The sequence below is a fragment of the Parabacteroides sp. PF5-9 genome (genome assembly GCF_029893105.1).
Classification (GTDB): domain Bacteria; phylum Bacteroidota; class Bacteroidia; order Bacteroidales; family Tannerellaceae; genus JARXWG01.
The window spans coordinates 1-57,671 of record NZ_JARXWG010000001.1; the positions used below are offsets into that span (position 1 = coordinate 1).

46 protein-coding genes (1 of these 46 running past the window's edge) are annotated in these 57,671 nt (G+C 42.7%); 32 read left to right on the forward strand and 14 right to left on the reverse strand.

Annotated features, from left to right (window positions below):
- Positions 1–274: 274 nt before the first annotated feature.
- Both M2135_RS00005 and M2135_RS00010 read right to left on the reverse strand, forming a co-directional pair.
- Entirely contained in the window at positions 275–2,287 is a 2,013-nt protein-coding gene (locus M2135_RS00005) for a glycoside hydrolase family 97 protein (protein WP_280746508.1), read from the reverse strand.
- Positions 2,288–2,315: 28 nt separating this feature from the next.
- Entirely contained in the window at positions 2,316–3,698 is a 1,383-nt protein-coding gene (locus tag M2135_RS00010; RefSeq protein WP_280746509.1) for a Gfo/Idh/MocA family oxidoreductase, read from the reverse strand.
- A gap of 231 nt (positions 3,699–3,929) precedes the next feature.
- Here M2135_RS00010 and M2135_RS00015 point away from each other — a divergent pair, with 231 nt between their 5' ends.
- The 9 genes from M2135_RS00015 (at position 3,930) to galE (ending at position 13,057) form a co-directional block, all read left to right on the forward strand.
- On the forward strand, positions 3,930–5,480 hold the full coding sequence (locus M2135_RS00015; protein ID WP_280746510.1) for a DUF3078 domain-containing protein: 1,551 nt from the start codon (positions 3,930–3,932) through the stop codon (positions 5,478–5,480).
- 923 nt (positions 5,481–6,403) lie between these two features.
- The gene (locus tag M2135_RS00020) at positions 6,404–6,826 is read left to right on the forward strand and encodes a SoxR reducing system RseC family protein (protein WP_280746511.1); all 423 of its coding nucleotides are present in this window, start codon (positions 6,404–6,406) and stop codon (positions 6,824–6,826) included.
- Positions 6,823–7,743 carry a Fe-S cluster domain-containing protein gene (locus tag M2135_RS00025; protein WP_280746512.1) on the forward strand — a complete coding sequence of 307 codons (921 nt, stop codon included), beginning with the start codon at positions 6,823–6,825 and terminating at the stop codon, positions 7,741–7,743. Before M2135_RS00020 ends, M2135_RS00025 begins: the two co-directional genes overlap by 4 nt.
- Positions 7,744–7,750: 7 nt before the next feature.
- Positions 7,751–9,082 (forward strand): electron transport complex subunit RsxC, encoded by a 1,332-nt coding sequence (gene rsxC / locus M2135_RS00030; protein ID WP_280746513.1) that lies wholly within the window; start codon positions 7,751–7,753, stop codon positions 9,080–9,082.
- Between the two features lie 96 nt (positions 9,083–9,178).
- On the forward strand, positions 9,179–10,135 hold the full coding sequence (locus M2135_RS00035; RefSeq protein ID WP_280746514.1) for an RnfABCDGE type electron transport complex subunit D: 957 nt from the start codon (positions 9,179–9,181) through the stop codon (positions 10,133–10,135).
- A 2-nt stretch (positions 10,136–10,137) separates the two neighbouring features.
- Positions 10,138–10,833, forward strand: coding sequence for an RnfABCDGE type electron transport complex subunit G (locus M2135_RS00040; protein ID WP_280746515.1), 696 nt, complete (start codon positions 10,138–10,140; stop codon positions 10,831–10,833).
- Positions 10,826–11,410, forward strand: coding sequence for an electron transport complex subunit E (locus tag M2135_RS00045; protein ID WP_280746516.1), 585 nt, complete (start codon positions 10,826–10,828; stop codon positions 11,408–11,410). Before M2135_RS00040 ends, M2135_RS00045 begins: the two co-directional genes overlap by 8 nt.
- Before the next feature lie 11 nt (positions 11,411–11,421).
- Positions 11,422–11,997 (forward strand): electron transport complex subunit RsxA, encoded by a 576-nt coding sequence (rsxA, locus tag M2135_RS00050; protein WP_280746517.1) that lies wholly within the window; start codon positions 11,422–11,424, stop codon positions 11,995–11,997.
- Between the two features lie 25 nt (positions 11,998–12,022).
- The gene (galE, locus tag M2135_RS00055; protein ID WP_280746518.1) at positions 12,023–13,057 is read left to right on the forward strand and encodes a UDP-glucose 4-epimerase GalE; all 1,035 of its coding nucleotides are present in this window, start codon (positions 12,023–12,025) and stop codon (positions 13,055–13,057) included.
- Positions 13,058–13,122: 65 nt separating this feature from the next.
- Here the strand turns inward: galE and M2135_RS00060 are convergent, their stop codons facing one another.
- The 3 genes from M2135_RS00060 to M2135_RS00070 are packed head-to-tail and all read right to left on the reverse strand — an operon-like array spanning position 13,123 to position 18,718.
- Complete coding sequence (locus tag M2135_RS00060) at positions 13,123–14,514, reverse strand: TolC family protein (protein WP_280746519.1); 1,392 nt, start codon at positions 14,512–14,514, stop codon at positions 13,123–13,125.
- Positions 14,515–14,519: 5 nt separating this feature from the next.
- Complete coding sequence (locus tag M2135_RS00065; RefSeq protein ID WP_280746520.1) at positions 14,520–17,651, reverse strand: efflux RND transporter permease subunit; 3,132 nt, start codon at positions 17,649–17,651, stop codon at positions 14,520–14,522.
- The gene (locus tag M2135_RS00070; RefSeq protein ID WP_280746521.1) at positions 17,648–18,718 is read right to left on the reverse strand and encodes an efflux RND transporter periplasmic adaptor subunit; all 1,071 of its coding nucleotides are present in this window, start codon (positions 18,716–18,718) and stop codon (positions 17,648–17,650) included. Before M2135_RS00070 ends, M2135_RS00065 begins: the two co-directional genes overlap by 4 nt.
- A 123-nt stretch (positions 18,719–18,841) precedes the next feature.
- Here M2135_RS00070 and M2135_RS00075 point away from each other — a divergent pair, with 123 nt between their 5' ends.
- Positions 18,842–19,774 carry an AraC family transcriptional regulator gene (locus tag M2135_RS00075; protein WP_280746522.1) on the forward strand — a complete coding sequence of 311 codons (933 nt, stop codon included), beginning with the start codon at positions 18,842–18,844 and terminating at the stop codon, positions 19,772–19,774.
- 299 nt (positions 19,775–20,073) lie between these two features.
- Here M2135_RS00075 and M2135_RS00080 read toward each other — a convergent pair whose 3' ends face one another.
- The 4 genes from M2135_RS00080 to M2135_RS00095 all read right to left on the reverse strand — a co-directional run bounded on the left by M2135_RS00080 (position 20,074) and on the right by M2135_RS00095 (position 24,812).
- A complete protein-coding gene (locus M2135_RS00080; protein ID WP_280746523.1) occupies positions 20,074–20,616 on the reverse strand; it encodes an FKBP-type peptidyl-prolyl cis-trans isomerase in 543 nt (180 codons plus the stop codon).
- Positions 20,617–20,620: 4 nt separating this feature from the next.
- Entirely contained in the window at positions 20,621–22,165 is a 1,545-nt protein-coding gene (locus tag M2135_RS00085) for a glycine--tRNA ligase (RefSeq protein ID WP_280746524.1), read from the reverse strand.
- A 117-nt stretch (positions 22,166–22,282) separates the two neighbouring features.
- Positions 22,283–23,737 (reverse strand): aminoacyl-histidine dipeptidase, encoded by a 1,455-nt coding sequence (locus tag M2135_RS00090; protein ID WP_280746525.1) that lies wholly within the window; start codon positions 23,735–23,737, stop codon positions 22,283–22,285.
- A gap of 85 nt (positions 23,738–23,822) precedes the next feature.
- Positions 23,823–24,812, reverse strand: coding sequence for a lysylphosphatidylglycerol synthase transmembrane domain-containing protein (locus tag M2135_RS00095; protein WP_280746526.1), 990 nt, complete (start codon positions 24,810–24,812; stop codon positions 23,823–23,825).
- A gap of 95 nt (positions 24,813–24,907) precedes the next feature.
- Here M2135_RS00095 and rsmA point away from each other — a divergent pair, with 95 nt between their 5' ends.
- The 7 genes from rsmA (at position 24,908) to M2135_RS00130 (ending at position 33,430) form a co-directional block, all read left to right on the forward strand.
- Positions 24,908–25,699 (forward strand): 16S rRNA (adenine(1518)-N(6)/adenine(1519)-N(6))-dimethyltransferase RsmA, encoded by a 792-nt coding sequence (gene rsmA, locus M2135_RS00100; RefSeq protein WP_280746527.1) that lies wholly within the window; start codon positions 24,908–24,910, stop codon positions 25,697–25,699.
- Between the two features lie 56 nt (positions 25,700–25,755).
- Entirely contained in the window at positions 25,756–27,111 is a 1,356-nt protein-coding gene (gene mgtE, locus M2135_RS00105; RefSeq protein ID WP_280746528.1) for a magnesium transporter, read from the forward strand.
- A 145-nt stretch (positions 27,112–27,256) separates the two neighbouring features.
- A complete protein-coding gene (gene efp, locus M2135_RS00110) occupies positions 27,257–27,820 on the forward strand; it encodes an elongation factor P (RefSeq protein WP_280746529.1) in 564 nt (187 codons plus the stop codon).
- Positions 27,821–27,889: 69 nt separating this feature from the next.
- Entirely contained in the window at positions 27,890–28,600 is a 711-nt protein-coding gene (gene radC, locus M2135_RS00115) for a DNA repair protein RadC (protein WP_280746530.1), read from the forward strand.
- Between the two features lie 32 nt (positions 28,601–28,632).
- On the forward strand, positions 28,633–28,950 hold the full coding sequence (locus tag M2135_RS00120; protein ID WP_280746531.1) for an iron-sulfur cluster assembly protein: 318 nt from the start codon (positions 28,633–28,635) through the stop codon (positions 28,948–28,950).
- Positions 28,951–28,965: 15 nt separating this feature from the next.
- On the forward strand, positions 28,966–29,730 hold the full coding sequence (locus M2135_RS00125; RefSeq protein ID WP_280746532.1) for a UDP-2,3-diacylglucosamine diphosphatase: 765 nt from the start codon (positions 28,966–28,968) through the stop codon (positions 29,728–29,730).
- A 298-nt stretch (positions 29,731–30,028) separates the two neighbouring features.
- Positions 30,029–33,430 carry a BACON domain-containing carbohydrate-binding protein gene (locus M2135_RS00130; RefSeq protein ID WP_280746533.1) on the forward strand — a complete coding sequence of 1,134 codons (3,402 nt, stop codon included), beginning with the start codon at positions 30,029–30,031 and terminating at the stop codon, positions 33,428–33,430.
- A gap of 478 nt (positions 33,431–33,908) precedes the next feature.
- On the opposite strand, the gene M2135_RS00135 is transcribed toward M2135_RS00130, so the two are convergent.
- A complete protein-coding gene (locus tag M2135_RS00135) occupies positions 33,909–34,538 on the reverse strand; it encodes an HAD family phosphatase (RefSeq protein ID WP_280746772.1) in 630 nt (209 codons plus the stop codon).
- Between the two features lie 1,125 nt (positions 34,539–35,663).
- Between M2135_RS00135 and M2135_RS00140 the strand changes: the two genes are divergently transcribed.
- A complete protein-coding gene (locus M2135_RS00140) occupies positions 35,664–36,086 on the forward strand; it encodes an organic hydroperoxide resistance protein (protein WP_280746534.1) in 423 nt (140 codons plus the stop codon).
- Positions 36,087–36,292: 206 nt separating this feature from the next.
- Here M2135_RS00140 and M2135_RS00145 read toward each other — a convergent pair whose 3' ends face one another.
- Complete coding sequence (locus tag M2135_RS00145; RefSeq protein ID WP_280746535.1) at positions 36,293–37,252, reverse strand: 2-hydroxyacid dehydrogenase family protein; 960 nt, start codon at positions 37,250–37,252, stop codon at positions 36,293–36,295.
- A 131-nt stretch (positions 37,253–37,383) separates the two neighbouring features.
- Here M2135_RS00145 and M2135_RS00150 point away from each other — a divergent pair, with 131 nt between their 5' ends.
- From M2135_RS00150 to deoC, 7 genes are all read left to right on the forward strand, one after another.
- Positions 37,384–38,619, forward strand: coding sequence for a nucleoside recognition domain-containing protein (locus tag M2135_RS00150; RefSeq protein ID WP_280746536.1), 1,236 nt, complete (start codon positions 37,384–37,386; stop codon positions 38,617–38,619).
- 33 nt (positions 38,620–38,652) lie between these two features.
- On the forward strand, positions 38,653–39,108 hold the full coding sequence (ybeY, locus tag M2135_RS00155; protein ID WP_280746537.1) for an rRNA maturation RNase YbeY: 456 nt from the start codon (positions 38,653–38,655) through the stop codon (positions 39,106–39,108).
- A 1-nt stretch (position 39,109) separates the two neighbouring features.
- A complete protein-coding gene (gene mnmG / locus M2135_RS00160; protein WP_280746538.1) occupies positions 39,110–40,987 on the forward strand; it encodes a tRNA uridine-5-carboxymethylaminomethyl(34) synthesis enzyme MnmG in 1,878 nt (625 codons plus the stop codon).
- A gap of 81 nt (positions 40,988–41,068) precedes the next feature.
- Complete coding sequence (uvrC, locus tag M2135_RS00165; protein WP_280746539.1) at positions 41,069–42,880, forward strand: excinuclease ABC subunit UvrC; 1,812 nt, start codon at positions 41,069–41,071, stop codon at positions 42,878–42,880.
- 3 nt (positions 42,881–42,883) lie between these two features.
- A complete protein-coding gene (dtd, locus tag M2135_RS00170) occupies positions 42,884–43,336 on the forward strand; it encodes a D-aminoacyl-tRNA deacylase (RefSeq protein WP_280746540.1) in 453 nt (150 codons plus the stop codon).
- Between the two features lie 2 nt (positions 43,337–43,338).
- Entirely contained in the window at positions 43,339–43,671 is a 333-nt protein-coding gene (locus tag M2135_RS00175; protein ID WP_280746541.1) for a nucleotide pyrophosphohydrolase, read from the forward strand.
- A gap of 3 nt (positions 43,672–43,674) precedes the next feature.
- Positions 43,675–44,544, forward strand: coding sequence for a deoxyribose-phosphate aldolase (gene deoC / locus M2135_RS00180; RefSeq protein WP_280746542.1), 870 nt, complete (start codon positions 43,675–43,677; stop codon positions 44,542–44,544).
- A 9-nt stretch (positions 44,545–44,553) separates the two neighbouring features.
- On the opposite strand, the gene M2135_RS00185 is transcribed toward deoC, so the two are convergent.
- Positions 44,554–45,528 (reverse strand): polyprenyl synthetase family protein, encoded by a 975-nt coding sequence (locus tag M2135_RS00185; protein ID WP_280746543.1) that lies wholly within the window; start codon positions 45,526–45,528, stop codon positions 44,554–44,556.
- Between the two features lie 123 nt (positions 45,529–45,651).
- Between M2135_RS00185 and polA the strand changes: the two genes are divergently transcribed.
- The 4 genes from polA (at position 45,652) to M2135_RS00205 (ending at position 50,897) form a co-directional block, all read left to right on the forward strand.
- The gene (polA, locus tag M2135_RS00190; protein WP_280746544.1) at positions 45,652–48,417 is read left to right on the forward strand and encodes a DNA polymerase I; all 2,766 of its coding nucleotides are present in this window, start codon (positions 45,652–45,654) and stop codon (positions 48,415–48,417) included.
- Positions 48,418–48,690: 273 nt separating this feature from the next.
- Positions 48,691–50,241, forward strand: a complete 1,551-nt coding sequence (locus M2135_RS00195) for a bifunctional response regulator/alkaline phosphatase family protein (protein ID WP_280746545.1) — start codon at positions 48,691–48,693, stop codon at positions 50,239–50,241.
- A 9-nt stretch (positions 50,242–50,250) separates the two neighbouring features.
- Positions 50,251–50,676 (forward strand): tRNA (adenosine(37)-N6)-threonylcarbamoyltransferase complex ATPase subunit type 1 TsaE, encoded by a 426-nt coding sequence (tsaE, locus tag M2135_RS00200; protein WP_280746546.1) that lies wholly within the window; start codon positions 50,251–50,253, stop codon positions 50,674–50,676.
- A gap of 2 nt (positions 50,677–50,678) precedes the next feature.
- Complete coding sequence (locus M2135_RS00205; protein WP_280746547.1) at positions 50,679–50,897, forward strand: immunity 17 family protein; 219 nt, start codon at positions 50,679–50,681, stop codon at positions 50,895–50,897.
- Here the strand turns inward: M2135_RS00205 and rnr are convergent, their stop codons facing one another.
- Entirely contained in the window at positions 50,898–53,078 is a 2,181-nt protein-coding gene (gene rnr / locus M2135_RS00210) for a ribonuclease R (RefSeq protein ID WP_280746548.1), read from the reverse strand.
- Between the two features lie 527 nt (positions 53,079–53,605).
- On the opposite strand from rnr, the gene M2135_RS00215 reads away from it, so the two are divergent.
- Positions 53,606–54,154, forward strand: a complete 549-nt coding sequence (locus M2135_RS00215; RefSeq protein WP_280746549.1) for an RNA methyltransferase — start codon at positions 53,606–53,608, stop codon at positions 54,152–54,154.
- On the opposite strand, the gene M2135_RS00220 is transcribed toward M2135_RS00215, so the two are convergent.
- A complete protein-coding gene (locus tag M2135_RS00220; RefSeq protein WP_280746550.1) occupies positions 54,128–54,730 on the reverse strand; it encodes a DUF4294 domain-containing protein in 603 nt (200 codons plus the stop codon). The two genes, M2135_RS00215 and M2135_RS00220, sit on opposite strands and share 27 nt — an antisense overlap.
- Positions 54,731–54,902: 172 nt before the next feature.
- On the opposite strand from M2135_RS00220, the gene M2135_RS00225 reads away from it, so the two are divergent.
- Both M2135_RS00225 and M2135_RS00230 read left to right on the forward strand, forming a co-directional pair.
- Positions 54,903–55,712 carry a hypothetical protein gene (locus M2135_RS00225; RefSeq protein WP_280746551.1) on the forward strand — a complete coding sequence of 270 codons (810 nt, stop codon included), beginning with the start codon at positions 54,903–54,905 and terminating at the stop codon, positions 55,710–55,712.
- A 12-nt stretch (positions 55,713–55,724) separates the two neighbouring features.
- A protein-coding gene (locus M2135_RS00230) for a helix-hairpin-helix domain-containing protein (protein WP_280746552.1) crosses the window boundary here: on the forward strand, positions 55,725–57,671 show its 5' portion. It continues 111 nt past the right edge of the window; only the first 1,947 of its 2,058 coding nucleotides appear in the window; its start codon is at positions 55,725–55,727; its stop codon lies off the right edge, out of view.

Sequence of the window (57,671 nt, forward strand, 5' to 3'; positions counted from 1 at the left end):
GATCCGTAAAAAAGAACACTTTTTACAGATCAGGCAAAAAGCAGTAAACAAATCAGGCATACACTGGCTGGCAGAAAGTCTTCCGAACATGACTGGGTGAAACCCGGGGTAGACAATCAAATTCACTCACATCAACCCTGAAAAGGGTTGAACCCACTTCGGGGTTCTAAAAAAGAGTCGTAGTTATCTACCCCGGGTTTCACCCGGGGTTATGCATATTTTACCCCTTACGGGGTATCTGGCAGAGATGTATCAAGTAGAAATATAAGTAATACTATCTACCCACCGGAGATATCCGTGCACTCCATCCGCCGGCAGGGGCCATTTTAATGATCCGCTTATCCTGTGCAGACAACCGGATCACTTCACGTTTATAATCGGTTGCTTCGACATCTGCATTGATGCCGTCAGCAAATATTTCGGCTTCAAAAGAACCGCTTCCGAGGAAGGAAAAGTCGATATTCAACTCCCGGTCGGTCCAGTTGGTCATTCCACCAACATACCACACGTCCCCTTTTCGGCGAGCCATCAGGATATATTCGCCGACTTCGCCTGAAAGAACAACTGTTTCATCAAATACAGTCGGCACTTGAGCTATAAAATCGGTACATTCCTGCTCACGCATATAAGCTGTCGGACTATCGGCCAGCATCTGCAACGGCGCTTCATAAATGGTATACATGGCCATCTGGTGCACACGTGTCCCCTGGCTCATCGGATGATCATTGATGGAACGATACGTCTTACGCGTCGCATTCTTCATGGCTCCCGGTGTATAGTCTAACGGACCGGCCAACATACGGATGAAAGGAATTGTCACATCATAACGAGGCATATCATCTCTGATTTGTCCATTAATGATAGGCGCCCATTTAAAGTTCTCCAACCCTTTAACCCCTTCAAAATTGACCACGTTCGGATAGGTACGTTGTATGCCTGTTGCTTTCATCCCATGCAGGTCGAGCAACAGTTTATGTGCCGCTGCATCCCGGGCAATCTCATACATCGAACGAATCATCTCCTGATCGTCGCGATCAAGGAAATCAACTTTAAAACCTTTTATCCCCATAGCTGCATAATGCGGGAAAACAGTGTCTTTCTCGGCGGCCATCAATCGCCAGCTTGCCCAAAGGATGACATCGACCCCTTTCTGCTTGCCATGTGCGATGATTGCTTCGAGATCGATCTCCGGATTCAAGACCATCAATGAACCACGGCTCCATCCTTCGTCGATAATGATATATTCCAGTTTATTGGCCGCTGCAAAGTCGATAAAGTATTTGTAAGTCGGTGTATTCATGCCCGATTTGAAATCGACATGGCTCAGGTTGGTCGTATTCCACCAGTCCCAAGCCACTTTACCCGGTTTGATCCACGACATATCTTTGATACGCGACGGTGCTGCCAGTTTCTGCATCATATCGTTATCGGCCAGTTCGGTATCTTTACTGCTGATCACAACAGCACGCCAGGGATAACTCCGACGACCGGTCGTCTTTGCGATATAATCGGCCCGTTTAGTCGGGACAATATTCAAATTGTTATGCCCACCGATCTTTCCTTCAAGCGGATAAGGAGCAAAGGCCCCTTTCAATCCATGTGAAACGGAACGATCGACCAACAGAAACATTCCCGGATAATCTTCAACATCACCCTCCATCACAGCTGCTTTCTTTCCGTTACCCAAATCGACTAACAGCGGAACAATCGCCAACGAATCGGTAGTCATCTCCGACAGCCGGATCTCATCATAGTATGATTCGAACGAATAAGTATACCGTTCACCGCCACGCATATCATTAATATACGGGACGTATGCTTTATGGTCGGCCGCAAAATTAAACTGTATTTGCTCTTCCTGAATAGTTAACTCTCCTTTGCGGGTAGTCCGGAACCGATAAGCGACTCCCTCATCATATACCCTGAACTCAACCGTATAATTATCACGTGTCTGAACGATCAGTTGGTGATACTGATCGATTACCCGGCTTTTTTTATAGAAAGGGGTATCAAAAGAGGTATCAACTGTGGCCCGAAGAATCTTGGAAACGCGGGGAGCCTCTCCCAGAATTTCACCGGTAGAGAGGGTCATTGAAAGTGCAGAAGGAAGTATCACACGGGTCTCCCCGTGAGTTACTTCCCAAGAGATCTCATCCCCTACATGTACTGTCAGTTTAATTAATCCATTTGGTGAAAAAGTGTCATAGGATTTAACCGATTGTGCATAGGCAGTCGTTAAACTTCCGCATAACACGATAAGCAATAAAAGAATATTTTTTGGTTTCATAAACGAATAATCTGATTAAAAATAGAACTTATACGATACGGGTATACTGTTTTTCAACCTGTGGATCGATAGTAGTCAGGCTTCCTATTTTTACCGGTTGTCCGGAAGCAATACTTTTCCGTGCAGCTATTCCCACAAGACAGGATAAAGCACCGTCTCTTACTCCGGCACACTGTTTATACGGATCGGCTGTTCCCGGTATAAAAATTTGGTCTTGCAAAAGCTTGTCACCTCCACCGTGACCCGAAGAACTGAAAGGGATCTGGATATATTCACGTCTGGAGAAATTACGGAACAACACTATCTGGTCGTAATTGACATCATTCTGCGGCCTCGACTCCTCAATCCAGGCATCGATACGCCCTTTTGTGCCGTTAAAGGCAATGCGATAACCTTCATAAGGAGAATAGGCGGTCAAAGAATAAGAGACCTGAACACCGTTCATATACTTAATAGTTGCCGCCATCTTATCATAAATATTGACATCCTCCCGGAAGACACATCCGTCACGGTGATATCCGTCATATTGTTCGTTATCGACATAGAGTTGCTTATAATAATCATTCTTCATGATATCAAAATAGAAATCACACTTTTGAGTATGTGGGCAACTCCGGCAATTGGTGGAACGGAAGCTTCCATTCTTCCCATACCAATCCAATGCACCTAAGGCATACACACTCTCCGGATCACTTTCGATCCACCAGTTCAATAAATCAAAATGGTGGGTCGCCTTATGCACCCAAAGCGAGCCACTCTGTTCGACCAACCGGTGCCAGCGCCTGAAATAATCGGCACCATGCGATGTATCAAGATACCAATGGAAATCAACAGACGTTAATTCACCGATAGCCCCTTCGCGTAACAATTCCCACATCTTGACACGATGAGGAGAATAGCGGTAATTGAAAGTCACCCGGCAATTTTTCCCTGTCCGTTTTTCGGCATCCAGGATGGCTTGTATCTTTGTTTCATCGACACTCATCGGTTTCTCGGTAATCACCTCAACGCCCAACTCCATCGCACGAACAATAAAGGAATGATGGGTCGCATCGACAGTACAGACAATCAACATATCAGGTTTAGCCTCCCGCATCATCTGTTCGAAATCGGTATATGTCGGGCAATCCACTCCCATCAACCGCTTGCCTGTGGCCAACCGTCCGGCGTTATGATCACACAACCCAACAAACTCCAGATAATCGGGATACCCCTTCACCAGATCGCGTCCCCACATACCGACACCTCTTGATCCGGTACCGATTAACGCAACGCGTTTCTTCTTAAGTGGATTGGGCTGATGTATGACAGGTGCTGCCTTCAGTCCGTCCAACGGATTTATCAAACTTGTTCCTGCAATTGCTCCTGATGCGGCCAGAAAATGGCGGCGTGACATGTGCTGTTTTTCCATGATTGTTAGAATTTAAGTATTAAGTGTTTTTCATTCGAGCCATAAAGATATAAATTAGAATGATTCCGCTGTTATCCAATGATTGTCATTTTATACGAATCCATCTCTTTTGTAAAAGAATCCCCCCTTGATAATATACGAATAGACGAACTTCACCGTTAAAAGATTGGCTGTTTGATTCTTTTTGAATAATTTTGCAACCATCGGAACTAATCTAATTTAAGTTGAAGCATGAGGATGAAAAGGTGTAGTATATCTTTTTTTATACTATTCATTGGATGTATTGTAGTAAACGCTCAGGAATCGACTATCCCGACTGTACTGACCTCCCGGAGAACTGTTTCGGCAAACAGAACGGATGGGGTCATTCGCACCCCTTTCAATAAAAAAGATTTAGACAAGATCGTCGATCTCCGTTCCCAATTCGAACAACAAAACAAAACATATTCCAAGCCCTCTTCTACGCCACAGGGCATATTACGTTTCTTGAATAAAGAGAAACTACAGCTTTCCGAAGAAGCCCGTTATTGGATCAATCTGGAGAGAGATGCATCCACCCAGTTTGACGAACATATGACATTCAGGGATACAATCATTGTTAACCCGTTATTTATGCCGTTGGTATTCAGGGGAGAGACCATCCCGGATGATCTGACCTTCTATGATAAAGATTATTTGAAAAACAAAGGGATAAAACGTCCGTTTGAGACCGCTGAATATCCATTTATTGCCGAAGAGATAAAAAAGAAAATCCGGACAGAAGCGTCCCGAAACATCCGGATGAATAATCCGGAATATTACGCCTATACCCAAAAGGATATGCCCGATGAGGTCATTCGCCCCATTGAAATAAAAAAGGAGATTGCCGAAACCGCACCTATTATTGTTGAAAAAGAGGCCAATTTTGATGATGTCAAAGCACCTGTTAAGTTTATCCCCGAACGCCAGTACTGGCAATCCGGCTTTGAGAGTGCGATTCAGTTTTCACAAAACTATATTTCTAAAAACTGGCACAAAGGGGGAACCAGCAATATGAACCTGTTTACCAAAAACAGCCTGACGTATAATTATCAGAAAGATAAAGTTCAATTAACCAACCGGATAGAGATAAACACAAGTGTAAATAATGCCCCTAAAGATACCCTGCGCAGTTATAAGATCGGGGGGGATGACCTGTTACGTCTTCAGAGCACTTTCGGTTATAAGGCGTACAATAATTGGTTTTATACGTTCGACTCCGAATTCAGGTCGGCCATGTTCAACAGCTATACCGAAAATTCAGAGCAAAAGCAAGCCGCTTTTCTTGCGCCATTACAACTCAACCTCGGTCTGGGTATGAAGTACGGATTGAATAAGCAGTTTGCCCGGAAAGACCGGAAGCTTGCATTAAATGTCAACGTCGCACCGATCTCTTTCACCTACAAATACAGCCGGATAAAAGACGGAGAAGTATTGGATCTGGGTCGCCACGGGTTCAAAAAAGATCCGGATACAGGCCTGTTTGAAAACACACTAAGCACTTTCGGTTCTACGGTAAAAGCCGACTTTACAGTCTCTTTCAATAAAAATGTAAGTTGGCAATCCCGCCTATTGTACAACACCTCCTATGAAAAAGTAGAGGCCGAATTTGAAAATACCCTCGTCATGGCCATCAGCCGTTTCTTTTCGACCCGCATTTATCTCTACGCCCGGTATGATGACTCTTCCGACAAAAAGGATAGCGACTTCGGGTACTTCCAAATCAATGAGTTATTGAGCTTTGGGTTTAATTACAAATGGTGAGGGTGCGGTTCGATGTTTATCGAATCAATCATTTAAACAACAGAGGTCGCATTATTAATCTGTTTTGGCTCGTTCTGAACCCAGTTATTTTATCACTCACCAGATGAACATAAAACGAATCCATATCATACCCGCTTACACCGCATTACTTGTATCATTTTATTCTTAAAAATCAGTTATTTGTAACATAAATCAACAAAATCGCATTTCTTACTAACGCGTACTTTACCCAATTCGACTGAAATAGCGCCCGATTTTATACCTTTCGGGCAAAAAACAGTCTGTTTGTACCGATTTGTTCTGCATCTCCCCTCCAATTCATTGAGAAGATTTTTAAAATCATGCAGATCATCTTGAAGAAGCATCTAAATAGTTCGAACAAGTCATCAGCATCATTTTTTTGAAAGGTCGAAAACGGCTAAAAAAACAGTCATAAAACCGTTTTTTCTCTCCAGAATACCTCTTTTTTCAGATCGAAAAAAGAGGCCGTTATAGATTAAAAATCAACCTCGCTTATAAAATTAAACCCCTAAATCCTTCCCGTTTTTCCGAGCAGAGTTGTATGGGACGCGATAGAAACGAATGTCGAAGGGGTTCAAATGACAAATTGCTAAAATTGACATTATGTAATGCGACCTTTTTTTAAAGAGAAAGAGATTGCCGACATCTGTTTCGTTTTTGATGGTTTATCGGGAACCGATGTAAAAAAACCGGATTACAAATGGTAAGTTTATGACCCATTACAGTTAAAAGTTGTTAGCGGATTTAGCCTTGGCGAAACAGTTCTTTTTTTTATCCAATCTTTTTATAACACCTGTTCATTACGTGCTTTCAATCAGAAAAATATAATCTTTGTTAATCATCATAACATAATCAAATAATATTTACTTTTGCCCTGATTTTGCAATGTCGACATTACAACCATGAGCGAACATATCTGTCATAATGGCCTCATTGAACGCATTGAAAAGAATGTTGTTTTTGTACGTATCGTACAGCAATCTGCTTGTTCAGGATGTCATGCCCGTTCGATGTGTGTTGCCTCGGAAAGTAAAGAGAAGATTATAGAGGTAGTCGATTCTTCTGGGACTTACCGTGTTGATGAAGAAGTTATTATTTGCGGAGAAAGCAGCCTGGGCCTTCAAGCGGTATTACTGGCGTTTGTTTTTCCGTTGCTTTTAGTACTTTTAGCGATTATAGTAGGTATCTCTCAGTGGGAAGAACCGATAAGCGCATTGGTCGCTTTAGGCTTACTGATACCTTATTATACTGTTTTATACTTGTTACGCGATAGACTAAAAAGAAGATTTGTATTTACCTTAAAGAAAACAGAAAACATATCATGATATTAATAGCGGTCATTTCATTAGGGTCAATTGGTGCAGTCGGCGCCTTGTTGCTTTATGCGGCTTCAAAAAAGTTTGAAGTGTATGAGGATCCGCGAATAGCACAGGTACAAGATGCGCTCCCAGCTGCGAATTGTGGAGGTTGTGGATTCCCCGGCTGTGCAGGTTTTGCCTCAGCATGTGTCAAAGCCGATTCACTGGATCATCTCTATTGCCCCGTCGGAGGAACAGAAGTGATGTCAAAAGTCGCCGCTATCCTGGGTAAAGAAGCTGGAACAGCAGATCCCATGGTAGCGGTTGTTCGTTGTAACGGAACCTGCGCTGCCCGGCCTAAAACCAATCAGTACGACGGTGCACAAACATGTGCCATCGCTTCCGCCCTGTATGGGGGAGAAACAGGGTGTACTTATGGCTGCTTGGGTTTCGGAGATTGTGTGACAGTCTGCGATTTTGATGCGATACATATCAATCCTGAGACAGGCTTGCCGGAAGTGATTGAAGATAAATGTACCTCTTGTGGCGCCTGTGTGAAAGCGTGTCCGAAAAGTATCATTGAACTGAGGAAAAAAGGACCTAAGTCGCGTCGTGTTTTTGTCAGCTGTATCAATAAAGACAAAGGAGCATTGGCACGTAAGGCCTGTGCAAATGCGTGTATCGGCTGTGGAAAATGTGTGAAGGAGTGTCCGTTTGAAGCGATTACCCTGGAAAATAATCTGGCTTATATCGATTATGACAAATGTCGTGTATGCCGCAAATGTGTACCGGTTTGTCCAACCGGCGCTATATGGGAAGTGAATTTCCCTCCCCGCAAAGAGAAAGAAGCTGTTCAGAGTAACCCGGAAGAGGGGAAAACCCCTTCGTCGGAACAAACACCGGGAACAGACGGAACAACAGAAAAAATAATTCAACACAAATAAGGTGCGTATGCTAAAGACATTCAGAATCGGAGGTATACATCCGGCCGACAACAAACTTTCCGCCGGCAAAAAAATAAAGATTCAACCCCTTTCAAAGCAGGTGATCATTCCATTGGGACAACATATTGGTGCACCCGCACAAGCCGTTGTCAAAAAAGGGGATGAAGTAAAGGTAGGCACATTGATCGGGAAAGCGTCCGGTTTTGTATCTGCCAATATTCATTCATCTGTTTCCGGGAAAGTCAATAAAATAGATCAGACATTGGATGCCAGTGGATATAGACGTCCGGCGATCTTTATCGATGTCGAAGGGGATGAATGGGAAGAGACGATTGACAGGGATGCAACCCTATGCAAAACGTGCTCACTCACTTCAAAAGAGATTATTGATAAAATAGCCGAAGCAGGTATTGTCGGTATGGGGGGAGCGACTTTCCCTACTCAGGTCAAACTGATGCCTCCTCCGGGGAATAAAGCGGAAATTCTGATCATCAATGCGGTAGAATGTGAGCCTTATCTCACCTCCGATCATTCGTTGATGCTGGAAAAAGGGGAAGAGATCCTTATCGGCGTTTCATTATTGATGAAAGCCATTGAGGTTGAAAAAGCAGTGATCGGTATTGAGAACAACAAAACCGATGCGATTACCCACCTGAAAAAACTGGCTTCCGATTATAAAGGTATTGAGATCATGCCATTGAAAGTTCAATACCCGCAGGGGAGCGAAAAGCAATTGATCGATGCCGTCATAAGACGTCAGGTAAAAAGCGGCGCACTGCCTATCTCTGTCGGAGCAGTGGTTCAGAATGTAGGAACAGCTTTTGCTGTCTACGAAGCCGTACAGAAAAATAAACCGATGATCGAACGGATTGTGACGGTCACCGGAAAAGCGTTGTCCGAACCCTCTAATCTGCTGGTCAGAATAGGAACGCCTATTGGCGAACTGATAGAGAGTGCCGGAGGCATTCCGGAAGATACCGGCAAAATTATTGGGGGTGGACCAATGATGGGAAAAGCGTTGACGACGGTTGAAGTGCCTGTTACGAAAGGGAGTTCGGGTATTTTGCTGTTGACGAAAAAAGAATCGGTTCGCAAGCCGATGAAAAATTGTATCCGTTGTGCCAAATGCGTACAGGTATGTCCTATGGGATTAAATCCGACTCAACTGATGACAGCCACGGAATTTACGAATTGGGACGTTGCCGAAAAGAACTATATCACCGATTGCGTCGAATGTGGCTCCTGCAGTTATACCTGTCCGGCCGACCGTCCATTGCTGGATTATATCCGTCTGGGAAAAGGAAAGGTCTTAGGTATCATCAGAGCAAGAAAACAATAACTAATTATAAATTATAAATTATGAATTATAAATTAAGAGAACAATTCCCAGTGGGTGTTATCACTTATAATTTATAATTTACAATTAACATTTCATATGAGTAACTTATACGTATCTCCTTCGCCGCATATCCATAGTGGTGACAGTATAGACAAAAACATGTACGGTGTATTGATTGCCCTTATTCCGGCATTATTGGTCTCACTGTACTATTTCGGACTGGGAGCGCTTATTGTGACCGTCGTATCGGTTGTTTCCTGTATGCTTTTTGAATACCTGATTCAGAAGTTCCTGATGAAACAAACACCTACCTTATCTGATGGATCGGCGCTACTGACCGGTCTCTTATTGGCATTTAATTTACCGTCAAATCTTCCGGTATGGATTATCATTATCGGCGCACTGGCCGCTATCGGGATCGGGAAAATGTCTTTCGGCGGATTAGGAAACAATATCTTTAATCCGGCACTGGTCGGACGTGTATTCCTGTTGATCTCTTTCCCGGCACAGATGACGACCTGGCCGTTGCCCGGTCATTTGCCGATGAATTACGCAGACGCAGAGACAGGAGCTACCATCCTTTCTGCCATGCAATACACCAGTTCCGGATTACCGACCTATACCGATATGTTATTAGGGAATATGGGAGGAAGCCTTGGGGAGGTCGGTGCTATTGCCTTAATCTTAGGATTGATCTTCTTACTTGTACGTAAAATCATTACCTGGCATATTCCGGTTTCCATTCTATTGACCGTGTTGGTTTTTACCGGCATTATGCATGGTGTTAATCCGGATAAATATGTGAATCCTTTGATCCATCTACTCTCCGGTGGATTATTATTGGGAGCGATTTTTATGGCGACCGATTATGTCACTTCCCCTTTAAGTAAAAAAGGGATGTTGATCTATGGAGTGGGTATCGGTATTCTGACGACAGTGATCCGTCTTTGGGGATCCTATCCGGAAGGGATGTCGTTCGCGATTCTGATTATGAATGCCTTTACTCCACTGATCAATAATTATGTCAAACCTAAACATTTCGGAGGGAAATAAGTATGGGAAAATTAAAATCGACATTGCCAAATATGCTTCTTTCGCTGACGATTATCTGTTTGTCGGCAGGAGCGATCTTAGCAGGAGTAAATAAATTGACCACCGAACCGATCGCTTTATCTAAAGCGGCCGCTTTGGAAAATGCCATCCGGGAAGTGACCCCTTCGTATGATAACAACCCCTTGGAAGAGGCGTATAAAGCAGTCACCTCCGAGGGAGATTCACTCCTCATCTATCCGGCAACCAAAGAGGGGCAACCGGTTGGAGTAGCCGTGGAGAGTTATACCATGAATGGTTTCAGTGGAGAGATCCGGATCATCGTCGGATTTGATCAGGCAGGAGCCATTGTTAACTACTCCGTTCTCCAGCATGCCGAAACTCCAGGATTAGGATCAAAAATGCAGGAATGGTTTCGCACAGATAAAAACAATCAGAATATTATAGGGCGTTCGCTGGCCAATGGGAATCTCTCCGTTTCAAAAGACGGAGGTGACGTTGACGCAATCACTGCCTCAACAATTACCAGCCGTGCTTTTTTACAGGCTGTAAACAGTGCTTATAGCGCATATAAAGGAACGGACGGTTCAACCGGAGCTACGACAAATGCTGAGGAGGTTGATTCCGTAACAGAAGCCACACCTGAAGCAAATCAGGCTGACTCAACAAAAACAGAAGAAGGAGGAGCAGAAAATGAATAACTGGAAAATACTTGTAAACGGTATCCTGAAAGAGAATCCGGTCTTTGTGTTACTACTGGGAATGTGTCCTACCTTAGGAACCACCTCTTCCGCAATTAACGGTATGAGCATGGGGCTGGCCACTATGTTTGTTTTAATATGCTCAAACTTCGTGATCTCATTATTGAAAAACTTAATCCCCGACCAGGTACGTATACCGGCTTATATTGTGGTAATAGCCACCTTCGTAACGGTTGTACAAATGTCGATGGAGGCCTATCTTCCTTCCTTGTATGCCAGTCTGGGGCTGTTTATCCCGCTGATTGTCGTAAACTGTATCGTTTTAGGACGTGCGGAAGCTTTTGCGGCAAAGAATAATGTAATCCCCTCCATGTTCGACGGAATAGGTATCGGATTGGGATTCACCCTGGCTTTAACCCTATTAGGCGCTACACGCGAACTGTTCGGAACAGGGAAATTCTTCGGCCTATCCCTGATGCCCGAAGAGTACGGATCATTGATTTTTGTATTGGCTCCCGGTGCCTTTATAGCATTGGGTTATCTGATCGCGATCGTAAATAAATTAAGGAATGCATAATTGACACAAGGATGGAATATTTTATCATTTTTATTACAGCAGTCTTTGTAAATAATATCGTACTGTCCCAGTTCTTGGGAATCTGTCCTTTTCTTGGCGTATCCAAGAAAGTAGAAACAGCTGCAGGAATGGGTGCTGCGGTAACCTTTGTATTGACCATTGCTACGATTGTAACCTTTCTGATCCAGCATTACCTGTTGAATCCTTTCGGATTAGGCTTTATGCAGACAATCAGTTTTATCCTGATCATTGCTTCACTGGTACAGATGGTCGAAATCGTACTGAAAAAGGTATCTCCCGCACTCTATCAGGCGTTAGGAGTCTTTTTGCCATTGATCACCACCAATTGCGCAATCTTGGGTGTTGCCATATTGGTTATCCAGAAAGATTTTAATTTACTACAGTCTGTTGTATATGCTATCTCTACCGCAATTGGATTTGCACTGGCCTTAATCATATTCGCCGGTATACGCGAACAACTGGAAATGACTCATATCCCCAAAGGACTGAAAGGAATACCTATCGCCTTAATCACGGCCGGATTGCTGGCTATGGCTTTTATGGGATTCTCGGGAGTAGGACAATAAGTCTCTAACAAAAACAAGAAACCAAATGAAAACGAAAATATTAGTCACCGGTGGCACAGGTTATATCGGTTCGCATACCGTCGTTGAACTGCAAAATGCAGGGTACGAAGTAATCATTATCGATAATCTGTCGAATTCGACGATAGAGGTATTAGACGGTATTGAAAAAATTACCAACAAACGCCCTATCTTCATCCAAATGGATCTGAATGATAAGGTGGGTCTTCAACAGGTGTTTTCCTCACACGCAGATATAAAAGGGATCATCCATTTTGCCGCAAGTAAAGCAGTAGGGGAATCCGTTTACAAACCGCTTTTATACTATCGGAATAATATCGTGACCTTACTTAACCTGCTTGATCTGATGCCTGAGGCGGGAGTTGAAGGGATTGTTTTCTCCTCCTCCTGTACGGTGTATGGACAACCCGATATCCTTCCGGTAACAGAAGATGCCCCCATTAAACCGGCACTTTCTCCGTATGGAAACAGCAAACAGATCAATGAAGAAATTATCCGTGATACCATTTATGCCGGACTGCCTTTCAAAAGTATCATCCTACGCTATTTCAATCCGATAGGGGCACACCCTTCTGCCGAAATAGGTGAACTGCCAAACGGCGTTCCGCAAAATCTGGTTCCTTTTATCACACAGACAGCCATGGGCATACGCCAGGAGTTAAGTGTTTTCGGTGATGATTACAATACCCCCGACGGCTCATGCATCCGCGACTACATCCATGTGGTCGATCTGGCAAAAGCACATGTAACAGCTATCGACCGTCTGTTGACAAATAAGTCGGAGGAACGTCTGGAAATCTTCAATCTGGGAACAGGTATCGGTGTATCCGTTTTAGAGCTTCTCTCAACCTTTGAAAAAGAGACCGGAGTAAAAGTACCCTATAAGATCGTCGAACGCCGTGAAGGCGATATAGAGCAGGTCTGGGCCGATCCTAAACACGCCAATGAGGTTTTGGGATGGACAGCGAAAGAGTCTGTCGGCAGCACCCTATTATCAGCTTGGAACTGGCAAAAACGGCTTCGTGAACGAGGCATCCAATAATGCAAAGTAGTCAAGTAGAAGAATCGTATTATTCGTAGCTACTTGACTACTTCAACTACTTATTTTTATAATTGACCCACCGCTTTCAGGTATTCCGTTTTACTGACTTCCAGTTTAGCTTGTGCATTTACATGATCAGCATTGGCCTTTTGCCATAACGCCTGTGCTTCCAGGTAATCAGCAAGGGTTTCCATCCCTTTGTCATATTGATTTTTACTTAACCGCATATGTTCTTCTGCCTGCTGAATGGAACGGGAGGTCAGTTCGGTTTCAAATTCCGCTTCATCAAGTGCATGCTGTGCCTGAGCGACTTGCAGTGTCATTTTTTCTTCAACATCGAGCCGCTGAAGTTCAGCCATCTTTTCCTCCAGACGAGCCGACCGGACTTTATTCCTCCCCTTCCCCCATTCAAATAGTGGAACGCTGACAGAAACCAATGCAGAAAATCCACCTTTAGAAACCATCTTTTCATCATTCAACCGCAATCCATCCAGATAATTGTATCCGACCCTCAACCCGACAGTTGGCAGATAGTCACCACGCGTAAGACGTGTTTCCTGTTTTTTCAGATCGATCTGTTGGGAAAGAAGAAGGTATTCGGGACGATTAACGATATCCGCTCCCGGTAGTTCATCTAAAGCCGATCGGCTGTTCTCCGGAAAAGAACCGGAAAGTTCTAATTCGGTATCCAATGGAAAACCGATGATCTGACACAGATTCATCCGGGCAAGCCGGATCGCATTTTCCGCACGGCGCAACTGCAGGTCGGCCTCATTGAGTTTGACCTGTACCTTCAACAGATCATTCCGTTGTTTTAGCCCGACATGATAGGCATTCTCCACATTTCGTAACAATTCACCGACAACCTCTTTATACGCCTCTGCCGTTGTATGTAATTCGCGCACCTGAATATAGGTCCAGTACGCCCGGTCTGTCTCCAGAATGATCTCCGTCCGGGTCAGTTCCTGGTTCGTTTGCGACATTTCCCGGCCAATCTGCGACATACGGTAAGCCGCCATGATCTTCCCTCCGGCAAAAAGAGGCTGCTCCAGTTGCACTCCGGCCATCGCTGTTTTATTCAGACTAAACTCTATCGGCGTATCAGGCATAAATGCATATTGGTTGAAGATCGGATTGGCTTCTGTTCCGGGAATAAGATTCGGAATAAGATTCCCTGATTCATCCGGTACAAAAGTTGGTAGATACCCTCCGGGAATAGAAAAATCGGATTTCGAGGAGGCGAGATAATACATTCCCGAAGCAGAAAACTTAGGTAAGAAATTGGCTCGGTATGCTTTGACTTCCAATGCGGATTTCTCCGTCTGTCTCCCGGATATCGCGACCTGTTTATTATGTGCCAAGGCCATTTCACGACATTGTTCCAAATTAAAAACCTGTTGCGCCTGCACCGTAACAGAGAGGACATAACAACTCAAAAACAAAACAATATATTTCATGGAGATTATTCTTTATCAGATTGAACATGAATACCAAAAAATACGGCATAGAGAACCGGAATGAAAAGTAAAATAATCAACGTCCCAACTAACAATCCACCCATAATGGTCACCGCCAGCGAACCGAACATATCATCCGAGATAAGCGGTATCATCCCTAAGATCGTTGTAAGCGAGGCCATCATCACCGGGCGAAAACGACTCGACGAACTATCCAATAATGCCTTGACCGGCTCTACACCCGATGTCAGCTGCAAATGGATTTCGTCCATCAATACAATTCCGTTTTTGACCATCATACCGATAAGACCCAATACCCCCACAATCGCAACAAATCCGAAAGTCTTACCGGAAAGAAGCATTGCGCCAACTACCCCGATACAGACAAGAGGTATACAACAGAAAATAATCGCCGGTTTACGATAATCCTTGAAGAGCATAATCAGAATCGCAATCATCAGAATGATCGCCAAAGGGAAGTTTGCAAACAGATATTTCGTCGCCTGTCCGCTTGCTTTACTTTCGCCTTCCCACTGCAAACTATATCCGGTAGGCAACGGGATAGCCTCTACCTGTTTGAGGATACTCTGCCGCACCTCTTCCGCACCATATCCCGATAGGGTGTTGCATTGTGCACGCATAGCCCGTTGCCCGTTATAACGCACTACGACGGGATCTTCCCATATCAACCGGATACCATTTGTCGCCTGGCTTAACGGTATTGTCCGCAGCATGCTCTCAAGTAAGTCTTCTTCCGAAAGACTACCGGTGATAAGTCCTTGCATCGTCTGTTTATCGAGCTGTTGCAAAGGAGGAATCATACTGAACACCGGTGTATTTTCCAAAGACTCGACCGGACGGCCATCTGCATCCACACATTTCAGATAAATTGTCCGGCTGTATTGCCCTTCGTAAAAGGTGGTCACAGGTATACCTCCCGTAGCGGAAAGCACCGAGAGTCCCACATCCGATCGACTTAAGCCGATATTACGCGCAACAGGTTGATTGTAGTCAATCATCAATACCGGAGACTCCGGCTCCCAATCATTCCGAACCAATAGAGTGCCGGGAGCCTCAAGCATAATCGCCTCGGCCTGTGCAGTAAGTTCTTTCAACACGGCAGGATCAGGTCCATTAAACTGTACCTCGATCGGATACTTTTTATACATCAGGTTATACCGTTTGATACGCACATACGCCTCCGGATAATTGGCTGTCAGATATTCCTGTATTTCATCAATAGAAGCGACCAACGCTTTGGATGAGACATAATCGACAATCAACTCGCCATACGACAGTGAAGGATCAGCAATACTCCGAACCAGGTTATAACGGCTCGGTGTTCCGCCAATGGATGTTGCAACATGCGTCACATCATCACGTTTCAATAGATAGTGTTCGATCGCTGCCAGTTCGGCTTTCACCTGTGTACTGTTCGATCCTTCCGGCAGTTTATATTCGATATAGAGTTGATCATAGTCGAGGTCAGGGAAAAATCCCTGCGGCAAAAAACGATAACAGAAAGCGCTGGCGGCAACCAATGCGACAGCAGCCAATATAGTCATTGTTTTATGCCTCAACGACCAGAACAAAACACGACGCAATACCTGATAATATTTACTTCCGTAAGGATCGGCATTTATTCCATCCGATTGAGGGCGTAACATCCGGTCGGCATTAATAGGCACCTGCGTCAAGGCTAATATCCAGCTGAGCAGCAATGATACGGCCAATACGATAAACAGATCATGCACATAAATCCCCGCCGTATCCGGTGAAAGAAAGATCGGGAAAAAGGCCAGTATCGCAATGATCGTTGCACCAAGCAGTGGAATAGCTGTTTTGCGACCGATATTTGTCAGCGCCTCTTGCCGGGACAACCCCCGCTTCAGATCAACCAGAATCCCATCGACAATCACGATTGCATTATCCACAAGCATCCCCATCGCAAGGACAAACGAAGCCAATGAGACCCGTTGTAAGGTTCCGTCGAACATATTCAAGACAAGGAAAGAACCGAATACAATAATAACAAGACTTATACCGATAATCAGCCCACTCTTGAAACCCATTGTAAAAATCAGTACCAGAATAACAATAAAAACCGACTCCACCAGGTTGAGTAGGAAAGTATTGATTGCCGTACTCACCCGGTCGGGTTGAAAAAATACTTTATGAAACGCTATGCCGGCCGGAATACGTGTCTCCTTTATCTCTTCCAGTCTGGTCTCAACCAATTGACCCAACTTAGTGACATCTGTGCCGCTCTGTGCCGAAATAGAGATCCCCAAAGCTTTCAACCCATCATACCGGAACTCATTGCGTACAGGATCTTCATAATCCAACGTGATCCGAGCAATATCTTTTAATCGAAGTTGATCTTCCTCATGTCCTTGCAGAATAAGGTTTTCAATATCCTTGACCTCCTTGTAACGATCGTTTACCGAAACACGCAATCGTTTGAAGTCGCTCTCATAATAACCCGAATAGATAATCTGGTTCTGCCCGTTCAGGGTAGAGAGCACTTCAGCCGGATGTACACCCAGGTTAGCCATCTGATCCTGAAACATTTCGATATGAATACACTCATTCCGTTTGCCGTAAATCTCTACCCGTGAAATGCCGGCAATATCTAATAGTTCACGTTTCGCCAGTTCGGCATAATCATTCAATTCACGGTCTGAGAAGCCATCGGAGGTAATCGCGAAAAACATACCATAGACATCCCCGAAATCGTCCTTCACTTGTGAAGTCCCGGCACCGTCGGGCAGTTGCGCTTGCACATCGGAGACTTTCCGCCGCAACATATCCCAATGTTGTTCGATCTCCTCATTCCCTACCGTCGTGACCAACTCCACCGTGATCATCGACACATCATTCATCGAACGGCTCTGTACATTATCCACATTAGGCATCGAACGGATACTCTTCTCCAACAAATCGGTCACTTCCAATTCTACTTGATGTGCCGAAGCACCGGGGTAAGTGGTGATTACCATTGCCTGTTTCACCCGGATCTCCGGATCTTCCAGCTTGCTCATATCATAAAACGACAAGACTCCTCCTACCACTAACACGGCGATCAGGAAATAGATCAATTTTTTATTGTTGAGCGCCCAACGACTTACATCTATCATAACAATCCTCCCACATTGGTTGATGATACCTGAGGCAGCGGTTTGACAACCTGCCCTTCTTTAAGCGAATGAACTCCCGCCGTAACCACTATTTCACCCGGTCGTAATCCCTCTGAGATAACCACCATCCCATTGGTCTGTACATGCATGGCTTTTACCCGGCGTACAGCGATCGTTCCGGAGCTCTCATTATAAACCCATACCGAACCATTTTCCCCTTGACCAAATAATGCCGTAAGCGGGATCAGGGTTAACATCGACTCTTTTTCCCGGTAATTCAACGTAACAGTAACACTCATCCCCGGCGTAGGTAAGGTCTGCCCGGCAATGGGTTTTATCACCAAACGCATCGTATAGAGTTGATTCAGGTTGGCTTTTCGAGTGATTCCAGACAGTGTCAAAGGAAATGTTACTCCCGGAAAAATCTCGGAAGTGCAAGTATACGTATCAAACTCCTCCCGACGGATGTAATCGGATATCGGCAGACTAACTTCTACCTCCGGATACGTATTATTAATCAAAGCAACAACCGGCATTCCGGCACTTACAGTCTCACCAGCATCAAAAAGGCGTTTCTGTACATACCCGTCGAAAGGAGCGAGCAGACGGGTATCTGCCAATGCATTTTTATGAGCATGGTATTTGGCTGTGATCTGTTGCAGACCATACAATGCTTTTTCATAATCATTCGGACTGACACTCTCTTTTTCATACAGGGAGATCAGCCGTTCAGCCTCTCCTTTGATCCGGTTATATTCGGCTTCGGTTGCCGCCAATTGAATCTCATAATCCCGCGGATCAATCTCTGCCAGTAATTGCCCTTTGCGGACAGCTGTTCCGGCTTCCACCGGGACACGCAGCAATGTACCACCTACCCTGAAAGCCAGATTTACATCGGCCGAAGCTTTTACCTTCCCTGGAAAAGTCACCGAAAGTTCCTGCCCATAGACCTTTACAGTATCAATCTTTATCGTTGCCACCACATTTTCTTTCTCTTTTCGCGAAGAACACGAAAACAAAAAAACACCAAGGATCAATATCCCGAACAATCTCCATAACTGTTTCATACCTATTTAATTAATTATTAGTTAGCGTCGTTGCAAAATTAGAGAGAATACAGCTGTGAATATGGTCCTTTTGATACAGTAAAATGTTCCAATCAGGAACAAATAATCGTATTTTACTTGGATATGATCAAAATAAATATCTATTTTGAAATTCAAACAGTTCAAACAGTCGATATGCAAAAAAAGAATCAAGAGATCATCAAATCCCTCTCCATATTGGAGAATAATGAAGCCTTCTTTGATAGTTTTATGATTGAAGGGTATGAAGAAAATGTGTTTGGCCTCGAATCAACACCCCGACTGATTGATGCCGCAGGGATTTGTATCTGTTTGCAAGGAGAAGGAGAGATCATTGTCAACACCCAAAGTTACCATTTCAAAAAAGGGGATATGTGTGTGATACTCCCTAATTCTATTTTACAGATTGCCTGGAAAAGTCCCGATTTTGAAGGATTTACAGTAGCCTCGACCCGTGAGTTTTTAGACAACATCAATTTCCCTCCCGGCCTATCCATGTACCTGTTTATAAAGGAAAATCCATGTATCTCTTTGAATCCGACCGAACAAAAGAGACTCCTGATTCTGTGTAAAAGCCTGAAGGCACACGATAAACGAACCGAACACCCTTTCCGTTATGAGATATCCCGGTTTCTGGCATTGACAATTATCTGTGAGATCGTCGCTACCTATCAGAAAAACCAACCTTTACAGCGACAACCCTACTCGCGAAAAAACAGACTATTCCTCGAGTTCCAAGAACTGATAGCCAAACACTATTATAAACATAAAACCGTGGATTTCTACGCAGATAAGTTATGCATCACCTCCCGTTATTTATCCACTATTGCCAAAGAGATATCGGGCTCGACGGCCACCGAATGCATTACACGGGTTGTCATGGTAAATGCCCGTACATTACTGACCACAACCGAAATGAGTATACAACAGATATCAGACAAATTGAACTTCCCTAACCCGTCGTTTTTCTCCAAACATTTCAAGAAAAACACAGGGATGACTCCAAAAGAATGCAGGAATTTACGAAAAAGAGTGTGATTATTTTTCACCCTTATTGGAAGACTTTTTTGTCTTATTCTGACTGTTTTTCTGTAACACGTACCTCTGTTTTCTGTTAGAGGTACGTCTAAAATAATTTAGAGGTACGTCTAAATCCATTTAGAGGTAGGTGTAAAACAATTTAGAGGTACCTCTAACAAAAAAGTGTTTCTAATGTTCGAATAAACCGACAGCGACGTGACGGTTTTTGTTCTGATCCGTTCGCAACATAGTGCTACAAAAAAAGGAGAGTTTGTTGTCTACTCTCCTTTCTTTATAATACAGCTAAACGTTTTTATTTATTTCGGTTGAATAGTCACAGAACTATCTACGATCTCCAGTATCTCGAATTCAAAATGGAGCGTACAGGCACCACGGAACGTGAAATTGCCATACGAGTCATAATTATCATAAAGACCGTATCCCAACTGATAAGGAATCCAGATTTCCCAACGGTCGCCTTCCTTCATGTATTGCAAGGCTGTAGTTGCTCCTTCGACCATACCATTGACAGAGAATACTGCTGGTTCCTGATAATCACGTTCCCTCTGATCAAATATTTCCCCATCAACATACTTCCCGGTATAATAGGTTTTAATGGTACTGTTATAAAGAATCCGTTCTGTTCCGGTACCTTCTTGCAGTACCTTATAGTAAACAGAACCGTTATTGCCGATACTTTTTATTTCGGTATAGGCCGGATCAGCAGCGATTTTCGCAAAAGCAGCCTCATTCTGCTGTTTCCATACTTCATCGACTACTACCTCATCGTCATCATCGCAGGATACGATTACGAACGCACACATCAACATCAAGACAATATGCCAATACTTTTTCATCATCAATTTATTCTGTTATTTTTTTCAATAAATTCTTCATACTTACCTTTTCGGTAATAATTTCAGGTAGTTTGTCTATGGCGACACGCTCCTGTTCCATGGTATCACGGAAACGGATCGTCACACAATTATCTTTCAACGTATCATGGTCGACCGTTATACAATAAGGCGTGCCGACAGCATCCTGACGACGGTAACGTTTGCCGATCGAATCTTTCTCATCATATTGACAGCGGAAATCGAATTTCAGCATATCAATGATCTCTTCCGCCTTTTCAGGAAGACCGTCTTTCTTCACCAGCGGCATTACGGCCAACTTCACAGGAGCCAATGCTGCAGGGAGTTTTAAAACGACACGTGTTTCTCCGTTCTCCAAAGTCTCTTCACAATACGAGCCTGCAAGTACACTCAGGAACATACGGTCGACTCCGATAGATGTTTCAATCACATACGGTACATAACTTTTATTCAACTCCGGATCGAAGTATTGGATCTTCTTGCCCGAATATTTCTCATGCTGGCTCAGGTCGAAATCTGTACGGCTGTGGATACCTTCCACCTCTTTGAAACCAAAAGGCATTTCAAATTCAATATCCGTTGCGGCATTGGCATAATGAGCCAACTTTTCATGATCGTGATAACGGTATTTCTGATCGCCTAACCCAAGCGCTTTATGCCATTTCAGACGCATCTCTTTCCATTGCTTAAACCAGTCGAGTTCTTCGCCGGGACGTACAAAAAATTGCATTTCCATCTGTTCGAATTCACGCATACGGAAGATAAACTGACGGGCAACGATTTCGTTACGGAACGCTTTTCCGATCTGTGCGATACCAAAGGGGACTTTCATGCGTCCTGTTTTCTGCACATTCAGGAAGTTGACAAAGATACCCTGTGCCGTCTCAGGACGCAGATAAATTTTTGTTGCTCCATCGGCTGTCGAGCCCATATCGGTCGAAAACATCAGATTAAACTGTCGTACTTCCGTCCAGTTACGGCTACCCGAGATCGGACAGACAATCTCACAATCCAAAATAATCTGACGAAGATCTTCCAGGTTGGAATCATTTAATGCTTGAGCGAATCGATTATGTATTTCATCCCATTTCGCCTGATATTCCAATACGCGTCCATTTGTTGCTTTGAACTGCGCTTCATCAAAGGCTTCCCCAAAACGTTTGGCGGCTTTAGCCACCTCTTTATTGATCTTTTCTTCGATCTTAGCCAGATGATCTTCGATCAGAACATCTGCACGATACCGTTTTTTAGAATCTTTATTGTCGATCAGCGGATCATTAAACGCATCGACATGGCCGGAGGCTTTCCAGATTGTCGGGTGCATAAAAATAGCCGAATCGATACCAACGACATTTTCATGCAACAGGGTCATACTGTCCCACCAATATTTTTTGATATTGTTTTTGAGTTCAACACCATTCTGCCCGTAATCGTACACCGCTCCTAATCCATCATAAATTTCCGATGAAGGGAAAACAAATCCATACTCTTTACAGTGCGAAACCAACTTCTTAAAAACATCTTCCTGTGCCATATATATACAGTAATATTTGTTTACATTTCAATTAAAGAGATGCAAAGTAAATGATTTTTTCGGTAATGACCAGTATAATAAAGACTTCTTTACTTTAATTCGTGTAGTAAAGGAGATTTATATCTGCGCTAATGTGGCGGTAATAAACTCCCACACTTTCTGCACAGACGGGATATTGATCCGTTCATCCGGCGAATGAGGGAATTGCAGATCAGGGCCAATAGAGATCATATCCATTTCTGGATAGATTCCTTGGATAATGCCACATTCCAAACCGGCATGCATCACTTTGACGGAAGGTATTTTCCCGAATAACCCTTCATACGTTTTCAGCATCAGATTCAGAACCGGAGAGTTGATATCAGGTTGCCAACCGTTATAAGCACCTCCGTATTCCACCTTCGCCCCGGCAAGCGAAAAGATACTGTCCAGACTAGAACAGACATAGGCTTTCCGGCTTTCCGATGAACTACGTACCAGTATTTTGACTTCGAGCATCTCCGGAGTAGATTTAATCACGGCCAGATTAGAAGAGGATTCGACCGTTCCGGGGAAATCACTTAACATACTGATCACTCCATTCTGACACCCTTCCACGGCATTGATCAGATCATCCTGTATCTGTTCGGGAATCAACGTTTCAGGCATATCGGTCATCTCTGCGACAAACATTATACCGTCTTCGATACCAACATATTCCGTGCGGTACATATCCTGATAGTCGGCCACCAGTTCCCACAATGCCTGCACATTATCTTCCGGAATAGTAATGACTGCAAATGCCTCCCGAGGAATCGCATTCCGCAAAGAACCTCCTTCGACAAAAGAAAGGCGTGCGCCATAATCGCAAACTCCCTCTTTCAGAAAACGGAATAAGAGTTTATTCGCATTTCCACGACCTAAATGGATATCGACACCCGAATGTCCGCCTTTCAAACCGGTCAGACTTAATTTAACAGCCACATCTCCTACAGGAATATGTTTGTCCTCTTTATATTGAAAAGAGATATTGAGATCTGCTCCACCGGCACAACCAACGAATAATTCGCCTTCTTCTTCCGAATCACAGTTGATCAGGATCTCTCCTTTCAGAAATCCGGGTTTCAATCCAAAGGCACCATCCATGCCGACTTCTTCATCCACGGTGAATAACGCTTCTACAGGACCGTGTTTCAGTGTCGTATCAGCAAGGACCGCCATAGCCAATGCCGCACCGATTCCGTTATCGGCACCCAGTGTTGTATCCCGCGCTGTCACCCAGTCGCCTTCTATGTAAGCATCGATCGGATCTTTTGTGAAATCATGTTGAACATGGCTGTTTTTCTGAGGAACCATATCCAGGTGAGATTGTAGAATAACCGTTTTGTGTCCCTCCATACCCGGTGTGGCCGGCTTACGGATCAACACGTTCCCTACTTCATCCTGAACGGTTTCTAATCCAAGGTTTTTACCAAATGTGACAACATAACGTGTGACTTCTTCCATCTGTCCGGTTGGGCGAGGTATCTGGGTAAAGTCATAAAAATAACCCCATACGCTTTTTGGAGAAAGTGCTTTGATCTCTGCTGACATAGAATTAATCTTTAAGTTTATATTATTAGTTTCTGAAAAACAGATGGTGTCTTCATCAGGCACAATCCGACTTACAGCAAACTATTCAACTTTCTTTATTCGTTAACGGTAATGCAACAATACCAAATAGTCCACAAATTCCTGTCCATATGGTCTGAACTGTATGCACCACCAAGGCAAAAGCAGCGGCATCATTTTCATTTACGCCAAAGCAAACCAATGTGGCTATCACCATAAAATGCCAGGGACCAATACCTCCCTGAACAGGAATGGCCACTCCGATACTGCTCATAGTAAATGCAATTAAACCGACTACAACACCTAAGTCACGGGTAAAATCAAAGGCATAAAAAGTAATGTAAAAATAAAAGAAATAACCCGTCCAGATAAGCAGGGTATACAACAGGAAACGTACTTTATGTTCCAACAGCCAAAGACTTTTAACTCCCGACCACACATTGCCCAGCATTGTACGGGCTTTTTGTACAAGCGTAAACCGCTTCATAAAAGTCAATACAAACCAGATGATCAGAATAAGTACGATCGCCGCCACATATATCCAGATCGAATTGAACATCGATTGGAATCCTTCCATCAACGCCGGGTTCTTGGCAAAAAAACTTTTGAAAAAACCGATGTTAAAGATAAAGATCATCAGGGTGATAAAACCGACCATCAGTGTATCACACACACGGTCGATCAATAAAGTACCGAACAATTTACTGAATGGGATCTTATCATATTTCGTAACAACACCGCATCGCCATATTTCTCCGACACGTGGAAGGACTAGATTTACCGCATAATTTCCCAGGACTGCGTAAATCGCATTACTCAACTTATAACGTTCCCTCAACGAATCGATCAATAACCCCCAACGAATACCACGGATGATATTCGCAAACAAACCGAAAAGCAGGGAGAAAAGAATGATATCGTAGCGAACACCTTTTTTGATGACCAGCCATATTTCGGAAAAATCCATTTCACGGTATAAATACCATAACAACAGACCCCCAAAAACTAACGGAAGAACAATCTTGAATAAGGTTTTAAGAAGGTGCTTAAAATCCATTATAAGTAGGGTACTTTAATTATTTATTGTACTTTTGTGCACCTGCAAAGATAAACATAAAATTTAAAACAATACACTTTACATCAAAGAAGTCAATGAGAGGAGTTAAACCCAAAAAATCGTTAGGCCAACACTTTCTGAAAGATCTGGAAGTGGCTCGACGAATTGCCGAGACAGTTGATGCCTATAAAGGTCTTCCGATATTGGAAATCGGTCCGGGCATGGGGGTACTGACTCAATTTCTCTTGGAGACGGGACATGATCTTCGGGTGGTTGAGTTAGATATGGAATCGGTCGATTATCTGGAGCGCCACTTCCCGGCGTTAGCCGGACGGATCATTGCCGATGATTTTCTCCAATTGAATTTATCTCTGTTTTTTTCCGAACCGTTTTGTATCATCGGCAACTATCCCTATAATATTTCCAGCCAGATCTTTTTTAAGGTGCTCGATTATAAAGAGCATATTCCTTGCTGTTCAGGGATGTTGCAAAAAGAGGTAGCCGAACGCCTGGCAGCAGGGCCAGGGAGTAAAACCTACGGGATTCTAAGTGTACTGTTACAAGCCTGGTATGATGTCGAATATCTGTTCACCGTCCCTCCCGATGTATTCGACCCACCTCCCAAAGTCAATAGCGGAGTGATCCGTATAACACGCAATAAACGGGTCGATCTGGGCTGTAATGAAAAATTGTTTAAGACAGTCGTTAAAACCTCTTTTAACCAACGCCGAAAAACCTTACGCAACTCGATGAAACCTCTGCTTGGAAAAGATTTTCCGGATTATGGACAGACGATATTCGACAAACGCCCCGAACAACTTTCGGTCGAACAGTTTGTTGAATTAACATGTTTGACAGACAGCTGGCTTAAAAGAACAGAGATTTAAAAAGACAGTTCTCCAGCCAGAAGTTGTTTCAATATGCATGAATAAAATGAGCACTTATGATTGAAGTAACAAAAGAATATATCGAACAGTTGGAAGAACTCATCAAAGAAAAGAATGATCTTCAACTAAAAGCGATTCTGCAGGAACTGCACCCTGCAGATGTGGCCGAATTGTATCAGGAATTAAAACTGAAAGATTCGGGTTATATCTATCTGTTGCTTGATGATGAGAAAGCGGCCGATGTGTTGATGGAACTCGACGAAGAAGACCGTCATAAGCTACTCAAAGAACTACCTCCTGAATTTATTGCCAAACGTGTTGTAGATAACCTGGAATCAGACGATGCCGTCGATCTGATTCGCGAATTGGATGAAGACACACAGGAAGAAGTCCTCTCCCATATCGAAGATGTCGAACAGGCCGGAGACATTGTCGACCTTTTGAAATACGACGAAGATACCGCCGGAGGATTGATGGGGACAGAGATGATCGTGGTCAACGAGAATTGGAGTATGCCCCAGTGTATCGAAGAAATGCGTAACCAGGCTGAAGAGGAAGAGATGGATGAGATTTATTATGTATACGTCGTCGACGATGATGAACGCCTGAAAGGGGTACTCCCGCTTCAACGATTGATCACGAATCCTTCCGTCTCGAAGATCAAACATGTCATGAAAAAAGATCCGATCGTTGTTCATGATAACGACAGCATTGAGGAGGTGGTACAAACCATTGAAAAGTATGACTTGGTAGCACTTCCTGTCGTGGATAGTATCGGACGTCTGATCGGGCGGATCACCATCGACGACGTGATGGATGAAGTACGCGAACAACACGAACGTGACTACCAGTTGGCTTCCGGTATCTCACAGGATGTGGAAACATCCGATAACGTATTCACCCAAACAGCTGCCCGCCTCCCCTGGTTACTGATCGGGATGATCGGTGGGTTAGGCAACTCGGTGATCCTCGGTGGTTTTGAAAGTAGTTTTGCCATGAATCCCAAAATGGCTCTGTTCATTCCGCTCATTGGAGGAACCGGAGGAAATGTAGGGATACAGTCTTCAGCTATTGTTGTACAAGGCCTGGCCAATAACACGTTGAAAAAAGAGCATATCGTCAGACAAATAGTCAAAGAGTCTCTCGTCTCACTAACGAATGCCAGTATTATCAGCCTGGTGGTGTTTATGTATAATTTTTTCACCCTGGGAGATAAAGCGATTACAGCTTCCGTCTCATTAAGTCTTTTTGCTGTCGTTATGTTCGCCAGTATATTCGGAACGGTTGTACCGATGACGCTTGAACGAATGAAAATCGACCCGGCTTTGGCTACCGGCCCGTTTATTACCATCACCAACGACATTATCGGCATGATGATCTATATGTATATTTCGTCTGTACTGATGTCTTAATCGCTCCTTGTTTTATCGCCAAAGAACAGAGCCTTCGGCAGTTTGCGTTTGTCACTTTTGGAAGAATATACTATTTTTGCATGCAATTCAGTGAGATAACAATTATTCTCAGCATAATTATTAATCAAAAATATAATCTTATTTTATGGCAACAACTGCTGATTTCAGAAACGGAATGTGTCTTGATATTGATGGCTCATACTTTTTCATTATAGAATTTCTTCATGTCAAACCGGGTAAAGGTCCGGCTTTTGTGCGTACCAAACTGAAAAACGTGACAACCGGCCGTGTACTTGATAAAACTTGGAACTCCGGTGTTAAGGTGGAAGAGGTACGTATCGAACGTCGCCCCTACCAATTCCTGTATAAAGACGATATGGGATACAATTTTATGCATCCGGAAACATTCGAACAGATCACTATCCCGGGTGATAGTATCAGCGGTGTCCAATTCCTGAAAGAGGGAGATATGGTAGAAGCCATGGTACATGCTGCTAGCGAAACAGTCTTGACTTGCGAACTTCCGGCTCATGTGATCTTGGAAATAACCTATACAGAACCAGGAGTAAAAGGCGATACCGCAACAAACGCATTGAAACCGGCGACATTAGAAACCGGTGCTGAAGTACGCGTTCCGCTCTTTATTGAAACCGGTGAAAAGATCGAAATCGATACACGCGACGGTTCCTATATAGGAAGAGCGAAGTAAAAATTAATGGTTAATGTTGAATGATAATCATTCAACATTAACCATTCACTACGACTAACCAATAACAACATGAAAAGCCAAAACCAGAAACTCTCCATCAAACATTGGGCTGAAGAAGACCGACCGCGTGAAAAAATGCTCCAAAGAGGAGCCTCTTCCTTAAGTGATGCCGAACTGATTGCCATACTGATTGGATCAGGCAACCATTCGGAAACAGCTGTTCAGCTGGCTCAACGGATCTTACATACTGTAGAGAATAATCTGAATACGTTAGGGAAACTGACCATCAAAGAATTGATTGCCGGTTTCAAAGGCATTGGTGAAGCCAAAGCGATCACTATTATAGCAGCACTCGAACTGGGCAAAAGGCGTGGTAATACGGATGCGCCACAACGAGACAAAATCAGCTGTAGCCGGGATGCCTTTCAACTACTCTACCCATTATTGGGTGATCTGCCGCACGAAGAGTTATGGATTATTCTGACCAACCGTGCCGGTAAAGTCATTGATAAAAAAAAGATCAGTCAGGGAGGTACAGGAGAAACATCTGCCGATATCCGGTTAATCCTTAAATCGGCCATTCAGACACTGGCTTCCGGTATTTTGCTTTTTCATAATCACCCTTCGGGAAACATCGCTCCCAGTACACATGACGACCTCTTGACCCAACGACTGAAAAAGGCGGCCAAACTCATGGATATCTCCCTGTTGGATCATCTGATCATTGCAGACAACCGTTACTACAGTTATGCCGATGAAGGACGAATGAATGAAGATTAAAATTGTATATTTGCATGCAAACAATTAAACATATGGAAAACGAATTCCTTCAAACAGAAGAGGCCATCGTGCAAATGCTCAAAACCGTATACGACCCAGAAATTCCAGTCAACGTATACGATCTGGGTCTGATCTACCGTGTCGATGTAGATGAAGAAAAAAATGTAGTGATCGAAATGACACTTACCGCTCCCAACTGTCCGGCGGCAGACTTTATCCTGGAAGATGTCCGCATGAAAGTAGAATCGGTCGAAGGGATCAAAAACGTCACGATAAATTTGGTCTTCGAGCCGGAATGGGATAAAGAGATGATGTCGGAAGAGGCTAAACTGGAACTTGGATTTCTTTAACCCCCTTTTTCTCGCATGGAAAAAAACCGCAAAAAAATATACTTCGCTTCAGATGCCCATCTGGGAGCCCGCTTTCATAAAGACCCGATTGCATTAGAAAAAAAACTCGTGCGCTGGATGGAAAGTATCCGTCAGGAAGCTTCAGCGATCTGGTTCCTGGGAGATATGTTTGATTATTGGTATGAGTACAAATATGTCGTACCCAAAGGTTTTACCCGCTTTCTGGGAAAAGTAGCCGAGCTATCCGATAGTGGGATCGAGATTCATTTTTTTATCGGCAACCATGATATCTGGATGTTCGACTACCTGCCCAAAGAAGTTGGAGCCATCATCCATCGCGAGCCGGTCACTGTGGAACTGTTCGGAAAATGTTTTTTCCTGGCACATGGCGACGAAGTAGATAACCGTAGCCAATCATTCCGGCTGATCCGGGCTATTTTCCGTAATAAATGGTGTCAATGGCTCTATGCAGGTATACATCCGCGCTGGACATTCGGCTTTGCCCACGGTTGGTCGCTGAGTAGCCGGAAAAGTGGTCTGACCAAACAAACAGAAATGGAGTATCAGGGAGAAGCTGCCGAATACCTCATTACGTTCGCCAAAACATATCTTCAGACACATCCTGAGATCAACTTCTTTATCTTCGGACACCGCCACATTATGCTCGACTTAATGCTGAGCCGCACGAGCCGCTTATTTATCGCCGGAGACTGGATGCAATACTTTTCATATATCGAATGGGATGGCGAACAGCTTTCATTATTTCAGTTTGAGGAGTAGTCTCTATCCCCCTCATTTATTCCGCCCGGAAAAATCACCTTACTAGCTTGGGAAACATCGGTTATCTAAACAAGATACATCGTCCGATATTGCATTGGAATCATTCACAAAAGTCTGTTTTTAAAAAAAAATAATCTGTTTTATGAATAACTACCTCTAGCGAAGCAGATATTTTTGCAAAGTTTTCCAAAGCGGGGAACAACAATACATTAACCGGTTAATTATCAAAGCAGCGGCCTGATAATTAATACAAAGTTTCGAATCAAAACCGTTTTATAACAAATTATAAGTAACAAAGATGCGCAACCAAAATCTTGCATGTGATCGTTATCGCAATGCGATAATCTCATCCTTATCCTTACTCTTTTCAACCATCTTATTCATCACTTCATGTGTAAGCGATGAGGTCGATCTAATTATAGATCCACCTGTTGAAACGAAAGAAGAAGTCGATACCAGGTTTTATCTGGATATCCCACCCATCTCAATGTGGAACACCAAAAGTCTCACTTTCTCCGAAAAAGGATCCTCAGAAGCGGATACTTTGGCGACAAAAACATTAAAAACAGATCTTGAGTCTATTGATAGTCTATCCGTAGAAACACGATCCTCCAATTCATTCTCAGAAACAGAAGAACGAAAGATTGTCAATCTCTGGGTCGGACAATACAACAAACAAGGCAGTAGACTAACAACTGTCTATCTTCCACAAGTCGATTTAGAATATATTGACATTCAACTAAAAAAATCTGCTCAATCCTGTAAGGTTTATTTTTTTGCTAATGCGGGGGACTTGTCCGGCAAAGCGGCCACTGAAGCAGATCTGATTAAAGCCGTTCACTATTATGACACACAAACAGATTTAGCCGGACAAGTACCCCCTTTCCTGATGCAAGGGAAATGGGAAGGTGTAGTAGATGGAGATGCAGGCCAGAATGTGCTCTTCGAACAAAAAGTCGAAATGAACCGGGCAGTCGCAAAACTTCGTTTTATGTATACGGTAGAAGGTAGTAACTTCCAGTTTATACCCTCTACCCTTAAACTTTGCAACATCCCACAGGGAGTCAAACTTATTGAGTCCGATACCAGAGCCGCCGGTATCACATTCACCGAACATATCGAACCAACTCATTCCTCCGGTTCCCCTATCTTCTGGTACCTGCCCGAAAACATCGCAGGGGAAGCCTCCGGCGCTGAAGCCGTCGACTCCGAAAAGAAAAAAACAGGACAGGGCGTCACTAACGCTACCTATATCGAACTCGCAGGTGATGCCGTGCAGAACGGACATCTCTATCAAAATGTCGTCATACGACTCTATCCCGGACTCAACCGAAACGATTACAACATCCGACGCAACCATTTCTATACCATAGAGATACGACTGCAAGGGATCGACTTCTCCGATCAAAGGGTGTCGGTCGGACAATCGCCCGAACCAACCACTCCCGGAGAACTATTAGCAGAAAAAGATTCCGAAACCTCCTTTGTTCTAAAAATACAACCGGGGAAACCATGGAGTTTTCAACTACCCGACTGGCTGTCGGCATTGGTCAACGGGACATCCTTCCCGATTAACAGTTCAGTAAGTGGGAAAGGACAAACCACCGTAGGGTTAAAAGCTGTTACGGCCAACCCCTCCTCCACTCCACGCAAACTCATCTTCCCTATCGACGGGAAAGAGGTCACCGTAACACAGCGGCCATCTACACTGACAGCTGCCACTTCACTCGAGATACCAGCACAGGCAGCTTCCACCCTCACGGCCACTTTCTCAGCCACCAAAGGGATCGCCTGGAAGGCACTCATAAAAACAGACTGGATCGCTTGGAGGGATGCTTCGCCCATTTCTGGCGGAGAGGCCACAGGAGCGCCTGAAAACCTATACCTTAAAGCAGCGACAAGTAATCCGACAGCCGCTATACGTGAAGGGATACTCCAGATTCGTGCAGGTAATGCCATAAGCGGAGGAAGCGACGCCGGACTTACCAAAGAGGTACGCATCCGGCAAGCAGCTTCCACCGTCACCGGATCGACACTCAATGCGGTCAATGCAGCCAAAGACTATGAACATACAGCCTCCTTTACGGCCACACAGCAGTTGCCGTGGAAGGCGTCCATTACAAGTGGGAACGAATGGTTCTCATTAGTGACTGCATCCGGCACAACGGCGGCCAGTAACCAGGTAAAGATTAAAACCATCCAATCCAACCCTAACGCGGCCACACGGAACGGAACGATAAAGATACAGGCAGGAAACAGTGCGGCTCCATTAGGTCCGACGGCCAATATCACGGTTGTACAGGATGCTTCCACGCTGACAGCGTCGGGTAATCCGACGACACTAGCACCATCGGCAGGGACAACGGGGACTTTGACATTCAGTGGGACAAAAGGACTGGCCTATACGATTACGGCTAATGCCGGCACATGGCTCGAACTGACGGGGACACTTAATGGCACTACAACAGGGGGGAGTCAGACGATTATTTATAAGACAAAGGGGAATAATATTTCAACAGCGGCGTATACAGGAACGATTTCCATTAAAGCAGGGAATATAACAAAAGTGATTAATGTGTCACAAGGATTTGTTTCTCTAACAGCCTCAGGCAGTCCGACCGCACTGGCCGCTACGGCTGGAGCAACAGGGAGATTCACTTTTAATGGAACTACAGGAATGCCCTATTCAATAACATCCAACGCCGGCACATGGCTCGAACTGGTGGGGAGTACGACAGGCACAACCACAGGAGCAAACCAGACGATACAGTACAAAACAAAAGGAGTCAATCAGAAAGCAACAACCAACAGTGGAACAATCACTGTAACGGCCGGAGGAAAATCAAAGCAAGTCACTATCACACAGGCAGCGGCAACATTGACCGTTTCACCTGCTTCGGCCAACACATCATATTCTGCCTCATCGGGGAGTTTCACTGTGAATGGGACAAATGGGTTGCCACTGACATACAGTTCTAACCAGTCGTGGCTGACAATAAAATCCGCACCAACACCTGCCAATGGGACAAATCAGACGGCTACGTATAGTATAGCAGCCAATAGTGGGTCAACACGAAGTGCAGTGATTACAGTAAAAGTAACAGGAACAACTATATCAAAATCAGTCCAAATAACACAAGAAGGATTCTTGTTAAAATTACCTTCAGAATCGATCAACGACATTCCGTATACGAATCCTGATCCTAATTATTCTTTTGAAGTAGAGGGCAATCCTGGTCTAAAAATCGATATAAAATCCGATAAAGATTGGCTAAAACCAAGTAAATCAAGTGTAACTTTTTACAGAAATACATATCATGTGTCTTATCGTGTAGATCAGAATAATGCATATACAGAAAGAACTGGGACAATTACAGTTAAAACTTATTTTCCGGAGAAATCAGTAACATATACAATCACTCAGTTACCACAACCGCTTTTCACCGTAACTCCAACACAGGTCGCATTGTCTCTTGGAGGAGAAGAAAAGGAAGTCCAGATTACAGTTCAGGACTGTTATTCTTGGTCAATTTTGAATCCTATCCCCAAAGGAATAAACATCTCTCCAACATATGGTAAAGGATCAGGCACAATAAGGGTTAGTCGAAATACAATGGGATTATCGAGCAACTCGTTTACCATTGTATTGTCTGCTCCTCGCCTACCCAGTAGGACAGTAATAATTCAAGATATCAAATAAAAATATAGCGTTCTGTTCTTGTTGAATATATGGATCATATATCAGACCTATGTAAGTCTATTTTCAGAAATCTATAAAAGGAGATCATAGTCTGCCTCCTCAAACACGCCAGATATAGGGATATTATTTTTGTATAAATACCCTATATCTGGTATTTTTAACCTATTAATCCGAAAGAAAAACAATTATTGGATTATTTAAGCCGCTTGGCAAAGTTAAGAAGTCCGGAGGACTTTAATGTATATAACCCCGGGTGAAACCCGGGGCAGGTAATCAAACTCACTCACATCAACCCTGATAAGGGTTGAACCCACTTCGGGGGTTCTGAGAATAGTGGTGGTTATCTGCCCCGGGTTTCACCCGGGGTTATGCATATTTGACCCCTCGCGGGGTAACTATTTACAACTAATAACCTATTTAATGTTGATATAAGAAAAAAGCATTCAAGCCTCGCTTAAAGAGAAATCTCAAACTTTTCTTATTTCTCCAAAATCGCATCAATCGGTTTGCGCCAGTCTTCGCCATTTACGGGCATATAGGTTTGGAAACCGAACGATTTTCCAACTTCGATATTGCTTTTTCCATCGTCGACAAACAACGTTTCAGCCGGGATCATGCCGGAATCGGCGATCATATATTCAAAAATACGGCGGTCGGGTTTTGTTACCCCGATCTCATACGAAGTATATAGTTTATCGAAATAGTCATTCAACGGTCGGCCGGCAGCAGTGAATCGGGGCGTTTGCGCCCATTGCAGTTGCAAGATCGGGTTGGTATTACTCAATAAATAGACCTTATACATTTTCCGCAAGGAGAGAATATAATCCAGTTTATATTGCGGAACATCGACCACAAATCCCAACCAGGCATTCGTCACATCCTCCAGTGAAAGCTGTTTGCCGGTATGCACACTTAGTTTTCGGCGAAACTCTTCCGCATCGATACGTCCGTCTTCCACCTCAAGGAAGATCCCTTTTTGTTCGTAGGCGTCGATCAACGCTTCGGCATCAGTCACCCCGATCTGTTCAAAATGACGTACAGCCTTCTCTCTGTCTAAATCAATAATCACCCCTCCAAGGTCGAACACAATATTTTTAATTCCCATAATACGCGATTGGTTACATCTGTTTTTACTACGGCAAAGATAACTTTATTTCCATTCCCTTTTTATACCATTTTGTCATTCTAACAATCTGTCATTTGACCCCCTCCGACATTCTTCTATTTGGAGCCCCATACAAACCTACCTGGAAAAACGAGAAGGATTTAGGGGTTTAGTTTTACGCGAAAGCATGATTTTCATATTGTATCCTCCTTTTTTTTCGATCTGAAAAAAGAAACATTCTAGAGAGAAAAAAACGGTTTTATGACTGCTTTTTCAGCTGTTTCTGAGCCTTCAAAAAATGATGCTGATGGTTGAAGTAAACTATTTAGATGCCTTCCCAAGATGATCTGCATGATTTTAAAAATCTTCTCAATAAATTGGAGGGAAGATGCAGAACAAATCGCTATAAACAGGCCGTTTTCTGCCTAAAATGTGCAAAATCGGGTATTATTTCAGCTAAATTGAACAAAGTATGAGTTAGCAACAAGTGTGATTTTTCTAACTTATGTTACAAATAACTGGTTTTTAAGAACAATATGATATAAATGATCCCATATAAAGTGGAAGAAAAGGTGATCTTTATACACATCTTTGATCATATCAAGTAGACACTCTTAGTTCTTTGCCTGCCAGACGAGGAACTAAGATTCTTTCGTCTGAATTATTTTCAATGTATACACAAAAAAGAATGGATATTCATTGAAAATAGAGATTGTCATTTTTCGAATAATAATAATCAGAATGACATACAGATATACATATCGATCCACTCCTAACAAAACCGTAGTTCACTTCATCAATATAATTGAATAAATAATAAATGATACAGCATTAAAAAATAAGATAAATAGTTCCCAATTTTTATTTGACTTCTCCATTTATGTGTAGATATATATTCATCGAAAAATAAATAACACCCTTTTATTAATCTAACATAAGTTCGATATAAGTTTCGAATTGAAGAATATTTGAAGATAAATCGTTATAACTCACGTTAATCTAGCAAATGATAAGTACTCTCCCCAAGAGATAAAACAGATATCATCCCCGACTAAAAAAGAGAATCGAACAATTGCCGTTTGGGATTGTTCTACAAACAGATACTTATCTTAAAAATCAAAAAGTAATATGGAAGCATTGTATACAGCAAAAGCAACCTCCACAGGAGGACGAAGTGGAAATGTCAAGTCTGCGGACGGAGTGATCAACCTGGAGTTACGTCCACCTAAAGAAATGGGAGGGCCAGGGGGAAACTATTCCAACCCCGAACAACTGTTTGCAGCAGGTTATGCTGCCTGTTTCTCAGGTGCATTCGGTCATATGGCATTGCAAAAGAATATCCGTGTACGACCCATCATAACAGCCGAAGTCACCATCAATAAAGACGGTGAAGGGTTTAAACTGTCGGTAGTTATGGATATCAAAGTACCGGGAGTATCTCAGAAAGAAGCAGAAGAGCTGGCCGAAGCGGCACATCAATTCTGCCCCTATTCTAAGGCGACTCGTAATAATATCGATGTCAAATTAAAAGTGGAAGCGGTAGAAAAATAACCATTTCACCATTGCATTTATCTATTCAACGGAATAGATCACGCGTTTTTGATCAAATATCATCGATTACATCCTATAAATAGATACTAAAAGACCTGCCTCTATAGTCAAAATAATATGGACTACTGAGGCAGGTTTTTCTGTTTTAATAGACTGTATATTAATGTCTAACACGCATTCACAGAACGAAAGTTCATATTCATTCATCAAACCGTGACTCTTGAGATTGGGCGGTCGCCTTCAAAAAATCCAATGATATTATCAGAAACCGTTTGAGCCATAATAATTCGCGTTTTCACCGTCTGAGTGCCGATATGTGGGGTCAATACGACATTTTCCATCTCTAGCAGTTCGGGAGAAGGGAAATCGCCGAACTCAAAAACATCCAATCCGGCATATTTTATGACATTGGCTTTCAAGGCTTTGATAAGCGCCTTTTCATCGATCAAAGGGCCTCTGGAGGTGTTGATAAGTATCGCCGTCGGTTTCATACTATTTAGTTCGTTTTCACCGATAATATGATGAGTTTCTGGCGTATAAGGGGCATTTATTGAAATAAAGTCGGATTGATCGAGTAATTCGGCTTTTGAGACATACGACACATTCAGGCGTGTTTCTTCTTCCAGATGCAACGGCCGGCGGTTATGGTAAATCACTTCCATGCCACAGGCATTCGCTCTTTTTGCCAAAGCCTTACCGATTCGTCCCATACCGAGGATACCCAAGGTTTGTCCGGTAATGCCAAGGCCAAGATTTTCGAGCACACCGACTTTCATGTTTGCTCCCTCTGTACGTAATTTCCGGTCGCATTCGGTAATACGCCGTGCCGCATCAATCATCAGACCAAGTGCCAGGTTGGCTGTCGGAGCCGTTACAGGATCGGGTGTATTGGTGACCGTCAACCCTTTTTCCAAAGCGTAAGCCACATCTATATTGTTGTAACCTACCGCATAGTTTGAGATCAACTTAAGGTTTACACCCCTGTCAATCAGACTCTTATCTACTTTAAAATCAAACATTGAACTTAAAGCGTCATAGGCAGGAAGCATCTCATACACTTCATCATAAGTAAAATCACGTCCATCGGGAAAAGTAACGTCATAACGTTGTTCAAGTTCCGAAAATCCTTCCCTGAACATCTCATAGGTAACTAATATCTTCTTCATTTCAGTTGTAATAATATCGTTAAGTGGCGTCAAATTTAAATAAAAGCCCTGTAATCCAAAGAAGAAATTGTACTTTTGCGTGAATAAGAACCGTTTATACGTTGTTGTAAACGGACAATCAGTAAGAGAATATGGTTCTAAACTACATCTGGATCGCTTTTTTTCTTGTCGCTTTCGTCGTTGCATTAGGAAAACTGATTATCGGAGGAGACACAGCCGTTTTTACAGAAATAATCAATGCTTCATTTAGTTCGGCCAAAACCGGTTTTGAAATCTCCATTGGACTAACCGGCATACTCACCCTCTGGCTGGGAATCATGAAAATCGGAGAAAAAGGCGGTATCATCGAAGCTTTTGCCCGAATGGGCTCCCCTATTTTCAATAAATTGTTTCCGGGTATTCCCAAAAATCATCCTGTGACAGGTACCATTTTCATGAATATTTCGGCCAATCTGCTTGGACTGGATAATGCTGCAACACCTATGGGACTGAAAGCGATGCAACAACTTCAGGAGTTAAATAAAAACAAAGATACAGCGAGTGATCCGATGATTATGTTTCTATGCATCAATGCATCGGGACTGACATTGATCCCGATAACCATTATGATGTACCGGGCTCAAATGGGTGCGTCAAACCCGTCGGATGTCTTTTTGCCAATCTTATTGGCAACCTTTATTTCCACATTGGTCGCTATTTTTGCCGTTTGTTATAAACAACGAATCAATCTGTTCCAAAAAAATCTATTATTCTTTTTTGGCGGAATGATCGCTTTGATCGGAGGAATCATCTGGTTTTTTAATTCGCTCGAGCAGGAAAAAGTGACTTTATATTCTACTCTTTTTGCCAATGGATTGCTTTTCTCCATCATTTGCGGGTTTATCGTAAGTGGTCTCCGGAAGAAGATTAATGTGTATGAAACCTTTATCGAAGGAGCGAAAGAAGGGTTCAAAACAGCAGTCACTATTATCCCTTATCTGGTCGCTATTCTCGTTGGAATCGGTGTATTCAGAGCATCAGGTGCGATGGATTTTATCATTGAAGGGGTACGAATCAGTGTGGCGGCAATCGGATTAAATACGGATTTTGTAGAAGCGCTGCCTACCATGTTCATGAAACCGTTAAGCGGAAGCGGTGCGCGTGGGATGATGATTGATGCGATGAACACGTATGGCGCAGATTCGTTTGTAGGCCGATTAGCATCGATCGCACAAGGGACGACCGACACGACTTTTTATGTGGTTGCACTTTATTATGGCAGTGTAGCTATTAAAAACACACGTTATACCATCTCGTGTTCATTACTTGCCGATCTGGCCAGCGCACTCGCCGCAATTGCTATGGCTTATCTGTTTTTCGGCGGATAAATCGATCATTTAATAATTTATATACGCATAAAAATGGCTATAAACTTTTACGCAGAAGAGGTGAAATTACCCGATATAAAGAAAAGAGCGGTCACGCAATGGATTAAAAAAGTGGCTGAAATACATGGAAAGAAAATCGGTGAAATCAGTTATATCTTCTGCTCGGATGAAAAAATACTGGAAATAAACAGGCAGTATCTCTCCCATGATTATTATACCGATATTATCACATTTGATTATACTGAAAAAGAGACCATTTCAGGAGACCTTTTTATCAGCATTGACACGGTGAAATCGAATGCTGAGCAGTTTCAAACACCCTATCAGGAGGAACTGTTTCGTACAATTATTCATGGCATTCTTCACCTTTGCGGGATCAACGACAAAGGCCCGGGAGAACGTGAACAGATGGAAGCAGAAGAAAATAAAGCCCTTTTGCTGCTAACAAATGAAGAAAAAAATAAGGCGAACAACAGAATAGAAAATTGATATGACATTTAATTATGACATTATTGTAGTCGGTGGTGGACATGCCGGATGTGAAGCAGCTGCGGCTGCAGCCGGCATGGGGTCGAAGACACTGCTCATTACAATGGATATGAACAAGATTGCCCAGATGAGTTGTAACCCTGCTGTAGGAGGGATAGCAAAAGGGCAAATCGTCCGTGAAATCGATGCTTTAGGCGGACATATGGGTATCGTAACAGATAAAACAGCGATCCAATTCAGGATGTTAAACCGCAGTAAAGGGCCGGCCATGTGGAGCCCACGCGCCCAAAGTGATCGCGCACGTTTCATCGATGCCTGGAAAGATATTCTCGAACATCATCCGAATTTGCATATCTGGCAGGATACCGTTCAAGAATTAATCGTCGCTGAGAATCGCGTACATGGAGTGAAGACCGGAATGAATGTCGAATTTCGCGCAAATGCAGTTGTATTGACAAACGGTACATTCCTGAACGGATTAATGCATATCGGACGAACCCAATTGAAAGGCGGCCGTATTTCCGAACCGGCCGTCAAGGGATTGACCGAACAACTCGTCGGTTTAGGGATTAAAGCAGATCGGATGAAAACAGGAACGCCTGTACGAATCGACGGAAGAAGCGTACATTTTGAAGAGATGGACGAACAACCCGGTGAAAACGATTTTCATAAATTCTCTTACCTCGAACAATCACACCGTCAACTGAAACAGTTGAGTTGCTGGATGACGCTCACCAATGAAAACACGCACGACATTTTACGCGAAGGCCTCCCCGACTCTCCTTTATATAATGGGCAGATTCAAAGTATCGGTCCACGTTATTGTCCGAGTATCGAAACAAAAATCGTCACGTTTGCCGACAAAAACCAACATCAGCTGTTTTTGGAGCCGGAAGGAGAAACAACCGAGGAGTATTACCTGAACGGGTTCTCCTCTTCGCTGCCGATAGAGATCCAGTTGAGAGCACTTCAAACCATTCCCGCTTTCCGGGATATTCAGATCTATCGCCCGGGATATGCTATCGAATATGACTTCTTTGATCCGACACAACTACACCATACATTAGAAACCAAACAGATCAAAAATCTCTTTTTTGCCGGGCAAATCAACGGAACCACTGGATATGAAGAAGCCGCCGGACAAGGATTGATGGCCGGGATAAATGCACATATCAATTGTCACGGAGGAGATGCGTTTATTCTTGGCAGAGATGAAGCGTATATCGGGGTACTGATTGACGACCTTGTCACCAAAGGAGTAGATGAACCCTACCGGATGTTTACCTCACGAGCAGAATATCGCATCCTTTTAAGACAAGATGATGCGGATATGCGACTGACCGAAAAATCACATCAATTGGGATTGGCCAAACAAGATCGTTACGATCAGCTTTGCAAAAAGAAAGAGATACGCGACCGGATTATTTCGTTTATGGAGAACACCTCGATCAAACCTCAACACATTAACAACAGCCTTGAACAATTAGAAACAACTCCCCTATCCCACGGTTGTAAATTGATCGACCTGGTGATGCGCCCGCAAATCACATTGGAGAAACTGGCAGCAATTGTTCCGGTCCTTCAACAGGAACTAAATAAAGTTTCCGACCCGAGAAAAGAAGAAATCATAGAGGCGGCCGAGATATTAATGAAATATAGCGGCTACATCAAACGAGAGAAAGTCATAGCCGACAAGATAAACCGGCTGGAGAATATTCGCATCCAAGGAAAGTTTGATTACAACAACATACAATCGCTTTCGACCGAAGCACGACAAAAGCTTACAAAGATCGATCCGGAGACCATTGCTCAGGCAAGCCGTATTCCGGGGATCTCGCCCAGCGACATAAACATTCTACTTGTCCTTTTGGGCAGATAATGCAAATTGTTCCACGTGGAACACAAAAAACAATATATAACAGACGAGAAAAGCATTATTTATTTGATTTACAACTGATTAATGACGAAAACAAATGAACATATCAAACGTATTCTGGCGATAATTCCCGACAAACCAGGATGTTATCAATATTTTGACGAAAAAAACGCGATCATCTATGTCGGAAAAGCCAAGAATCTAAAGAAAAGGGTCAGTTCCTATTTCAACAAAGAACACGATAGTCGTAAAACGACAGTCATGGTCAAACAGATCAGAGATATTAAATATATCGTTGTCAACACCGAAGCCGAAGCATTACTGCTCGAGAACAATCTGATCAAACAATATCAGCCGCGTTACAACGTCATGTTGAAAGACGACAAGACCTACCCTTCTATTGTCATTAAAAACGAATATTTCTCCCGTGTATTCCGGACACGGAATATCGTTCGCGACGGCTCTCAATACTTCGGCCCTTACCCATCGGCCTATACAGCCAAAATAATGATCCAACTACTCAAGGACCTTTATCCGATTCGTATCTGTACGCATCCCTTAACCCCAGAGAGTATTCAACAAGGCCGCTACAAAGTATGCCTGCAATACCACATCAAACGCTGCAAAGGGCCCTGTGTTGGTCTACAAACATTGGAAGAGTACCAGGACAACATACAACAGGTCAAAGACATCTTAAAAGGCAACCTCTCTGCAATAAGTAAACTGCTCTACAACAGGATGCAGGAATTATCTGCCGAACTCCGTTTTGAAGAGGCGCAGGAGACCAAAGAAAAATACGAATTACTGGAAAACTTCAGAGTCAAATCAACGGTTGTCACGCCCAACTTGCACAATATCGATGTATTCTCATTCATCGAACATGAAAGATCAGCCTATATCAACTATATGCATATCGGAAACGGCGCCATCGTTCAGGCGTATACGTTCGAATACAAGAAAAAATTGGAAGAGACGAAAGAAGAACTCCTCAGCCTGGGAATTATTGAAATGCGTGGGCGGTTTAAAAGCGATGCACGGGAGATAATCGTCCCTTTCGATCCGGAGATCGAACTGGAGCACGCCAGCTTTACGATCCCTCAACGTGGAGATAAGAAGAAATTGCTTGACCTGTCTATAATGAACGCCAAACAGTTTAAAGTCGACCGCCTCAAACAAGCTGAAAAGCTGAATCCGGAACAACGAAACACCCGCATCTTAAAAGAGATACAAGACGCCCTGCATCTGGAAAAACTTCCGGCACGCATCGAATGCTTCGACAATTCCAACATTCAGGGAAGTGATGCCGTGGCCGCCTGTGTCGTTTTCATTATGGGTAAACCGGCCAAAAAAGAGTACCGCAAATACATCATTAAAACGGTAGTAGGTCCCGATGATTACGCCTCCATGAAAGAGGTGGTCAGACGCCGTTATCAACGCGCCATACAGGAGGAGGCTCCTCTCCCCGACCTGATCATCACAGACGGCGGAAAAGGGCAGATGGAAGTCGTGCGATCCGTGATTGAAGAGGAACTGAAACTTAAAATTCCCATTGCCGGTCTGGCAAAAGACAAAAAACACCGCACCTCCGATCTCCTATTCGGCTTTCCCGCCGAAAGTATCGGGTTGGTTCAGCAAAGCCCCTTATTCCGGCTACTCGAACAGATGCAGAACGAAGTCCATCGCTTTGCCATCACCTTCCATAAAGACAAACGAAGCAAAAGTCAGGTCGCTTCCGAACTCGATCAGATCAAAGGCATTGGTGAAAAGACAAAAGTATTACTTTTGCAGAAGTTTAAAAGCGTTAAGCGCATACGGGAGGCTGACTTCGATGAACTCAAAAAGATAGTAGGAGAAGCCAAGGCACATTTGATTAAAGAGGCTTTACAGGCGAAATAAGAGATGAAAACAGTTACACAGCGGGTGCAATATACCACAGTCGCTATTAACGGCGCAATCGCGTCGAAAATAGGCCAGGGACTTTTTGTTCTTGTAGGGATTGAAGATCGGGATACACAGGAGGATATTGAATGGCTGGCCAAAAAGCTGGTCCATCTGCGGATATTCGACGACGAAAATGGAGTCATGAACCGTTCAGTCATTGAAAGTGGCGGAGAGATCATGATCGTTAGTCAGTTTACACTACAAGCCTCCACTAAAAAAGGGAACCGTCCCTCCTACATCCGGGCTTCCAAACCCGAAAAGGCGATTCCGATGTACGAAGCATTCTGCAAAGAAGTCGCACTTCAGTTGGGAAAACCAGTTGCAACAGGTACATTTGGTGCAGATATGAAAATAGAATTACTGAATGATGGCCCCGTCACCATTCTTATCGATTCACAAAACAGAGAATAAAGATGGTGGAAACAACGATCAGAGAGGCACAGGAGCAGGTCGATCAATGGATTAAAACCTATGGCGTGCGTTATTTCAACGAACTCACCAACATGGCTCTTCTCACCGAGGAGGTTGGCGAATTAGCCCGCATCATTGCCCGTACCTATGGAGAACAATCCTTCAAAGAAAGCGATAAACACCGTGACCTGGGAGATGAAATGGCCGATGTATTATGGGTACTCCTCTGCTTGGCCAATCAAACAGGTATAGACCTTACAGCCGCATTCGAGCAGAATCTGCAAAAGAAAACCAATCGGGATAAAGAAAGACATCAAAACAATATAAAACTTTAAAAAATGGATCAATCAACCAAATATCAACACGCATTCGATCAATTCGACAGAACCCTTTCCGATAAGAAAATCACGGAGGAGGTTCATACAATCCTTCAAAAAAATGATCAAAAAAACTTTACGCCGGAGGTACTTAAACTGCTTCATGGTTGCATCGACCTCACATCGTTAACCACCTTAGACAGTAAAGAAAGTATCTGGAAAATGGTAGATCAAGTCAACGACTTCGAAGGAATTCGCCCCGACATACCCAATGTAGCCGCCATCTGTACCTATCCGTTGTTCATCGAAACAGTAAAAGAGGCACTCACAGCACAGGATGTCAAAATAGCGGCCGTATCAGGCGGTTTCCCCTCTGCTCAGACCTTCATCGAGGTAAAGATAGCCGAGACTGCCATGTCGGTCATGCAGGGCGCAGACGAGATCGATATCGTCTTAAACCTGGGCTATTTCATGGAGGATAACTTTGAAGAACTCACCGAAGAGATACAGGAGATCAAAGAAAGTTGCCGAGGCGCTAAATTGAAAGTTATCTTGGAAACAGGCGCATTAGCCACAGCCGAAAACATTCAGCGTGCCGCTATTCTGGCGATCTATTCAGGAGCCGATTTCATCAAAACATCCACCGGCAAAGGATACCCGGGCGCGTCACCGGAAGCTGTTTATACCATGTGTCAGGTCATCAAACAATACCACAGTCTCACACAAAATCAAATAGGCATCAAAATTTCGGGAGGAATCCGTACCGCAGAGGAAGCGGTTAGTTATTATACAATCGTCAAAGAAATACTCGGGGAAAGTTGGTTAAATAAAGAGTTGTTTCGCATCGGAGCAAGCAGCCTGATCCATGATATTGAAAAAAGATTGGCCTGAAAAGAACGCTTATTTCTGGCGGTTGACAATATAATCTGCCAATAATTTCAGGGAATTTCTTGCTTCCGATTCCGGGATATGCATTAAAATCTCCAAGGCTTTTGCATGATAAACCTGCATACATCTCTCGGCATAGGCAATACCTCCGTTTTCTTTGGCAAAATGAATCAGGGAATGGATGTTTTCCGACGTAAAATCTTTCGCTTGAATGATGTCGATAAACCGTTGTGCAACCGATTGATCAGCTGTACGAAGTGCATACAGTAACGGAAGTGTTATTTTACCTTCACGGATATCATTGCCGGTCGGTTTTCCAATCTTCGAATCTTCGAAATAATCGAAAATATCATCCCTGATCTGGAAACAATAACCGACCTGTACTCCAAACTCCCGGCACAATGTCAACAATTCATCCGAAGCACCGGCAGAGATAGCACCAATTTCCGTACAGGCCGATAAAAGAGTCGCTGTCTTCTTCCGAATAACTCCCAAATAACAGGCCTCATCCAAAATCGTCTCCTCGGCAGTTTCCAGCTGTTGAATCTCCCCTTCAGACAGATCGCGACCCAACTCGGAAATGATCTTCACAATTCGTAAATCGCCCGTTAGTGTCGAACGCATCAACGAAGTAGAAAGGATATAATCGCCCACCAGAACAGATACACGATTATCATATATTGCATTCAGAGAAGGCACACCCCGGCGCTGCTTCGTTTCATCAATGACATCATCATGAATCAATGTAGCCGTATGTAATAATTCAAGTAAAACAGCCGAATTGATTGTATCGTCTGTTACCCGGCCACACGCTTTTGCGGTAAGAAGTACTAATAACGGACGGATATGTTTACCTTTAGCATCTAAAATAAAGTCTATCGCAGATTGCAAATGGCGCGTTTCACTCTGGAGTGAATGTTTAAAATCCTCCATGAAACGATTGAATTCTTCCCGTACAGGTGCTTCTATCTTTTTTTTGTCGTCCATTTTACTTCGTTAACAGCTTGAATAAGCCATCAAAAGATTCGCAAAAGTAACAAAAACAATTGAGTCAACGAGTTTTTTACTACTTTTACCCATATTTTGTATCACTAAAACGTGTTAACGACCATGAGGTTATTTCTTATTGATGCCTATGCATTAATCTATCGTTCATATTACGCTTTCATTAAAAATCCACGTATAAACTCCAAAGGGAAAAACACTTCCGCTATTTTTGGCTTCATCAACAGCCTGGAAGATGTATTAAAAAGAGAAAATCCCTCCCATATCGCGGTCGCTTTCGATCCACCGGGTCCGACCTTCCGCCATGAAGCCTACGAAGCCTATAAAGCCCAACGGGAAGAAACACCTGAAGCGATCAGAGAGTCGGTTCCCATCATCAAAGAAATCATAAAAGCCTATAACATTCCTATTCTCGAAGTGATGGGCTACGAAGCAGATGATGTCATCGGAACAATTGCAGGACAAGCTGCGGCCGAAGGATTCGAGGTTTTTATGATGACTCCCGATAAAGATTATGCCCAATTAGTCACAGACCATATCTTTATGTACCGTCCGAAATTCGGAGGCGACTACGAGGTAATGGGTGTACCCGAAGTATTAGCGAAATACGCACTGACTTCCACCGATCAAATCATCGATCTGTTGGCACTGATGGGCGACAGTTCGGATAATATCCCCGGATGCCCCGGAGTCGGAGAGAAAACGGCTCAAAAACTATTAACCGAATTCGGAAACATTGAAAACCTCTTGGTACATACCGATCAGCTTAAAGGAGCACTTAAAAAGAAAGTGGAAGAAAATGTTGAACAAATCCGATTCTCCAAATTTTTGGCAACCATCAAAACAGATGTGCCGATTCAATTCGATGCAACCCATTGTCTGCGTGAAAAACCCAATGAAAAGGAATTAATAGAAATTTACACTGATTTAGAATTTAGAGCATTTATTAACAAATTGACCGGAGAGAGTAAAAAACCGGTTTCAACAGGTCCCATTCAAGGCTCGCTCTTCGATATATTTACGTCCGAGGAGCCGGAAGAAGAAAAATATGCCACTCTCGCGACGTTAAAAACCACTGATCACACCTATCATATTGCTGAAAATGAAGAAGATCAGTTAAAATTAATAGCACTTTTAGAGCAGCATGATTTTTTCGCATTTGACACCGAAACAGACGGAATCGATCCATTGCAATCCAATTTAGTCGGTCTCTCCTTCGCCATGAAAGAAAATGAAGCGTGGTATGTCCCTGTTCCGGCTGATCGGTCAGAAACCGAAAAAATTGTTAAACGGTTTATGCCAGCACTTCAAAATAACCGATCCATGAAAATCGGTCAGAATATAAAATTCGATCTATTGGTTTTACGCAAATATGGAATCAAAGTAGCCGGCTCTCTATTTGATACGATGATTGCCCATTATCTGCTCAATCCCGAATTGCGTCATAATATGGATTATCTGGCCGAGACCTATCTCAGTTATCAATGCATTCCCATTACGGAACTGATAGGACCGAAAGGTAAAAACCAATCCAATATGCGGAACGTTCCATTGGCGCAAATAGCCGAATACGCAGCCGAAGATGCAGATATCACTCTCAAACTAAAAAACTATTTCGCCCCATTGTTGCAAAAGGAAGGCCTCGAATCGCTTTTCCACGACATCGAAATGCCATTGATTTATGTATTGGCTGACATAGAAGCAACCGGAGTGACACTTGATACCGACGCCTTGAAACAATCTTCGGAAACATTAACGGTCGAGTTGTTGAAACTCGAAAAGGAGATTCATGAAATGGCCGAAACAACGTTTAATGTCAACTCCACCAAGCAGGTTGGTGAAATATTATTTGAACACCTGAAGATCGAAGAAAAAGCAAAAAAGACAAAAACAGGCAATTACAGCACAAGCGAAGATGTGCTTGAAAAGATGCGCAGTAAACATCCCATCATCGGTAAACTATTGGAATACCGGGGACTCAAAAAACTGCTCAGTACCTATATCGATGCACTGCCAGAACTGATCAATCCCACGACCGGAAAGATACATACCTCGTTCAACCAGGCCGTCACAGCCACCGGCAGACTGAGTTCGACCAATCCTAATTTGCAAAACATTCCGGTCCGGGATGACCTCGGACGTGAAATACGCCGTGCATTTACAGCCGATAACGCCGACTGCCTGTTCTTTTCGGCCGACTATTCACAGATCGAGTTACGCATCATGGCTCATCTAAGCCAGGACAATAATATGACAGAAGCATTCCGGAGCGGAGCAGATATCCATGCCGCAACAGCTGCAAAAATATACAATATCCCTGTCGAAGAAGTTACCAGCGAAATGCGTCGCAAAGCAAAAACAGCAAATTTTGGTATTATCTACGGCATCTCCGTCTTCGGCTTGGCCGAACGGTTGAACATTCCCCGCGGAGAATCAAAGGAACTGATAGAAGGCTATTTCCGTTCGTTTCCGAGAGTCAGGGAGTATATGGATGAAAGTATTCAAATCGCCAAAGAGAAAGGCTATGTGGAGACGATATTCAAGCGCAAACGATTCCTGCCCGACATCAACTCAAACAACTCGATTGTGCGGGGATATGCCGAACGAAATGCCATCAATGCCCCTATCCAGGGAAGTGCCGCCGATATCATCAAAGTCGCTATGATCCGCATATTCCAACGCCTAGAACGTGAAGGAGTCAAAAGCAAAATGATCTTACAGGTACATGACGAACTCAATTTCAACGTTTGGAAAGATGAGTTGGAAAAAGTCAAAACCATTGTACTGGAGGAAATGGAAAATGCAATCAAACTCGAAGTCCCATTAATAGCCGATTGCGGTGTCGGAGAAAACTGGTTGGAAGCACATTAACATACGATCCTGTCTATAAATTCATTTGACAATTGTCAAACGATCGTTCCATAATTATCAAATAATCGTTTCATAACTGTGTAAAATTCATTCGACAGTTGTCAAACGATTTTTTGTGCCGAAAAAAATGAACAAACGTCGGTAATACGCGGAGAAAAACCGTTAAATAAAACGAATTAAATACGCCATGTAAAAACAAAATAGAAACTTAGTCGTTACGTATTTACAATATTTCCGCTTACATTTGTTTTATTAATCTGAACAATCAACATTATGGCAATCAAAAAAGACCGGATTCTCTGGGCAGACGACGAAATAGATCTACTTAAACCGCATATTCTTTTTCTGGAAGATAAGGGATATGAAGTCGTTCCGGTGATCAGTGGACAAGATGCCATTGACTGTACCCGCGAACAATCGTTCGATATTATCTTTCTGGATGAGAATATGCCCGGACTAACGGGTTTGGAAACGTTGGCGGTTATTAAAGAGATCAACCCCAATGTACCTGTAGTCATGGTTACCAAAAGCGAAGAGGAGAGTATTATGAATCAGGCGATTGGAAACAAAATTGCCGATTACCTGATCAAACCGGTTAACCCGCATCAACTCCTGCTCTCCATCAAAAAAAATGTCCATAAAAACGTCATTATCTCTGAAACGACTACGGTAGGTTATCAACAAGAATTTGGCCGTATAGGGATGCAGATCAATGATTCGCTGACTGCAGACGATTGGATGGAAGTCTATAAAAAACTGGTCTATTGGGAACTCGAACTGGAAAACAGTCATGTACAGATGGCCGATATGTTGCGGATGCAGAAACAGGAAGCCAATCATGCTTTTGGCAAGTTTATCAAAAAGAATTATGTCGACTGGATACTCAATCCCGATCAGCGTCCATTGATGAGTCCCGACTTGTTTAAGAAGAAAGTATTTCCACTTTTGGATAACGAAGAAAAACTGTTTTTTATTCTGATCGATAACTTCAGACTCGACCAGTGGCGGGTGGTCAAAGAACTATTAACCGACTATTTCACTTTCGATGAAAGTCTCTATTACAGCATATTACCGACAGCCACACAGTATGCGCGAAATGCTATCTTTTCAGGACTGATGCCGTTGCAGATCGAAGAGATGTTTCCCGAATTATGGGTCGATGAAGAGAGTGAAGAGGGTAAAAATCTGAATGAAGCACCATTCATTCAAACGCAGATCGATCGTTTTCGAAAAAAATATTCGTTCTCGTACAACAAAATATACGATTCAAACTACGGTGAAAAATTGTTGGGAAACATAGCATCGCTGTCGCATAACCAACTGAATGTAATCGTGTTGAACTTTGTAGATATGCTTTCTCATGCCCGCACGGAAAGTAAAATGATCCGCGAACTGGCTCAGAGTGAAGCAGCTTATAGAAGTCTGACTAAATCGTGGTTCCAACATTCTACTACACTGGAACTGTTCCGCCGTATCGCAGAAAAAGGGTATAAAATCATTTTAACGACCGATCATGGTACCATACGGGTAGATAATCCGTTGAAAGTAATTGGGGATAAAAACACCAATACCAATCTACGATATAAGGTAGGTAAAAATCTGAATTATAATCCAAAAGAGATCTTTGAAATCCGTGATCCGGAGAAAGTAGGACTCCCTTCACCTAATTTAAGCAGTAAGTATATTTTTGCAATGAATGAAGACTTTTTTGCTTATCCGAATAACTACAATTATTATGTCTCTTACTACAAAAATACATTCCAACACGGTGGTATTTCCATGGAAGAGATGATGATTCCGCTGATTACCATGCAACCCAAATAAAAACCGAAAATGGAACATAAGACAATAACAATTAACAACCTCGAACAGATTCATGAAGCCGCTCAAACATTTATCGCACTAATGGATGACCGAACCGTATTTGCCTTTCATGGAAATATGGGTGCCGGAAAAACAACATTTATCAAAGCGATATGTGAATGTTTAGGGGTAGAGGATGTGATTAATAGTCCCACTTTTGCCATTATCAATGAATATCGGAGTGATACTACCGGTGAACTGATATACCATTTCGACTTCTACCGCATCAATCGATTAAGTGAAGCCGAGGATATAGGTACCGAAGACTATTTCTATAGCGGAGCGCTTTGTATGATCGAATGGCCTGAAAAAATAGAAGAATTACTGCCTTCGGATGTGGTACACGTGACAATTACAGAAAATGATGATCATTCACGAACAGTAGAAATAAAATAAGTATGACAGACTATTTACTTGGTGTTATTTTTGTTTTAGCAGGCCTTTTTTCGCTTATTGCGGCCGTTTGTAACTTCGAATGGTTCTTTACCCATAAAAAGACCCAAAGTCTCGTAAAACTGATGGGACGCGGTGGAACGCGCATTTTTTACGGGATATTGGGCCTCGCATTAATTGTTTGCGGGATATTGGCTATGTTTTATTGGGATACGCCTCAGTAATCAATCGGCTAACATAAAATCGAGTTGTTTTCGTTCGAGGTTTGCCTGAACAACTTTGATGGTAATCGGATCACCTAACCGATATTCGCGTTTGGTACGGCGACCCATCAAACAGTAATTCTTTTCATCAAACTCATAAAAATCGTCATCCAGATCACGCATAGGTACTAAACCTTCACACTTATTCTCATTCAACTCCACATATAGTCCCCATTCGGTCACACCCGAAATGACACCGTCAAAGATCATTCCCAACTTATCACTCATAAACTCTACCTGTTTATATTTGACAGAGGCACGTTCGGCATTGGCAGCCACTTGTTCCATAGTGGAACTATGATCGCATAACTCTTCGAACTTCTCTTTTTGTGCACTTCTTCCTCCAGCCAGGTATCGTTCCAATAAACGATGTACCATCATATCGGGATAACGGCGGATAGGAGAGGTAAAATGTGAATAATATTCAAAAGCCAAACCGTAGTGTCCTACATTTTCAGTCGAATAACGTGCTTTCTTCATCGAACGTATAGCCAAAGTCTCTACCAGGTTCTCTTCGGGACTTCCTTGTGCCTTATCTAATAATTTGTTAATGCCTTTTGATATACTTTCCTGACTTCCTTCTACTTTGAGTTTATAGCCAAAACGACGGATAAAGGTTGCAAAGTTTTCCAGTTTCTCCGGATCGGGTTGTTCGTGAATACGATAAACAAATGTTTTCTTCGATTTCCCTTTCTCCGGATTTCCTATAAATTCAGCAACCGTCCGGTTAGCCAATAACATAAATTCTTCGATCAATTTGTTGGCCTCTTTCGCTTCTTTGAAATAGACACTTAGAGGTTTACCATTCTCATCAATTTCGAATTTAACTTCATAACGGTCAAAGTTAATCGCTCCTTTATCAAATCGTGCAATACGCAATTTCTGTGCCAATTCGTTTAAAGCCAATACTGCTTCTTTACAATCGCCTTCGCCGGTTTCAATAATCTGTTGCGCTTCTTCGTAAGTAAAACGACGATCGCTCTTGATAACCGTCCGGCAAATACGTGATTTCTTTACAATTCCGGTTTCATCCATTTCAAAAATAACGGCGAAACAGAGTTTTTCTTCATTAGGACGAAGCGAACATATCCCGTTCGATAACCGTTCGGGAAGCATCGGAATTGTACGATCAACCAGATAAACGGATGTAGCACGGCTTTGTGCTTCCCGTTCGATTATACTTTCCGGTTTGACATAATAAGTAACATCGGCAATATGTACGCCTATTTCCCAATTCCCATTTTCCAAACGCCTGGCTGAAAGGGCATCATCAAAGTCTTTTGCATCTTTGGGGTCGATCGTAAAGGTCAATACCTGACGAAAATCTTCCCGCTGTGCAATCTCTTCGGAAGAGATTTCATCCGGTATTTTTTCAGCTGCTTTTTCAACCGCTATCGGATACTTATAAGGTAATCCGAATTCAGCAAGAATAGCATGCATCTCTGTCGTATTATTCCCTGCCTGACCTAAAATATCTACTACTTCTCCCAAAGGGTTCTTAGCACCTTCGGGCCACTCCATAATCTTTACAATAGCTTTATCACCGTTTTTCCCGCCTTTTAATTTATCTTTCGGTATAAATATATCATTGGCCAACGTTTTATCTTCAGTCACAAGAAAAGCAAAACCTTTGGTTACTTGTAGTTTTCCTACATACGTCCGTTCTTTACTTTCAAGAATTTCGACCACCTCACCTTCCGGTTCGGCTCCTTTTCGTTTGGCAAACAACTGAATTTTTACCTTATCACCATCCATTGCACGGTTGGAATTGCGTTCGGCAATAAACACAGGTGAACCACCATCTTCGGGAACAAACGAATTTTTCCCGTTACTGCGACGTGTAAACGTTCCGATAGCGATCGTACCCAGATCATGTAGACGGTATCGTCCACGATCTGTTTCCGTTATAAAATGATCGTCTGCCAGGTCATACAAGATATCGACTACCTGTAATTTCTGTACATGATTCTCTATGCCGATCATTTTACTGATCTGCTTATAATTGAAAGACTCTTTCGGTGAAGACTGGAAAGCTGAAACAATGGATTGGATCATAACCTCTTTTCGCATACGTTTTCCACCTCGCTTACTCTCTTTCTTTTCGTTGAAATCTTTTTTCTTTTTAGATTTATTTCTTGACATATAATTTCTTTCTTTACTCAAGTGAGTCGTTTGAGACAAAAATAGGAAGAATTCAGTTACCTTATCATTTATCAACTGTTTATATTTATATTATATTTCTTTTAAATTAAAAAATTAAGATGATGTATATGATATCCTGTTAGTATGGTTGATATATTTTTGTTAAAAAGCTTGCTTAGGAAGTTATTAGTGTCGGGACTTGGTTTTTAGGAGTGATATGAACAGCTGCGTATTTTATACAGTTATTGATAATCAAATAATTATATACTTTATTAACAATTTGTTTATAACCTGTTATGTGTAAAAAAAGTGATCGGTTGATAGGCGGATAACCGTCAAGAACCGTCGTTAAGAGTCTGTATTAAAAAACTACATTTTTTACTTGCATACCAATTTTAAGGTCTTGTATAAACGTTTTACTTAAAAATGCAAGAAATAGTTTTCATTTTCCTTTCACAAGTTATGAGTGGGTTTTCAACGATCTGTTCACTTTATTCTCTACTTTTGTGTTTTTAATCGATCACTCTATGCGTAAATTAAAGATCACAGAACTGAATCGCCTTACTCCTGAGGCTTTTAAGGAGAGTAAAAAAATACCGTTGGTCGTTGTACTTGACCATGTCAGGAGTTTACACAATGTAGGATCTGTTTTTCGTACTTCAGATGCTTTCAAGGTAGAAGCTGTTTATCTGTGTGGTATTACGGCATCTCCTCCACATGCTGAAATACATAAAACCGCTTTAGGCGCTGAAGATACGGTAGAGTGGTTTTATTTTAAAGATACGTTGGAAGTCGTTGATAAACTGAGAGAGGAGGGTTATCAGATCTGTGCCATCGAACAGGCGGAAGGAAGTATGATGCTCGATAAACTGGTGATCGACAAAAACAATAAATATGCTGTTATTTTAGGCAATGAAGTAAAAGGGGTTCAGCAGGAGGTGATTGATCAGTGTGACTGTTGCATTGAAATTCCTCAGTACGGTACCAAACATTCATTGAATGTATCGGTTACGGCAGGGATTGTTCTTTGGGATTTCTTTAAGCAGTTGTCAGATCAGGCCGTTTTCAACAAGTAATACCACCCGTTCGGTCATCGCATCTTTTCCTTTCGGATCGTATTCACTTTTCAGACTGGCGCCAAACATACCGGCAAACAGGTTCCAGAAGCCTGCCCGGAAACTGCCCAGATAAGCTTTGGCTAAATTATAAGCCGATTGATTACACTCTCTGTCAACCAGTTTGATAAGTAATTTACCTTGAGAGAAAGTCAGTTTTTTAAGTTCAGGTTTATATTCTTTGAATAACTCCTTTTCCATTCGTTTGAGATGGGCTTGCTGCTCTTTTTCGTTGGGTAGGGTTTCAATATATTCATAGGTTTCGATCAGTGTGTCGTAGATCATTTTAGCATACGGAAGTGCTCGTTTGACATCACGTACCAATTTGGTATACTGTTGTTGTTCCTTTTTACTTTTATAAGTAGGAAATACGTAGACTTCCCGTAAAGAGACAACAGCTATGGTATCTTGTCCATCTACAATAGCTCGTTGATGACCTTCGGGTGTTTCGGCAATTATTCGTATATTTTTTTGGGCATTCAGACCTGCTCCAAAAAGTAAACCGAAAAACAGGATAAAACAGTATTTCCTTATCATCGATGCAAAAATAGTTGATTTCCTTATTATTTTATAACAGTTTTACACTATTTGACTAATAGACAGTCGAATTGAGCATTTTTTATGAATGAAAGAATCGTTGGAATCAATCGGATTTGTATATTTGTTATCGATTCGATTCGTATGTTAACCCAGATCTTAACTTTCAGCCATGAAAAAATTGTTTATAATTATTCTTTTCTTTTTTCGGATTCCTACACTGTTATTTCCAGAGAATAACCTTCGTATCGGTGATATCCGTCCCCTTTCTATGGGAGGAAATGGAGTTACCCAAAGTATTGTTTTTAATCCGACATTAGTTGCTCTGTCGGAAAGAAGTATACGCTTTCAATACTATAACAAATATGGTTTGAAAGAGTTGAGTCATATACAGGCCAGTTTTCTTTTTCCAAATACATTATTACCGGTAGGTTTTCAGGCTTTTTCATTCGGATATGATGCGTACCGGGAAAGTATGTTTCGTTTTATTGCCGGGAAAAAACTGAATGAACAATGGACTTTAGGGGTAGCTGTTCAATATACACTATTGCAAACCGAATTATTTGAAGAACGTCCCTCTTCTCTTTCTACGGATATAGGCAGTACATTTTCTCCTGTTGAAAATCTGTTGATAGGATTGTTGATTATGCATCTGCCTTCCATATCTTTTGGTGATCAAAATACTGACAAATATGATTTTACAGATTATGCGGTTCAATTTGGTATGGCATGGGAAATTATCAACAGCCTGTTGATAACCGCTTATTTGGGTACGGAAGAAGAAGAGCGGCTTATCGGAGGAATCGGTGTGGAGTACAAACTATTTGATGATTTTTATATCCGTTCGGGTATCGAGACAAAACCTTTAACACCTGCTATGGGAGTAGGATACAATCTATCTGTTTTTACGGTAGATGTGGTAGCCACCTGGCACGAAGTGTTAGGCGTTAGTTCAGGTATTGGTCTTACATTCTCATTTTAATCGAATCTGACTATGAAAAGATACTATTCTATTCTGTTTATAAACCTGTTGATAACTTGTTATTTTATTCATGCACAAACCTATTTATCGGTTGATAAATGGATGGAATTCATCGATGAGCTGGCTGAAGAAACCGGGGATACCGAACGGGCAGCGTTGCTTTTTACGGAACTATCTTATCTGAGAGATCATCCTTTTGATATAAATACCGTATCTGTTGATCAACTGAAAAAATTACCTTTTTTAGCTGATAATCAAATAAATGCTATTATAAATTACAGAGAAAGGCATGGTCTGTTAGTGACGCTTTATGAATTGAAAAACATAATGGAACTCGATCAACAAACAATCGCGTATATCCTTCCTTTTGTTTTTGTAAGTGAACAAGATGTTGATAAACCTGTCTTTACTGTTGATAACTTGTTGAGATACGGACGTAATGAGTTACAAATCAGATATGATCAAAGTTTTCAACAAAAGAAAGGATATAGTTCATTGCCGGATACTATTTTGCAACAATATCCGAACAGAAAATACCTTGGTGAACCGTTCTATCACTCGCTACGATATGAATATACCTTTGATGATCATCTGCAAATAGGCTTTGTCGGTGAAAAAGATGAAGGTGAGCCTTTTTGGAATAAACACCATAAGGGGTACGACTATCATTCGGCACATCTGTTTCTGAAAGATATAACCTGGTTGAAAAGTCTCGCTGTGGGTGATTATAAAACCTCTTTCGGACAAGGGTTGGTAGTCAGTCATGATTTTACGCCGGGTAGAAGTGCAGTAGTGACCCAGGCCGAACGCCGTACAAATGGTTTCAGAAGGCATTTTTCAACCAATGAATCCGATTATCTCAGAGGGATGGCGATCACTGTTCAGGAAAAAAATGTGGCCTTGAGTTTGTTCTATTCCTATCGGAAAATGGATGCTCAAGTTGATAGTATTCGTTTCACCACCATTCAGACAGACGGTATGCATCGTCTTGCGAGAGAGCGCGATAAGATGCGGAAAGTCCGGATGCATACTTTGGGAGGAAATATACACTACAGTACCCCTCATGTGCATATCGGCCTGACCGCTTTATCCTATTCGTTCGGCGATTATGAAATCTCTCCCGATCCAAAACCGTATAATCTGTTTTATTTCCGTGGAAACCGCAATATGAATGCAAGCATCGATTATGTATTGAAAAACCGTTTTATCAAGTTCTATGGCGAAACAGCCGTGTCGCAGAATAGGGCGTTAGCCACTCTGAATGCTTTGCAATTGACACCAGCCTCTTATATTTCCTGTTTAATACTCTATCGTTATTACGATCGGAAATATCAGGCCTATTTCGGGAATGCTTTTTCCCAGGGTTCTTCCGTTCAGAACGAAGAGGGGGTTTATGTCGGTTTACAGTTTGTTCCTTTTATTTACTGGAAATGGTCGGGGTATATAGATCTTTTTCGTTTTCCCTGGTTGAAATACGGAGTAGATGCTCCTTCTTCCGGAAAAGAATACATGGCGCAGGTGGATTATACACGTGATGACTCTTTTTCGGTATATATCCGGTATAAATTCAGGCAGAAAGAGAAAAACAGTTCATTGGATGAGGAAACATCCGTTTCCATTTTACCGGATAAACAACACCGGATGCGTTTACAGGCGACTTACCGGTTTATACCTGCACTCTATTTCAAGACTTCTGTAGATGGTATTCTGTATAAAACGGATCAAGAAGAGAATAAAGGGATAATGATTGCCCAGAGTTTGGGATGGAAACCGGAAGGTATTCCTTTTCAGATCGATTGCTATGGCGCCTGGTTTCATACCGACAACTATTATACGCGAATCAGTTCGTATGAACGACATATACTGTATGCTTTTCATAAGCCTTCGTTTTACGGAAAAGGTGTTCGTTTATCTGCTTCCTTTCGATGGGATATCGTAGAGCGGTTGACACTTTCGGCT

What these genes read in the sequence shown, in the direction of transcription:
- M2135_RS00005 (WP_280746508.1), bottom strand. Translation starts at nt 2,287, where the DNA reads ATGAAACCAAAAAATATTCTTTTATTGCTTATCGTGTTATGCGGAAGT.
- M2135_RS00010 (WP_280746509.1), bottom strand. Translation starts at nt 3,698, where the DNA reads ATGGAAAAACAGCACATGTCACGCCGCCATTTTCTGGCCGCATCAGGA.
- M2135_RS00015 (WP_280746510.1), top strand. Translation starts at nt 3,930, where the DNA reads ATGAGGATGAAAAGGTGTAGTATATCTTTTTTTATACTATTCATTGGA.
- M2135_RS00020 (WP_280746511.1), top strand. Translation starts at nt 6,404, where the DNA reads ATGAGCGAACATATCTGTCATAATGGCCTCATTGAACGCATTGAAAAG.
- M2135_RS00025 (WP_280746512.1), top strand. Translation starts at nt 6,823, where the DNA reads ATGATATTAATAGCGGTCATTTCATTAGGGTCAATTGGTGCAGTCGGC.
- rsxC (WP_280746513.1), top strand. Translation starts at nt 7,751, where the DNA reads ATGCTAAAGACATTCAGAATCGGAGGTATACATCCGGCCGACAACAAA.
- M2135_RS00035 (WP_280746514.1), top strand. Translation starts at nt 9,179, where the DNA reads ATGAGTAACTTATACGTATCTCCTTCGCCGCATATCCATAGTGGTGAC.
- M2135_RS00040 (WP_280746515.1), top strand. Translation starts at nt 10,138, where the DNA reads ATGGGAAAATTAAAATCGACATTGCCAAATATGCTTCTTTCGCTGACG.
- M2135_RS00045 (WP_280746516.1), top strand. Translation starts at nt 10,826, where the DNA reads ATGAATAACTGGAAAATACTTGTAAACGGTATCCTGAAAGAGAATCCG.
- rsxA (WP_280746517.1), top strand. Translation starts at nt 11,422, where the DNA reads ATGGAATATTTTATCATTTTTATTACAGCAGTCTTTGTAAATAATATC.
- galE (WP_280746518.1), top strand. Translation starts at nt 12,023, where the DNA reads ATGAAAACGAAAATATTAGTCACCGGTGGCACAGGTTATATCGGTTCG.
- M2135_RS00060 (WP_280746519.1), bottom strand. Translation starts at nt 14,514, where the DNA reads ATGAAATATATTGTTTTGTTTTTGAGTTGTTATGTCCTCTCTGTTACG.
- M2135_RS00065 (WP_280746520.1), bottom strand. Translation starts at nt 17,651, where the DNA reads ATGATAGATGTAAGTCGTTGGGCGCTCAACAATAAAAAATTGATCTAT.
- M2135_RS00070 (WP_280746521.1), bottom strand. Translation starts at nt 18,718, where the DNA reads ATGAAACAGTTATGGAGATTGTTCGGGATATTGATCCTTGGTGTTTTT.
- M2135_RS00075 (WP_280746522.1), top strand. Translation starts at nt 18,842, where the DNA reads ATGATCAAAATAAATATCTATTTTGAAATTCAAACAGTTCAAACAGTC.
- M2135_RS00080 (WP_280746523.1), bottom strand. Translation starts at nt 20,616, where the DNA reads ATGATGAAAAAGTATTGGCATATTGTCTTGATGTTGATGTGTGCGTTC.
- M2135_RS00085 (WP_280746524.1), bottom strand. Translation starts at nt 22,165, where the DNA reads ATGGCACAGGAAGATGTTTTTAAGAAGTTGGTTTCGCACTGTAAAGAG.
- M2135_RS00090 (WP_280746525.1), bottom strand. Translation starts at nt 23,737, where the DNA reads ATGTCAGCAGAGATCAAAGCACTTTCTCCAAAAAGCGTATGGGGTTAT.
- M2135_RS00095 (WP_280746526.1), bottom strand. Translation starts at nt 24,812, where the DNA reads ATGGATTTTAAGCACCTTCTTAAAACCTTATTCAAGATTGTTCTTCCG.
- rsmA (WP_280746527.1), top strand. Translation starts at nt 24,908, where the DNA reads ATGAGAGGAGTTAAACCCAAAAAATCGTTAGGCCAACACTTTCTGAAA.
- mgtE (WP_280746528.1), top strand. Translation starts at nt 25,756, where the DNA reads ATGATTGAAGTAACAAAAGAATATATCGAACAGTTGGAAGAACTCATC.
- efp (WP_280746529.1), top strand. Translation starts at nt 27,257, where the DNA reads ATGGCAACAACTGCTGATTTCAGAAACGGAATGTGTCTTGATATTGAT.
- radC (WP_280746530.1), top strand. Translation starts at nt 27,890, where the DNA reads ATGAAAAGCCAAAACCAGAAACTCTCCATCAAACATTGGGCTGAAGAA.
- M2135_RS00120 (WP_280746531.1), top strand. Translation starts at nt 28,633, where the DNA reads ATGGAAAACGAATTCCTTCAAACAGAAGAGGCCATCGTGCAAATGCTC.
- M2135_RS00125 (WP_280746532.1), top strand. Translation starts at nt 28,966, where the DNA reads ATGGAAAAAAACCGCAAAAAAATATACTTCGCTTCAGATGCCCATCTG.
- M2135_RS00130 (WP_280746533.1), top strand. Translation starts at nt 30,029, where the DNA reads ATGCGCAACCAAAATCTTGCATGTGATCGTTATCGCAATGCGATAATC.
- M2135_RS00140 (WP_280746534.1), top strand. Translation starts at nt 35,664, where the DNA reads ATGGAAGCATTGTATACAGCAAAAGCAACCTCCACAGGAGGACGAAGT.
- M2135_RS00145 (WP_280746535.1), bottom strand. Translation starts at nt 37,252, where the DNA reads ATGAAGAAGATATTAGTTACCTATGAGATGTTCAGGGAAGGATTTTCG.
- M2135_RS00150 (WP_280746536.1), top strand. Translation starts at nt 37,384, where the DNA reads ATGGTTCTAAACTACATCTGGATCGCTTTTTTTCTTGTCGCTTTCGTC.
- ybeY (WP_280746537.1), top strand. Translation starts at nt 38,653, where the DNA reads ATGGCTATAAACTTTTACGCAGAAGAGGTGAAATTACCCGATATAAAG.
- mnmG (WP_280746538.1), top strand. Translation starts at nt 39,110, where the DNA reads ATGACATTTAATTATGACATTATTGTAGTCGGTGGTGGACATGCCGGA.
- uvrC (WP_280746539.1), top strand. Translation starts at nt 41,069, where the DNA reads ATGACGAAAACAAATGAACATATCAAACGTATTCTGGCGATAATTCCC.
- dtd (WP_280746540.1), top strand. Translation starts at nt 42,884, where the DNA reads ATGAAAACAGTTACACAGCGGGTGCAATATACCACAGTCGCTATTAAC.
- M2135_RS00175 (WP_280746541.1), top strand. Translation starts at nt 43,339, where the DNA reads ATGGTGGAAACAACGATCAGAGAGGCACAGGAGCAGGTCGATCAATGG.
- deoC (WP_280746542.1), top strand. Translation starts at nt 43,675, where the DNA reads ATGGATCAATCAACCAAATATCAACACGCATTCGATCAATTCGACAGA.
- M2135_RS00185 (WP_280746543.1), bottom strand. Translation starts at nt 45,528, where the DNA reads ATGGACGACAAAAAAAAGATAGAAGCACCTGTACGGGAAGAATTCAAT.
- polA (WP_280746544.1), top strand. Translation starts at nt 45,652, where the DNA reads ATGAGGTTATTTCTTATTGATGCCTATGCATTAATCTATCGTTCATAT.
- M2135_RS00195 (WP_280746545.1), top strand. Translation starts at nt 48,691, where the DNA reads ATGGCAATCAAAAAAGACCGGATTCTCTGGGCAGACGACGAAATAGAT.
- tsaE (WP_280746546.1), top strand. Translation starts at nt 50,251, where the DNA reads ATGGAACATAAGACAATAACAATTAACAACCTCGAACAGATTCATGAA.
- M2135_RS00205 (WP_280746547.1), top strand. Translation starts at nt 50,679, where the DNA reads ATGACAGACTATTTACTTGGTGTTATTTTTGTTTTAGCAGGCCTTTTT.
- rnr (WP_280746548.1), bottom strand. Translation starts at nt 53,078, where the DNA reads ATGTCAAGAAATAAATCTAAAAAGAAAAAAGATTTCAACGAAAAGAAA.
- M2135_RS00215 (WP_280746549.1), top strand. Translation starts at nt 53,606, where the DNA reads ATGCGTAAATTAAAGATCACAGAACTGAATCGCCTTACTCCTGAGGCT.
- M2135_RS00220 (WP_280746550.1), bottom strand. Translation starts at nt 54,730, where the DNA reads ATGATAAGGAAATACTGTTTTATCCTGTTTTTCGGTTTACTTTTTGGA.
- M2135_RS00225 (WP_280746551.1), top strand. Translation starts at nt 54,903, where the DNA reads ATGAAAAAATTGTTTATAATTATTCTTTTCTTTTTTCGGATTCCTACA.